Source organism: Novispirillum itersonii (genome assembly GCF_014205675.1).
GTDB lineage: Bacteria > Pseudomonadota > Alphaproteobacteria > Rhodospirillales > Rhodospirillaceae > Novispirillum > Novispirillum itersonii_A.
Genome location: NZ_JACIIX010000006.1, coordinates 175,928 through 233,598, shown reverse-complemented (window position 1 = coordinate 233,598; position 57,671 = coordinate 175,928). Strand labels below are relative to the sequence as shown.

Sequence of the window (57,671 nt, the reverse complement as noted above, 5' to 3'; positions counted from 1 at the left end):
TAAAGGGATCCTCGATGTGGTCGGTCAGGAAACCCCGGTGGCAGTCCATGGCGTCCACCACCTGTTCCATCCCCCGGCCCCGCTGCCGGAGTGGGGAACCCTGCCGCACCTGAGCCGGGTGGTCTTCATCACCCATGCGCTGGAGCCGCAGGCCATTCAAGGGCTGTTCACCGAAGTGCTTCAGACACCGGCCACCCTTGTCTGAAGGAGCATCCGCCCGCAGAGGCACAGTAGAAAACTCAACTTTTTTTCTGGGATGCCTCTAAAGTGCGTTGACAGCGGGGATAGGCCGTATATGCTTGTCCTTGGCCGGTTTTTTAATCGGCCTCCCTCTTTGAGACTCCCCTTGCAGCCATCGGTCTTCCGATGGCTGTCTTTTTTTGTCTTCTCTCCAGCGGGCCCCGGCGGGGAAATGATCAGATCATCGCCCCGTGGAAATCCACCGGCCCGGCCTTGGGAATCTGGAAGTAGAAGGTCGCGCCCTGCCCTTCCTGTGCCGAGCACCAGATCCGGCCACCGTACCCCTCCACCAGCTTACGGCAGATCGCCAGACCGATGCCGGTTCCCTCGTACTCGGTCGCCGAATGCAGGCGCTGGAACAGCTTGAAAATCCGGTCCTCATACTCCGGCGGAAAACCGATACCGTTATCCCGGACCGCAAACTCCCAGGCCGAGCCCAGATCCTCGCAGGTGATGATCACCTCGGGTGCCCGGCCTTCCGCACGGTATTTCAGGGCATTGCCGATCAGATTAACAAAAAGCCGTGACAGATCACTCTGTCGGCAGGTCAGCAGCGCCTGCCCTTCAAAGGCCCGCACACGGGCCCCGGCTCCTTCAATACTGGCCTTCATTGATTGCAGGACATCCTCCAGAATATCCCGTGCATCCACTTCCTGTAGGGGCGCAGTGCCCCGTCCGGCCCGGGAATAATCCAGAAGATCACGGATCAGACTGGACATGCGGTGCGCCCCACGGACCGCAAAGGAGATGTATTCCCGCCCGTCCTCGGACAGATCTGCGCCATGCCGCCGCTCCAGAAGCTGGAGATAGCTGACCACCATCCGCAAGGGCTCCTGAAGATCGTGGGAGGCGACATAGGCGAACTGTTCCAGCTCCGTATTCGACCGCGCCAGCTCATCTGCTTTCGCAGCAAGGTTCTGTTCCGCCATCCGGCGGACCGAGATATCGGTGATCACCGCCACCAGATTATCCGATGCCGCCTCGTCACTGCCACCCTGCCGGGTCAGGCTGACCTCCACCCAGACAGAGGTTCCATTGGCACGGAGGTAACGCTTTTCATAGACAAGACCGATCGGACTGATGGACCCGAGACTGGTTTCAGTCCGCCCGATATCGTCTGGATGGGTCAAAGACTGGATATTGATGCCGATCAGGTCCTGCGTCCGCCGCCCGATGATCCGGGCAAAGGCATCATTGGCAGTCTGGATGATACCGTCCCGGCCGAGCAGAACAATACCGGCCCCGGCGTTGGTGAAAATGGAATGAAGCTGCGCTTCCCGCACCGACAACAGCCGGATGGCCTGTTGCTGCCGATCAAGGGAACGGTGCAGCATCACCATCGCCCCCACCACCACCAGCGACAGCAAAGCCCCGAGAAGCGCATAGTTCCGGGTATCCTCGCGCCAGCGGTCCATGGCCTGATCCTGCCCGACCGCAACCCCCAGCAGCAGATCAAAGCCTTCAATCTTGTGATAGGTGGCAATGTGGGGTTGCGGCGTTTCGCCCACACGGGTCTCCGCACAGCAGGGGCCATCCGGGGTCAAAAAGTTCAAGGCCCAGTCCGGGGCTTTTTCAGACGGCAGGAGGTTAGAGTTCGGGGTTTCCACAACCCGCCCCTGTCGGCGGTACAGGACGCTCTGCCCCGTCCCCCCCATATCCGAGGCATTAAAAACCGCCATGAAAAAATCACGGCGGACCAGCGCCGTCACCGTCCCCAGCCGCTCTCCCTGCGGGGACAGAACGTGGCGGGAAAATCCGATCCCCTCAGACAGATCGCCGACCTGAACCGACGGCCCGATCAGAAGAATCCCGGCGGCAGCCGCATCTGTCGGAACATAATCGCGCGGCAGGGGAAAAATGCCACGCAGATTGCGGCTTCGGCTGTCAAACAGCAAAACACCGCTCGGATCCGTCACCAGAACCCGGGTCACCTGCGGCAGGCCGGTGAATGTCGCGGCCAGATAATCCAGAGCCCGATACCGTTCAAACTGGAACCGCTGCCATTCCCGGGCCAGCGTCTCCTCGCTCCGGCGCAAGGCTACATCCAGATTGGCCACCACGGAACTGAAGTTGTAGGCCAGCGATGTTGCCAGCCGGGCATTATAGCTCTGGGCCCGCTCCAGTTCCCGCCAGTACGAATGCGTGGCGAACAGCGCCCCGAAGGCCCAGATCGCCAACAGAAGCCCACCGCCCAGAATAAGCGGCAGCAGCATGCGCAGACGGGACCGCAGAGACATCAGCGCCCCCTGTGTTCAGAAACCGGACGGGTCAGGCGCAGGTGCATCATGGCCGCGGCACCCGGCGCGGTAAGGTCTGGAGATCCTCCCATGACTGCTCCTGCTCCATGAAGGTTATCAGGCTGCGGTAAATACGGCCGTATGCGGGATCCCGCTTTGATTTTTCTTCCAGAAGATCCCGACTGGTCCGCGCCAGCGCCAGAAGGACACTGTCCGGAAAACGCCGCACCGAGACTCCCAGAGCGCGGATCTGCTCCACCGCCGCCACCTGCGATCCGGTCTGGGCCGTCAGCGTCCACAGGGTATTCAACCGGCAGGCTGTCTCAATCCCTTTGCGGTCCATATCCTCCAGCCCCTGCCACACCCGCGCGTTGATGATCAGAGCGTTCCAGCTCGACGGCTGATGCCAGCCCGGAAAATAGTAATTCTTTGCGAAGGTCTCAAAGCCAATACTCATATCCGCCATCGGCACGGAAAACTCGGCCGCATCCAGCTTGCCCTGAGCCATCGCCGGATACATCTGATCCAGCGGCTGCGCCGAGGTCATCGCCCCCATCTTCTGCAGGACCTCTCCCCCCAGACCGGAAATCCGCATCCGCAGCCCCTTGAAATCATCCGGGGACCGCAGCTCTTTCCGGAACCAGCCACCCGCTTCCGAGGCAACGATATGGCAGGGCAAAATCTGCACGCCCTGCGGACGGAAAGCGTCCTGCAACAGGGTCAGGCCATCTCCACCGTACATCCAGGATACCGCAGTGGCCGGGGACGGCCCGAACGGCATCGCCCCCAGCAGCTCCGCCACCGGAACCTTCTCCGCCCAGTATCCGATCCAGCCGAACCCGGCGGCGACCTTCCCGCTCTGAACGGCGGTCAGGACATCCCCCCCGGCAATCACCTCCCCCGCATTGTACATACGCACCGACAGCCGGCCGTGCGTGTGCTCCTGAATCAGGGAGGCAATCCGTTCCTCACTGTCAGAGATAAAGGCGACACCACGCGGGAAAGCGGAATGGATTTCGAAATCAGCCGCGTCGGCTGCCCCACCAAAGGACGCAAAGGCAAAAACGGCACCGGCCAGCCCCCACAAAGGCAGGTTCCACCCCTTATCCGGCTTACACATTCAATCCCCCTCCCCCGTCTCTTTACGGCCCGGTCTGATTGGTTACGACCATACTATCACGACCAAAATAGCGATACGATCAGGAACCCCTGCCCCAGCCGTACCGACGGCGCATAATAGCCATATCAAGGTTATGGAAAAAGGGCGAGGACTGTCGGGCGATCATCCCTGAATCGCCAAAGACCTGCGATCCGCCACCGGTTTATCTTGCCAAGCGAAAACAAACCCCATATTTTCCGCTTCGGACCGGTTCGGGGTGTAGCTCAGCCTGGTAGAGTGCCTGCTTTGGGAGCAGGATGTCGGAGGTTCGAATCCTCTCACCCCGACCAACCGTCCGCCACACTGTCCGGCATTCTCCGGGGCTCCGCCCTGACATCAGGTTCTACAGACCCTGTGATGCCGACAGATTTGAAAAACAGGGAAATCCGCCATACAGCCCACCAGCGGGTTACGGCGCGAAATAAGTGACTGCGGGAGTTTCCGAACAATGGCCACTGTTGTCCGCATCTTTCGTCCGGCGAAAAACGCCATGCAGTCCGGGCGTGGTACTCTCGGCACCTGGATTCTGGAAGTCGAGGCCTCGGCACCGATTGCCAATGACGGGCTGATGGGCTGGGCCGGTTCCGCCGATACCGCCAAGCAGATCCGCCTCAAGTTCGCGTCCCGCGAAGATGCCGTCAGCTACGCCAAACGTCAGGGCTGGACCATCCGCCTGTCGGAGCCGAACGAGCGGTCCATCCGCCCGAAGAGCTACGCGGAGAACTTTGCCTTTAACCGCGTCTCCTGACCCACAACGCAAGCTGTGCCAGCCTCCCCGGGTGCCCGAAATGGTCCCGGATGGCACTGACACCGGCGATATGACAGAAAGCGCTCAGCCTGATTAAGGCCGGGCGCTCTCTTTGATCAACAGAAAATTACCCGGTTAAAATCCGGCCCGGGACTTCCGGCCATACTCGTTTTTGCGCCCTTAGCTCAGCTGGATAGAGCAGCCGCCTTCTAAGCGGCCGGTCGGGGGTTCGAATCCCTCAGGGCGCGCCACAGACAGCACCCCGCCATTGCCCTGCGATGGCGGGGTTTTCTGTTCAGAAACAGGACGCGTCGCAGAACAGGACGCAGATCGGGAATTTCCGCAACTGCGTAGTCCTTGCGGCCCAATGGTCCATGTTCACTATTGGTTTATGACAGCGACCGGCGCACCATATTGGAACGGAAGCAGGCCGGGATGCGGATCCCACCTCACTTCCACTCCGGGGGGTCTCCAAGGCGGCAAAGCCGAAAGGAGGAACCAATGGCACATATCATTGATCACAATACCTTCCGGGTGATGAAAGCCTGTCGGGATATTGAAACCGCCAACACTGGCATTCTCAATCACGTTCACCAGCTGCGGTCAGACGCCCTGAAAGTGGGGGAAACCCTGCAAGAGGCCGGTCGCGTTCTGGAAGACGCCCTTCTCGAATTCTCGATGGTGCAGCAACGCCTGTCGCTGTCGCAGGACGAACATACCCGTATCATGCAGATGGTCGACCAGATCATGGCGGAAAGCCCGGTCTTTCAGTCTCTGGCCGCCGAAGCGGCAGAGCGGCAGGCTGACGCCCGGTTCGCCGGGGTCAACTGACCTGACAGCCTCCTCAGCCGCCGGACTTTCCTTTTCCCGCCCCCTGAAACGGTGGGCGGGAAAACAGGGGATGGATCAGGCGGTCACCGACCTTGATTCCCGCACGCGCCGCTTCACCGCCAGCCAGCTCCAGAACGGCGCGGACCGGCATGCCGGAGGGACGGATCGTCAGGCTTTGCGGCGCCGCGTTCGCCTCAATCCGCCCGATCTGTCCGTTTTCCGTGATGAACAGCATATCCAGCGGGATCAACGTGTTCTTCATCCACATCGCCACGTCCCGGGTTTCCCCAAAGTCAAACAACATTCCCCACCGGGCTGGCAACGCTGTCCGGAACATCAATCCCTGTTCGCGCTGGGCCTGCGTCACCGCCATCTCAATCCGGTAGGTTAAAATCCCGGATCCGGTCTGGATATCAAGCGTCTGCACTTCAAACCCCTGTTCTCCCGCAGGCAGTTGCACCGGCGCGGCGGAGGGGATCGCCGGACATGTCAGCCAGATGACTGCTGCGGCAAAGACCCCGGACCAACAGCGACGCAGCCACTCCATATCCCGCCTCCTTATCTGCATGCCATCTGCGGCAAACCGACGGCATGCCTTATTTCTGTGCCGACGGTGATACATTTGGGTATACGGCGCTATACCTTTTTCGTGTTTCTCCAAAAACACTCAATGGATATAGTCCGTCTTGTCACTGCGGTTTCGCCCCATGCTGATGGCGTGACAAAAATTTCTTGTGGATTTAGCCGGAACATTGGGATAAAGGACTTAAGACTTTAGATCAATGATCCGCTGCAATTCAGCGAGGGGCGCCCCCCGACTGCCCCCCATGCCCTTCGCTGGAAGAGACGCCGGACAGCCTTGCTGTCCGGCGTTTTCTCTTCTGCGCCTCAAATTCCCTGAGAGCCTTTGTTAAATGCACCGCAAAAACAGCTCCTTGCCGGGCGTTTTTCTTGCGTCATGCAAACAGCGCATCCATTATGGGGAAACCGCTTTCACCCCTGCGTTGACAAAAAGCGTCCGGCCCCAGACCGGACCGTCAGCAGCCAGCGGGCCGATGGCCGAATGCAGCCTGAAGAACTGAGGACCCCGGACCCCCATGCATCCGACAACAATCGAGATGATTGGCGCTGGCCTGTTCGCCATTGCCGTCCTCCACACCTTCTCCACCAAATTTTTTGAGCATCTGGCCCATACCCGCCCGGCGCATGCCGGATTATGGCACCTGCTGGGCGAAGTGGAGGCGGTGTTCGGGTTCTGGGCGCTGGTCCTCGTTCTGTTCATGTTCTTCATTGACGGCAAGGCTGCCGCCACCACCTATCTTGATACCCAAAACTATACTGAGCCGCTGTTTGTCTTCGCGATTATGGTGATCGCAGGCAGCAAGCCGATTCTGCAACTGGCCCGCATCGGCGTTACCGCCATAGCCCGCGTTCTGCCCCTGCCCTCGAACGTGGCTTACTTCGTCACGACCCTGTCAGTTGTTCCACTGCTCGGCTCCCTCATCACCGAACCGGCGGCGATGACACTGGCGGCCATGCTGCTGCGGGACCGGTATTACACCAACCCGATTTCTAAGCGCCTGAAGTATGCGGCCATCGGCACGCTGTTCGTTAATGTCTCCATCGGTGGCACCCTGACCCCCTTTGCCGCCCTGCCGGTGCTGATGGTTGCCGCCAAATGGAACTGGGATCTGGTGTATATGCTGACCCACTTCGGGTGGAAATCAGCCATCGCCGTCCTCATCAATGCCAGCGTTATCACCGCCCTGTTTGCGGCGGAACTGCGCCGCCTGACCGTCCCCAAGGCTGAGAAAGCGGCCGATCAGGTTCCGGCTGCGGTGATGCTAATCCATACCCTGTTTCTTGCCGGTGTGGTCCTGTTCTCCCACCATCCGGCGGTGTTCATGGGGCTGCTGCTGTTCTTCCTTGGCTTCACGCAGGCTTACCGCCGCTATCAGGATCCGCTGATCCTGCGGGAAGGTCTGATGGTCGCCTTCTTCCTCGCCGGGCTGGTGGTGTTGGGCGGGCAGCAGAAATGGTGGCTCCAGCCGATGCTGGCCAACATGGATGCAACCATGATCTATTTCGGTGCGACCGCCCTGACCGCCATCACCGACAATGCCGCCCTGACCTATCTGGGCTCTCTGGTCGACGGCCTGAACGAATCCTTCAAGTACGCGCTGGTTGCCGGGGCTGTCACCGGCGGGGGGCTGACCGTAATCGCCAATGCCCCAAATCCCGCCGGATACTCCATCCTGCGCGGCAACTTTGATGAGGGTGCCATCAATCCGCTGTACCTGTTTCTGGCGGCTCTGCCCCCGACCATCACCGCAATCCTTGCCTTCCAGCTGCTTTGACAGCATTCCTGCGTTGAGGAGTGACGTATGCGGCTGGACAGCCTGCGGATCCGCCTGACCCTTTGGTTCGGAGGCCTGACCCTGACCGGGGTTTTGGCCGCCGGGGCCTATGTCGGCTCGATCGCCACCGATGAGCTGAAGACAATCGCCGGGCACCGGCTGGAGGCCGCGGCCGGATCTGCTGCGGCCCTGCTGTCCGAAAACCTGCGGGAACGGCAACAGGAAATCCAGCTTCTGGCACAGGGCCCGCTGTTCACCGACGGGGACCTGAGCGGGGGCGATGTCCGCCGGATTCTGGATATGCGCAAGGCCGCCCATGGTGCCTATGCCTGGATCGGAGTGACAGATCAGACCGGTCGGATCCTTCAGGCCACGGACGGCATCCTGACCGGACAGAATGCGGAGCAACGGCCGTGGTTCCAGTCCGGCCGGACCGGAAACTTCTTCGGGGACATCCACGAAGCCGTGATGCTGGCCAAACTGCTGCCACAGCCCACCAGCGGCCAGCCCCTGCGCTTCATCGACATTGCCACACCGGTCCGCACCCGGGACGGAGCCCTGAGAGGCGTCCTTTCAGCCCATGCCCCGTGGGAATGGGTGACCGACACAGTTGCATCAGCAGTCCGCGGGCCCTTGAGCGGAACCCGGGCCGAAGTGATCCTCGCCACCCAAAACGGAACGATCCTCTATCCCTACAGCCTTGTCGGCACGGAACAGGCCCCCGCCGTTCCGGAACAGGGATACAGAGAGATGGTCTGGCCTGATGGAGCCTCTTACCTGACGGCAGCTGTACAGGTGGATACCGGACCGGCGTCTTCTGTGGTCTGGCATGTGATCGTCCGGCAGCCCCGGGCTGACGCCGTTGCCCCGGTACAGGCGCTGATCCAAAAGCTTCTGGGGCTCGGTGCGCTGGGCGTCGCTCTGTCTGCCCTGATTGTCTATCGCCTCGCCCTGCGCCTGAGCCGCCCAATTGAACATCTGGCCGCAACCGCACGGTCTATTGAGGAACAGGACCGGATTCCCGAAACCTTCCCGGCGTTGCAGGGCCCTGCCGAGATCCGGCAACTGAACACCGCCTTCCGCTCCATGGCTGAAAGCCTGCTGAAGCGGGAGCATGATCTGGCCAGCCTCAACGCGTCTCTGGAAACGCTGGTTGCCGAAAGAACCGCAGAGCTGGAAAAGGCGAATCAGGAACTCCAGCGCCTTGCCACCCACGATGCCCTGACCGGCGTCCTGAACCGGCGCCGGTTCGACAGCATCGGGGCAGAGCAGTTTGCCCTGTTCCAGCGGTCCGGGATTACGTTCACCATTCTGTTGGTTGATGCCGACCACTTCAAGACCGTCAACGACACTTACGGCCATCAGGCCGGGGACCGGGTTCTTCAGACACTGGCCGGATTGCTGTTGGCAAACATCCGTACCTGCGACAGCCTTGCCCGGTATGGGGGTGAGGAGTTTGTGCTGCTGCTGCCGGAAACCCCGGCCCGGCCAGACGGCACCAGTCTGGCTGAACGCCTCTGCGCACTGGTGGCAGAGACGCCTTTCCCTGATATCGGCCGGATGACCATCAGCATTGGCCTGTCGCAGGCCCTGCTGACCGACACATCCATTGCCGATACCATCGGCCGCGCCGATACAGCCCTGTATGATGCCAAACGGGCCGGACGGAACCGTGCGATGGCCGGATAAAAGCAGTCAGGGGGTTGGAGGTGTCTTGCGTTTGGGTGTCCAACTGGTCACGCTGACCGGCTTCCCGGTCTGGGACCGCATGACACGCGGCCGCAGAACCCGGTCGATCGGCGGGGCATCCTTCAGCCCCGGCTGGTTCTGGGTCGGCTTCCGGCCATAATAGGCCACCATCGCCTCCAGCGTGATTTCACTGCGCCGCCCCTGTGCGAAGGCATCCTGATACGGCGGATGACTGCACACCAGCTTGTTTAAATACTCGGCGCTGTGGGGGCTGAACTTCCGCCACAGACTGTCCAGAAACGGCTGGATTTCCTGCGGAATCTTCTGATAATCAACCTTCGGGCGGCCATGTTCAAAGGCCCGCCAGGAAGACGGCTCCAGTGGGCCCATGCCGGAGGCAATGAACAGGCACGGCATCAGTTTGTCGCCCTTGGACATCACCGCATAGTAAGCCTGCGCCAGAAACAGCAGACGTTGCAGTTTCTGGGGCTGAAGATATTCCCCGTCGTCCAGAGCCCGGTCGATCAGCCAGAAAGCCACATCAAACACACTGTCGCAAATGGGTGGCTTCATCCCCGTCGTCCGACCCCGATGGTTTTTGGCAGCGTAACTGCCTGAAGACCTTAACGATAACGCCTTCCGGCCCGTTCCGGCAACACCCCAAAAGCAACAGGCCGGAGCTTTTGCCCCGGCCTGCAAGCCTGACAGCGGTCAGAAGATCCGGGAATTAACCCTTCAGGATCGACTTACCGGCATAAAGGGCGGCATCGCCCAGCTCTTCCTCGATGCGGATCAGCTGGTTGTACTTGGCCATGCGGTCGGAACGGCTGAGGGAGCCGGTCTTGATCTGGCCGCAATTGGTGGCCACCGCGATATCGGCAATGGTGCTGTCTTCGGTTTCACCCGAACGGTGCGACAGAACGGCGGTGTAGCGGGCCTTGTGGGCCATCTGCACGGCTTCCAGCGTTTCCGACAGGGTGCCGATCTGGTTGACCTTCACCAGAATGGAGTTGGCAACGCCCTTCTGGATGCCATCGGCCAGACGGGCCGGGTTGGTGACGAACAGATCGTCGCCAACCAGCTGCACCTTGTTACCAAGGGCATCGGTCAGCAGCTTCCAGCCATCCCAGTCGTCTTCCGACACGCCGTCTTCGATCGAGAAGATCGGGAAGCGGCTGCACAGATCTTCGTAGTACTTGACCATCCCGGCGGCATCCAGCGCCTTGCCTTCGCCATCCATCCGGTACAGACCGTCCTTGTAGAACTCGGTCGAAGCGGAATCCAGCGCCAGCACGATGTCGTCGCCCGGCTTGTAGCCAGCCTTTTCGATCGACTTCATGATGAAACCGAGGGCTTCATCAGCGGACTTCAGGTTCGGGGCAAAGCCGCCTTCGTCACCGACGTTGGTGTTGTGACCGGCGTCGTGCAGCTGCTTCTTCAGGTTATGGAAGACTTCAGAGCCCATGCGGATCGCATCGGCGATCGAGCCGGCGGACACCGGCATGATCATGAATTCCTGAATGTCGATCGGGTTGTCGGCATGCTGGCCACCGTTGATGATGTTCATCATCGGCACCGGCAGGGTGCGGGCATAGGCACCGCCGATGTAGCGGTACAGCGGCAGGCTGGATTCCTCAGCCGCAGCCTTCGCAACCGCCAGAGACACCCCGAGGATGGCGTTGGCGCCGAGGCGGGCCTTGTTCGGGGTCCCGTCGAGGTCGATCATCATCTGGTCCAGCAGGACCTGATCATCGGCATCCAGACCGGCCAGCGTCTGGAAGATTTCGTCGTTGACCATGTCAACGGCCTTCAGCACGCCCTTGCCGAGGTAACGGCCCTTGTCGCCGTCACGCAGTTCAACCGCTTCATGCGCACCGGTGGAAGCCCCCGACGGAACGGCGGCACGGCCGAACGCGCCGCTTTCCAGAATCACATCGACTTCAACGGTCGGATTGCCGCGGGAGTCGAGGATTTCACGGGCATGAATATCAACAATGGCGGTCATGGAGGACATCTCCCAGGGTTGAAAATGGCAAGGCCGGTGCGTGGGTAAAAGCCCGGGCCTTACAGTACAACCGGATTGGCCTTGGCCAGCCGGTCGAATTGCACCAGAACCTGAAGCAGGGACTGCATCTGGTCCAGCGGAATCATGTTCGGGCCGTCAGACGGCGCACAGTCGGGGTTCTCGTGGGTTTCGATGAACACCCCGGCAATCCCCAGCGACAGGGCAGCCCGGGCCATCACCGGCGCAAATTCCCGCTGACCGCCGGAAGACCCGCCCTGACCGCCCGGCTGCTGCACCGCATGGGTGGCATCCATGATGATCGGGCAGCCGGTATCCCGGGCCATGGTCGGCAGACCGCGCATATCGACAACCAGCGTATTATAGCCGAAGGAGGCCCCACGCTCGGTGACAATCACGTTGCTGTTTCCGGCACCGTCCAGCTTGGCCACCACGTTTTTCATGTCCCACGGGGCCAGAAACTGCCCCTTCTTGACATTAACGGCACGGCCGGTGGCCGCAGCCGCCAGCAGCAGGTCGGTCTGGCGGCACAGGAAGGCCGGGATCTGAAGCACATCAACCACCGCAGCCACTTCAGCGCAGTGCCACGGCTCATGCACATCGGTCAGCACCGGAATGCCGTAGGTTTCGCGGATTTCGGCGAACACCGGCAGCGCCGCTTCCAGACCCGCCCCGCGACGGCCACCCAGCGAAGTGCGGTTGGCCTTGTCGAAGGAGGTCTTGTAGATCAGCGGCACGCCGGTCGCCTTGCAGATCTCCACCAGACGGCCCGCCGTCTCCATCGCATGATCCCGGCTTTCCATCTGGCAGGGACCGGCAATCAGCACCATCGGCAGATCGTTGCCGAAGGTGACGTTCCCGACGGAAACATGACGCGGGGCGGCGGCGGTCTGGGTCATCTGGATATCCTTGAAACCGGCAGGAGCGAAATCACACCAGACGCGACTTGGTCAGCGCCGCAGTGATGAAGGAGGTGAACAGCGGATGCGGATCAAACGGCTTGGACTTCAGTTCCGGATGGAACTGGACACCGATGAACCACGGATGGTCCTTGTATTCAACAATTTCCGGCAACAGGCCATCCGGCGACAGGCCGGAGAAGCGCAGACCGGTGGCTTCCAGCTGATCTTTATAATGAACGTTCACTTCGTAGCGGTGCCGGTGACGCTCACGGATCACCTCAGTGCCGTAGATCTGACGGACCCGGGACCCTTCTTCCAGATGGCATTCATAGGCCCCCAGACGCATGGTGCCGCCCAGATCACCGGAGGCGGAGCGCTTGACCAGTTCGTTCCCGCGCAGCCATTCGGTCATCAGACCAACCAGCGGGGTTTCCGACGGGCCGAATTCCGAGGACGACGCCTTGGGCAGACCGGCCAGATTGCGGGCACATTCGATCACCGCCATCTGCATGCCGAAGCAGATGCCGAAGTACGGCACATTGTTTTCCCGGGCAAAGGTGGCGGCGCGGATCTTCCCTTCCGAACCACGCTCGCCAAAGCCGCCCGGCACCATGATGCCATCTACACCGCCGAGAACGGTGGCCGGATTTTCCTTCTCCAGCTGCTCGGCGTCGATCCATTCCAGCTTGACCTTGACGTTGTTGGCGATGCCGCCATGGGTCAGGGCTTCCGACAGGGACTTGTAGCTGTCGAGCAGCGAGGTGTACTTGCCGACCACGCCGATGGTCACTTCGCCTTCCGGCTTGGTCACCCGTTCCAGAATGGTGTGCCAGCGGCTGAGGTCCGGGGCCTTCTCGTACGGCAGGTGGAAGTGCTTGCACACCTGGGTATCCAGACCCTGCGCATGGTAATCGATCGGCACCGCATAGATGCTGGAGGCATCCAGAGCGGCAATCACGTTCTTCTCGTTGACGTTACAGAACAGCGCAATCTTCCGGCGTTCCCCTTCCGGAATCGGGCGGTCGGAACGGCACATCAGGATATCGGGCTGAATACCGACGCTCAGCAGTTCCTTCACCGAATGCTGGGTCGGCTTGGTCTTCAGTTCCCCGGCGGTCGGGATATACGGCAGCAGGGTGACGTGAATCACCATGGCCCGCTCGCGGCCCAGCTCGTTGTTCAGCTGGCGGATCGCCTCCAGGAACGGCAGGCTTTCGATGTCGCCGACAGTGCCGCCGATTTCACACAGGCAGAAATCTTCGTCGGTCAGGTCAGACAGTACGAAGGTCTTGATCTGGTCGGTGACGTGCGGAATGACCTGCACGGTCCCGCCCAGATAATCGCCCCGGCGTTCCTTTTCCAGAACGGTCTTGTAAATCCGCCCGGCGGTCACGTTGTCAGACCGGCGCGAGGACACACCGGTGAACCGTTCATAGTGGCCGAGGTCGAGGTCGGTTTCCGCCCCGTCGTCGGTCACATACACCTCGCCATGCTGGGTCGGGCTCATGGTGCCCGGATCGACGTTCAGATACGGGTCCAGCTTGCGCATACGGACCTTGTAGCCGCGCGCCTGCAAACAGGCCGCAAGTGCCGCCGACGCCAGCCCCTTGCCCAAAGAAGAAACCACACCGCCGGTGATGAAGATGAACCGAGTCATGGAGCGACACTCTGCCTGTAGAAAGGGGATCGGCCGCCACCGGCTGGCTTGCGGAAGGGAAATCCACTCCCTGCGCGCCACGGGGCAGCATCTGATCTGCATCATGAGTTGTGGATCCGGCCACACGACAGGAAAAGCCTGCCAGAGACACCCGGACCCCACGGAAACGGACCGAAAAATGCCAACCGGGCGGCAAACGCCGCCCGAGGGGCCCCGGAGGCACTCCGGGACCTTGATGAAACTGTCCCGCGCTTTTCGGGGGCGGGTTTCCCTGTGCGTCAGTCTGCCGTCACATCAGGCCGGTGGAACAGATCCACGGGCCGGTACAGGCAGACGCCGGAACCTCCGGACAGAGAGCGGGGTCCGCCGGGGACCCCGCCACACGTTACTGAGACACCGGAGCGGCCGGGGCCGCCGGGGTGCTCTGGGCCGGAGTATCAACGATCGACGTCTTGGAGGCCGAACCGCTGTTATTGGCCATAATCGCCAGCACCAGACTGGTGATGAAAAACGCGGTCGCCAGAATGGCGGTGGTACGGGTCAGGATGTTCCCGGCCGCACGGCCGGACACCAGACCGCCGCCACCGCCGCCGCCCATGCCAAGGGCACCGCCCTCGGAACGCTGCAACAGGATGACGCCGACCAGAGCAAGCGCGATCAGCAGATGGATGACCAGAACGACGGTAATCATGGACAATCAATACCCATTCTGGGCCGATGCACCACCCCCGCAACTGCGGACCGGCACGGATCAGCCTAACCTCTCAAACGCGGCTTTTTAATGTGACCGCGCGGCAGATGCCAGCACTAAATTTGCCAGCGGCATGTTTTTCCCGGAATGCCTGCCCCGCCCGTGCCGCACGGCTGCCGCCGACGGACGGGCACGGGCCCGGCATCCGGAACAGAAGCCGATCAGGACACGGCTTCAGCAATCGCCCAGAAATCATCAACCTTCAGGCTGGCGCCCCCGACCAGCGCACCATCAACGTCCGTCAGCCCCAGAAACTCCATGGCATTGGACGGCTTCACCGATCCGCCGTAGAGGATCTTAAGCTGCTGGGCAGCGCTGCCCAGCACTTCCGCCGCCACCTTGCGGATTTCAGCGTGCACTTCGGCCACGTCATCCGGGGTCGGGGTGCGGCCGGTGCCGATCGCCCACACCGGCTCATACGCCAGAACGGTGTTTTCGGCGGTCGAACCGGCCGGCATGGACCCGCGCACCTGATCCGCCACCACCCGCAGGGTTTCGCCACGGTCACGCTCCGCCTCGGTCTCGCCGATGCAGATCACCGCCACCAGACCGGCCGCCTGTGCCGCCTGCGCCTTATCCTTCACCACAGCATTGGTTTCAGCGTGATCCTGACGGCGTTCGGAGTGACCGACAATCACATAACCGGCCCCGATATCCCGCAGCATCCAGGCGGAAATATCGCCGGTATGGGCCCCCTTTTCATTGCGGTGGCAATCCTGCCCGCCAACTTTCAGGCCCGAACCGGCAGCCTGCGCCGCCACCGTGGCGACCAGCGTCGCCGGGGGGCACAGCAGCATGTCAAACGCCGGGGCCGACAGGGCCTTATACCGCGCGGCAAGGCCGGAAACGAGCAGGTCAGCATCGGCCCGCAGGCCATTCATCTTCCAGTTACCGGCGATCAGCGGACGACGCGAGCTCATTCCATTTCCTCTTATCAAGACTGCTTTTCAAGACTGTTTTGCGGTGCAGCCACCCTGCCCGGACGCGAAGGAGACCGGGCGGAGCGGAGCAGTGTTATTCCGCACGCTGTTTACCACGATCCCGCCGGATTTCCAATGCCAGCGACAGCCCTGATGGCAGACCACCCCGGACAGAACAGCGCATCGATCACACTTTTCCATGCAAAGCGGCGTCTTCCATGGTTGCGGGTCCGCCGGGCTGTCCGTATCATGCGCCGCCTGAGAGGCTGGTCTCTCATTCCTGATTTCCTTCCGGCGGGCCGCTGCCCTGCCGTCCAGTCTGGGATTTCCCTATGCTTGACGTTCTGCGTAAATCCTCCGGCTCATGGGTCATCAAGATCCTGTTCGTCCTGCTGATCCTCAGCTTCGGCGTCTGGGGTGTCGGTGACGTGATGCGCGGTCTTGCCACCGACCGTGTCGCGATCAAGGTCGGGGACCTTGAGTATGATCCGGGTTATGTCGCCAAGCAGTTCACCCGTCAGGTGGAACAGTTCCGTGGCATGTTCGGTGCCAGCTTCAATGCGGAAACCGCGAAGCAGTTCGGCATTCTCGACAGCACCATCATCGGGATTGTGTCCTCCGCCACCCAGCAGATGGCCGCAAAGGATCTCGGTCTGGTGGTCTCTGACGAGGGCCTGCGTCAGGCCATCATGGAACAGCCGACCTTCAAGGGCGCGGACGGAAAGTTTGACAAGGATCTGTTCCAGCGGACCCTGATGGCAAACAACCTGACCGAAGACATGTACATCAAACTGGTCCGCCCGGACCTGACCACCCGCCGCCTGACCGGCGGCGTGGAAGCCAACGCCGCAGCCCCGAAAATTCTGGCGGAGACCCTGTACCGCTACCAGAAGGAAACCCGCACCGGGGATGCCCTCGTGGTTTCCGCCAAGGCGCAGCCGCTGGATAAGACTGCCGGTGACGACGAGCTGAAGTCGGTTTATGAGGCCAATGCCGTCCGCTTTATGGCCCCGGAAACCCGCGCCATTTCCGTTCTGCTCCTGCGCAGCAGCGATATGACCGCACGGGCCACCGTCAGCGATCTGGAAGTTGAAAGCCACTACGCCGCCAACAAGGACCAGTACGCCATGCCGGAAACCCGGCATGTGTCTCAGGTTCTGGTCGACAGCGAAGACGCGGCCAAGGCCGTGATCGCCGCCGCCAAAACCCCGGGCGATCTGGAAAAGGCGTCTGCGGCCGTCACGGGCAGCGTGTTCCTGCCGATGGGCGACATCAGCCGCGACGGTCTGCCGGGCGAAACCGCCGACGCCGTCATGGCGCTGGCCGCCGGACAGATCTCCGCCCCGGTGCAGAGCCCGCTGGGATGGCACGTGTTTGGCGTTTCCGAAATTCACCCTGCCGGCCAGAAGCCACTGGAAGCGGTGAAGGATGAAATCCGCACCGAGCTGACCCGCGCCAAGGCCGATGAAGCCCTGTATCAGGTAGCCCGTCAGGCTGAGGACGAACTGGCCAGCGGTGCCGGTTTCCCGGCTGCCGCCAAGAAGCTGTCGCTGCCGCTGATCGAAATCGGCGCGGTGACCGACAAGGGAATGGATGCCAGCGGCAAGCTGGAAACCGCCTTGCCCGATGGCATGCGGGAGCAGATCCTCGCCTCCGCCTTTTCCCTCCAGTCCGGCGAGGAAAGCCGTCTGGAACAGACGCCTGCCGGTCAGTTCCTGCTGCGGGTCAACGCGGTGACCCCGGCGGCCCTGCGCCCGCTGGAGACCGTGCGCGCCGACGTTGTTGCCCTGTGGGAAGAAGGGGCCCGCAAGGCCAAGGCCGAAGCCGTCGCCCAGTCCCTGACCGAACAGGCCAAGGCCGGGAAGCCGCTGGCGTCTCTGGCCGATCCGGCGAAGGGCATCACCCTTGCCCCGATCCCGGCGGTGACCCGTGACGGGACCGCCGGCTCCACCACCATCCCCCGCCAGATGGTGCAGAAGCTGTTTACCATGGCTGTCAACGACACCGCTCTGGTCCCCGGGGAATCCGGGTCAACCATCATCCGCCTGAATGCCATCACTGCCGCCGATCCGGCCACGGATCAGGCCGGGGTTGATGCCGTTGCCGCCACCCTGAAACAGGAAACGGCATCGGATCTGACCGAAGCGCTGACCGCAGACTTCGGAACCCGCTTCAAAACGGTGATCAAGCGGGATCTGATTGACAAAGCCCTGTAAGTCTCATCCAGTTCCGGGGCCGCATAACCTGCGGCCCCGGTTTTGTTTGCGGTGAGATTTCCTAATCCCCGCAGACTTTCCCTCCACCCCTCAGCCACCCCGCACATCACCCTTTTTTCACCCCCGCCCCGGATCAGACGAAAGCCCGGGGCCATGATCACTCAGGAGTACCTTCCCATGTTGACGCTTCCCGCGTTCCAGGACTTCCGCACTGCCTATGCCGCCGGTCAGGCGCAGGTGGTCTGGTCCCGCATGGTGGCGGATCTGGAAACCCCGGTTTCTGCCATGCTGAAGCTGGCTGATGGCCAGCCGAACAGCTTCCTGCTGGAATCGGTGGAAGGGGGCGCGGTGCGCGGGCGGTATTCCTTTATCGGCCTTAAGCCGGATATTTTGTGGCGATGCCACGGCAACAGCGCAGAAATCAACCGCTCCGCCCGTCTGGACCCCACCGCCTACGAACCGGCAGGGGAAACCCTGACCTCGTTCCGGGCTCTGGTGGCGGAATGCAGCATCGACCTGCCACAGGGACTGCCGCCGATGGCCGCCGGTCTGGTCGGCTATATGAGCTATGATTTCGTGCGGCTGGCCGAACACCTGCCCGATGCCAATCCCGATACCATCGGCATTCCCGACGGCATTTTCATGCGCCCGACGGTGATGGCGATTTTCGATAACGTTGACGGGCTGGTGACCATCGTCACCCCGGTCCGCCCGCAGGATGGCGTGTCCGCCGAAGCCGCCTATCAGCAGGCCGGGGAACGCATCGCCGATGTGATGGATGACTTCCAGCGGTCTCTGCCCTATCGCCGCGAGACACCGCGCGCCACCGACACCCCGCCGGAACCGGTCAGCAATGTCACCCGGGAAGAATTCCACGGCATGGTCGCCAAGGCCAAAGAGTACATTGCGGCGGGCGATATCTTTCAGGTGGTGCTGTCGCAGCGCTTCCGTATTCCGTTCAGGCTGCCGCCGTTTGCCCTGTACCGGGCGCTGCGGCGGACCAATCCGTCGCCGTTCCTGTTCCACCTTGATCTGGGCGATGCCACGCTGGTCGGCTCCAGCCCGGAAATTCTGGTCCGGCTGCGCGATGGCAAGGTGACGATCCGCCCGATCGCCGGAACCCGCCCGCGCGGAAAAACCCCGGAACAGGACCGGGAGCTGGCGGAAGACCTGCTGGCCGATCCGAAGGAACTGGCCGAACACCTGATGCTGCTCGATCTGGGCCGTAACGATGTGGGCCGGGTTGCCAAGGTCGGCACGGTTAAGGTCACCGACCAGATGATCATCGAGAACTACAGCCACGTCATGCACATCGTCTCCAACGTGGAAGGCGATATCTCCGACGATCATGATGCCCTGTCGGCCCTGATGGCCGGGTTCCCGGCGGGGACCGTCTCCGGTGCTCCCAAGGTCCGGGCGATGGAAATCATCGACGAGCTGGAGCAGGAGCGCCGCAGCTTCTACGCCGGATGTGTCGGCTATATCTCCGCCAACGGTCAGATGGATACCTGTATCGCCCTGCGCACCGCTCTGGTGAAGGATGGCGAAGTGATCATTCAGGCCGGGGCCGGGATTGTCCTCGACAGCGATCCGGACAGCGAATACGAGGAATGCCGCAACAAGGCCCGGGCGCTGGTCCGCGCCACGGAAGAGGCGGTGAACTTCGCCCGCCGTTAAAGGCGAAGCTGCCCTGTTTCTTTGTTACCGCGACGGGGGAGAGTGCCGCAGGCCTCTCCCCCGCAGCACAGGGGCCACAGCCCTGACGGCCTCTTCCATTTCCGTCGCCGTGTAGGCCGCAAAGCCCATCAGGAACCCCGACCGTTCCGGCTGCTGACGGTCTGCGTATAACCCGGACAGACCGAGAAGCTCCACCCCGGCCCGACGTGCCGCCTGCACCGTCCCGCTCTCAGAGATTTCAGGGGTCAGCATGCAGGGCATCTGTAATCCGCCCACCGGTAGACGGGGCTCCACGATGCCGGACAGATGCCGCCGGAGCAAACCGGACAGGATGTCCAACCGCTGCGCATACAGGCTGCGCATACTGCGGACATAGGCCCCGAAGTGCCCGCCTTCCATAAAGCGGGCCAGTGTCAGCTGCGCCAAGGGTGCCGTATGGCCATCCTGAAGAGTGCGGGCAATGGTCATCGGCTGAACCAGCTGCGGCGGCAGCACGGCGTAACCGATGCGCAGACCGGGAAACACCGATTTGGTGAAGGTGCCGACGTAAATGGTGCGCCCATACGGATCCAGCCCCTGTACGCAGGCGGTCGGCTTGCCCGCATAATGAAATTCGCTGTCGTAATCATCTTCAATGATCCACGCCTGCTGCCGCTGCGCCCAGTCTATCAGCGCCAGCCGACGCTCCAGCGTCAGCGTCGCCCCGGTCGGAAACTGGTGTGACGGTGTCAGGCACAGGGCCCGGGCCTGATGCGGGGCGGAGAGAATCGGCCCCACCGTGATTCCCTGCCCGTCCACCGGCACCGGCACACACTCCAGACCGGCAGCCTCAAAAGCCCGCCGCGCGCCGTAGTAAGCCGGGTCTTCGACAAAAATCCGCTCCCCCGGATCCAGCAGAACGGTGGCGCACAACAGCATCGCCTGCTGGGCGCTGGTCAGCACCAGCACCCGGTCCGGCGTCGCCCGTGCCCCCCGCTCCAGATTGACATAATCGGCAATCGCCCGCCGCAGCGGCTCCATCCCCTGCGGGTCTCCATGCAGCAGCGCCCGGGTCCCGCTCTCCTTGACAATCTGCCGCTGCAACCGGTCCCACAGGGGCAGTGGAAAGCTTCGCGTCTCCGGGACCCCCGGCGCGAAAGGCCGGGGATGGGCACTTTCCCGCACCCCGCCCCCGGCCACCATCGCCATCCCCCTCCGGCTCAGCGACGGAACAACCGCTGACAAGGGACCGCAGGGCGGCGGCTGAGAGGTCCCGGGGGAGAAACCCGGTCCCTCCGCCACAAAGCTGCCCCGGCCGACCTGCCGTTCAATGAACCCCTCCGCATGCAGCTGGGTATAGGCCGCCTCCACCGTATCGCGGGAGACACCGAGTGACACCGCCAGCGCCCGTGATGCCGGAAGCGGCTTCCCCGGACCCAAAGCCCCATCCAGAATCATCTGCCGGATCGCCCGCTGGATCCGTGCATGCCGGGGGAGTGCCGCTGAAGCGGGATGCTCCAGCCACGCCTTAACGCTTTCCAGTTGCGAATGCCGGAACAATTGGTCTGATCCAGTACAAAGAATTGGCGGGATCTATCAGGCCATTTACCGGCTAGATGTCAAGGCCATCGGCGGTGACAGACCGCACCTTCCCGGAGGCCTGCCCCATGCATACCCATCCTTCCCCCCTGCGGCTGCGTGATCTGCCGCATCCGGTTGTTGCCGGTCTCATCTCGGTGATCGTCAACTATGGCGGTACATTTATCCTGATCTTTCAGGCCGCCCGCAGCGCCGGGCTAAGCCCGGAACAGACGGCCTCGTGGGTGTGGTCGGTCTCGGTCGGCGTCGGGCTGACCGGCCTGTTCCTCAGCTGGCGGTTCCGCGAACCGATCATCACCGCGTGGTCAACCCCGGCCGCGGCCTTCCTCGTCACCACCCTTGCCACCACCCCCTATGCCGAAGCCGTCGGGGCCTACATGCTGTCGGCGGCGGCCTTTGTCCTTCTTGGCCTGTCAGGATACTTTGAAAAAGTGATCCGCCTGATTCCGCCGGGCATCGCCTCCGGCCTGCTGGCGGGGATCCTGCTGCAATTCGGCATCGGGGCCTTTGGCGGGGCCAGCGTTGATCCGGTGCTGGTCTGCCTGCTGATCCTCTCCTATGTCCTCCTGAAGCGGATTTCCGCCCGCTATGCGGTGGTCGGTATTCTGGGCATCGGGCTGCTGATCCTGCTGGCACAGGACCGGATTGACCTGTCCGGCCTCAGCCTGACCGCTGCCACCCCGGTGCTGACCCTGCCGGAGTTTACCCTGAATGCCACCCTGAGCGTGGCTCTGCCGCTGTTTCTGATCACCCTGACCGGCCAGTACATGCCGGGGATGCTGGTGCTGCGCAACGACGGGTTCCGCACCAGCGCCAATCCGATTGTCACCGTCACCGGTCTGGGATCCCTGCTGATGGCCCCGTTCGGGTCGCACGCCTTCAACATCGCCGCCATCACCGCCGCCATCGCCACCGGACGGGAGTCCCACGAGGACCGCTCCAAGCGCTGGATCGCCGGGCTGGCCGCCGGGGCCGCCTATTGCGTGGTCGGCATTTTCGGCGTCACTCTGGCGGCGGTTTTCATGGCCTTTCCTTCCGCCTTCATCACCACACTGGCCGGACTGGCCCTGCTCGGGACCATCGGTGGCAGCCTTGCCGGAGCGATGGCTGATCCGGCGGGCCGGGAAGCCGCCCTGATCACCTTTCTGGCCGCTGCCGCGAATATCAGCCTTCTGGGAATCGGGGGAGCATTCTGGGGACTGGTGATCGGCCTGATTGCCCATGCAGCCCTGAACGGACGGCTGCCCCGCCGCCGGACCGGCACCGGAGATCCGGCCAGAGCCCCGGCAGAATAACGGTCCATCGCCAAAAAACGGGCGCCAAAAAAACGGGGCAGAGCCTGAAAGCCAGGCCCTGCCCCGTTTTCCTGCGCAGAAAACTGGTTACACCGTACCGGCGTAATCGAACCCGGCATCCTCAACCGCCTTCTGGATCGCCGTATCCTCAACGGCCCCGGCCTCCACCGTCACCCGCGCGGTCGGCAGGTCGATGCTGACCACCGCCCCCGGCACGGCGGCAACAATCGCCTTCTGCACCGATGCGGCGCAGCCGCCGCAGGTCATCCCGTCAACCTTATACGTCTTGCTCATGCTGTGTACTCCTGCTCTGCCGGATCAACCGGCACCGGACCGCATCCGGATCAAAGTGGACAACGGCACCAGCACAAAGCCCTTTTCCGACAGGGTCGGCAGCCACTGGCTCAGGCCTTTGATGGTGACATCCTTGGGGTGGCCGATGGCCACCGCGTACCCGTGCTTACGGGCAATCGCCTCCGTCTCCGCCAGCTGGCGGGTGACGAAAGCACTGGTTTCCTCGTGATCCAGAAACACATTGCGGTCGATGGTCGGAATTCCGGCTTCCGCCGCGATCTTGCTGCCGACACTGCGGCCCGAGGTCTTGGAATCGAGGAAAAACAGGTTGTGGTCCTTCAGCACCTGCATCACCGGCCGCAATCCCTCGGCATGTTCGGTGAAGGCGCTGCCCATGTGGTTGTTGATGCCGACAATGCCGTCAAGGCGGCCCAGATACTCAACCATCCGCCGATGGATTTCATCCGGATCCATCCCGACCCGCAGCACATCCGGCCCGGCATTGATGGTGCCCTGCGGCTGCATCGGCACGTGCATCATCAGTTCGTGCCCGGCCCGGCGGGAGTCTGCCGCCTGCTTCTTCAGGTCGCTGGCGTAGGTCAGAAAAGAAGCGGTGATCGGCCCCGGAAGCGCGGTGATCCGGGCCGTCCGCCCTTTGTCGATCCCCATATCGTCGATAACAATGGCGATCATCGGCTTCTTTCCGGCCCCGGCCGGAGGAGGCAACGCCGCATCTTTCCAGCCCTTCTGGATGACCGCCGCATGCTGCTGCGGGGCAGGCACCGGAACCGCCGGGGACATCGGAGCCGCTACCGGAGCCACTGCCGCAGGAGCCACGGGGGCCGCCTCAGGCACCTGCCCGCTGACCACGGCACCGACGGTGCCACCCGCCGTCAGGGGGTCACTCAGGCGGACTCCGCCCTCGGGCTGCGCCCCGGCCGCCAGCGGTGACGGAGTGACCACCGCCGGGCCGTAGTCACTTTCATAGGCGGTGGCCGGTCCTTCACCGTCTTCGGCACCAGCGTCCGCCATCATCGGAGCCGGTCGCTGAATGATGCCGTGCGCCGGTTCATTCGCCGCCACCAGACGGTCCATCGCCACCGTATCCAGCCCCCGGGTCTGGGCAGGGGGTGTTCCGTTGATCCGCCCCAGAGCCCAGCCAAGGACGATCCCGCCGATGACCAGCCCCGCCACCAATCCGATCAGCGGCAGGGGGCGGCCCCGGTCAAACAGTCCGCGGATCCACTGCGGGATCCGGGAGGGTGGTCCGCCGTCGCCGGATGACGTTCCCCGGCCATGGGACCGGGGCCGCCGGACCGCAGTGCGGCGGATTTTAGGCGTATCTTTCTGGGGCCGGGTGGGCCGGGGGGAGGAGACCCGCTTACTCACAATTGCTCAACCTGTTGTTTTATCCTCGATCCCGCCCCGGGCACACCGAAGCGGCAGGCGGATCATACCCGGCTTTCCCGGAATGACGAGTGATGTTCGCAACACCCCTCCCCTGCATCATCAGCCTCTTGCCCGGCCCGGATCTCTCCGGCCAGACGGTCGAGGATCGGGCAGTCGGGGCGGTCATCGCCATGGCAGTGCTGCATCAGATCGGTCAGGGCCTGCCGCATCATTGTCAGTTCGGCGACCTTCCGGTCAATTTCCGCCACCTGCTGCGCCGCCAGCGCCTTGACCTCGGCGCTGGTGCGGCTGCGGTCCTGCCACAGGGTCAGCAGGTGGCCGACATCCTCGACGCTGAACCCCAGAGACCGCGACCGGGCAATAAACTGCAACACGGTGATATCGCGGTCCCCGTAGGTCCGGTATCCGGCCTCTGTCCGCACAGCGGCGGGAATCAGGCCGATGCTTTCGTAGTATCGGATCGTCTTGGCGGTCAGGCCGGTTTTCCGGGCCAGCTGAGAAATGTTCATCGTGTCACTCCGTCTCCTGCGGGGCCTTGCCAGCGCCGCAGGAGCAGCGAGCTGGTGACCACGGACACGCTGGAGAAGGCCATCGCCGCCCCGGCCAGCGCCGGGGACATCTGCCCGGCCATCGCCAGCGGCAGCGCCACCACATTATAGCCAAAGGCCCAGAGCAGATTGTGCCGGATCTTCCGCCATGTCGCCGCCGAGATCGACAGCGCCGCCACCAGCACCAGCGGATCGCTGCGCATCAGGGTCAGCCCGGCAGTCTGCATCGCCACATCACTGCCAGCCCCCATCGCCACCCCCAGATCGGCCTGCGCCAGTGCCGGGGCATCGTTGACACCATCCCCGACCATCGCCACCACCCGGCCGGATGCCTGCAAGGCCGAAATCTCCGCCGCCTTATCGGCGGGCAACACCTCCGCCCGCACCCGATCAACCCCAACGGCAGCCGCCACCGCCTGCGCCGTCACCCGGTTGTCCCCGGTCAGCATCACGGTTTCCGCCCCCAGCCCCTTCAGCAGCGACACCGCCCGCGCCGAGGTCGGGCGCACCGGATCACTGACCGCCAGCGCCCCGAGCAGACCCGCTTCCGACGCCAGCCACATCACCGACTGCCCCTGCTGCTCCTGCCGGGCTGCCCAGTCCTCCTGCGGGGCAGTCTCAACCCCCAGATCCTGCATCAGACGGCGGGAACCGATCCAAAGCGGTTGTCCTTCGATCACCGCGGTCGCACCCCGCCCGGTCAGGGCCTGAAAATCCTTCAGCGGCGGCACCGTCAGGGCTTCCGCCGCCGCCTGTTCGCGCACCGCCTTGGCCAGCGGATGCTCGCTGCCCTGCTGAAGCGCGGCAGCAAGGCGGAGGATCTCCCGCCGGTCATCCCCGGCAATGCCGGTCAGCACCGGATGGCCGACAGTCAGGGTTCCGGTCTTGTCAAACACCACAGCCGTCACCCGGTGCGCCACCTCCAGCGCCTGCGCATCGCGGATCAGGATGCCGTGGCGGGCCGCCACTCCGGTTCCGACCATCAGCGCCGTCGGTGTCGCCAGCCCCAGCGCACAGGGGCAGGCAATCACCAGCACCGACACCGCCGCGACGAAGCCGCCCTCCAGAGAACCGCCGATCAGCCACCAGCCGAAGAAACTCACCGCCGCCAGCACCACCACCACCGGAACAAACACCGCCGAAACCCGGTCCACCAGCTTCTGCACCGGGGCCTTCCCGGTCTGGGCCTGCTCCACCAGCGTGATGATCCGCGACAGGGTGGCATCAGCCCCGACCGCCGTCGCCTGCACCGTCAGCAGGCCGTTGCCGTTGACCGATCCCCCGATCACGCGATCGCCCGGCCCCCGGTCCTGTGGCAGACTTTCCCCGGTCAACAGCGCCTCATCGACGGCACTGGCCCCGTCAACAACGGTGCCATCCACCGGAATCCGTTCCCCGGGGCGGACCAGAACCCGGTCCCCGGCCCGGACGGCGGCCACCGGAAGCTCCACCACCCGGTCGCCCTGCTCCACCCGTGCCGTTTCCGGCCGCAGGGTCATCAGCGCCCGCAATGCCGCCCCGGCGGAGCGTTTGGCCCGGCTTTCCATCACCTTGCCCAGCAGCACCAGCGTGATCACCACCGCCGCCCCTTCAAAATACAGGGCCAGATGACCGGCATGGGCCGGATCAGCCGTCAGAACCCGCCATGCCGAAAAAGCCCAGGCCGCCGTGGTGCCCAGCACCACCAGCACATCCATATTGCCCAATCCGCCGCGCAGCGCGCCAAAGGCCCCCCGGTAAAACCGGGCGCCGATCCAGAACTGCACCGGGGTGGCCAGCAGCAGTTCCTGCCACGGGGTCAACAGCATCTCTCTACCCAGAAGCGGCGGCAGCATGTTCAGCACCAGCGGCAGGGTCAGCGCCGCCGAGACCGCAAACAGGATCAGCTCCCGCCGGGCCTTGGCCGCAGCCTGACGCCGCAGGTCAGCCTCGGTCGCAGCGCTGTCCTCCGACAGCGGGACGGCACCGAACCCGGCCCGCTCCACGGCGGCCACCACCGCCGCCAGACTCAGGGTTTCCCCGCCTTCAACGGCGGCCTTCTCGGTGGCGATATTGACGGATACCGCCGTCACCCCCGGCACCCTGCCGATCACCTTTTCAAGGCGGGTGGCACAGGCGGCACAGGTCATGCCGGTGATGGCAAAGGATGTACTGTCGGATGGGACAGAAGAGGCAGTCATGGCCGGGACTCCTGATGGTCCGGGTGATCGTTCATTCCCGCCACCCTGCACCTTCCTGTCACTGGAAGGTCAAGCAGAAAAATCATGTCCCCGTGGATGGCAAAAATCACCGATCCCGCTGCTGTGGCTTGACGCACCGGCAGCCGCCGCCCATTCTGGCGGCCTCACCGCCGCCGCGTGACCGGGTCCAAACTAGGGCACTTACCGGAGGCTTTCCTGAATGGCACGCCATCGCCATTTCATACAAGGGGTTATGATCTGATGTTTACCCTGATCGACAACTACGACAGCTTCACCTACAACCTGTGGCACTATCTCGGCGATCTGGGGGCCGAGGTGAAAGTGGTGCGGAATGACGCCGCCACCGTTGACGAGGTTCTGAGCTGGCGTCCGCAGGGGATCATCATTTCGCCCGGTCCCTGCGACCCCGACCGCGCCGGAATCTGCCTGGAGCTGATCCGCCGGGGGGCCGGGGTGGTGCCGATTTTCGGCGTCTGCCTCGGGCATCAGTCAATCGGTCAGGCCTTTGGCGGGCGGGTGATCCGTGCGCCGCAGCCGCTGCACGGCAAGGTCAGCGCCATCAGCCATCAGGGTCGCGGGGTGTTCGCCGGGCTGCCCAGCCCGTTCAACGCCACCCGCTATCACTCCCTGATCGTCGAGCGCGAAAGCCTGCCGGACTGTCTGGAAATCACCGCGGAAACCGCTGACGGCCTGATCATGGGGCTGTCTCACCGGGAATTTCCGATTCAGGGCGTGCAGTTCCACCCGGAAAGCATCGCCAGTCAGCACGGCCATGACCTGCTGCGCAATTTCCTGACCGACTGCACCGCCCCGAGCCAGAAAGCCGCCTGACATGTCCGGACTGAAAGACATTCTCCCCCGTCTCGCGCTGGGCGAAACCCTGAGCGAGGCCGAAGCCGAATCTGCCTTCAACATCATCATGACCGGGGAAGCCACGCCGTCGCAGATCGGCGGCTTCCTGATGGCCCTGCGCCTGCGCGGGGAAACCGTTGAGGAAATCACCGCCGCCGCCCGCGTCATGCGCGGCAAGGCCCACCGCCTGACCGCCCCCATCGGAGCCATTGACGTGGTCGGCACCGGCGGCGACGGTGTCGGCACCTTCAATATCTCCACCGGGGCGGCGCTGGTGATTGCCGGGGCCGGGGTTCCGGTGGCCAAGCATGGCAACCGGGCCGCGTCCTCCAAATCCGGATCCGCCGACGTTCTGGCGGCGCTGGGCGTCAACCTTGACGCTGATATGGCGCTGGTGGAACAGGCGATGCGCGATGCCGGAATCGGTTTCATGATGGCACAGCGCCACCATGCCGCCATGCGCCATGTCGCCCCGGCCCGCACCGAAATGGGCATGCGCACCATCTTCAACCTGCTCGGCCCCCTGACCAATCCGGCCGGGGCATCGTTCCAGCTCCTCGGCGTGTTTGATGCCCGCTGGGTGGAACCGATTGCCGCCGCCCTGCTCAACCTCGGCCTGACCCGGGCCATGGTGGTGCATGGCTCCGACGGGCTGGACGAAGTGACCACCACCGGCCCGACACTGGTGGCGGAACTGCGCGACGGGGTGGTCCGGCGCTGGGAAATCACCCCGGAAATGGCGGGGATCCCCCGGGTTACGCTGGACGCCCTGAAAGGCGGCGATCCGGAGCATAATGCGCAGGTGATCCGCGATATGCTGGACGGTGCCCCCGGCCCGTACCGTGATATTGTCGTGCTGAACGCCGCCGCTGCCCTGATGGTGGCCGGTAAAGCCGACGATATCGCCGCCGGGGCCGATCTGGCCCGTACCGCCATCGACAGTGGCGCGGCGCGGACGGCACTGGACCGTCTGGTTGCCGTCACCAACACCCCCATCACTCCCCGCGAACAGGACTGACCACCGTGAGCGACGTTCTCACCCGCATCTGCGACACCACCCGCGCCGAAGTGGCCCGCCGCATCGCGGACCGCCCGCTGTCGGCGGTGGAAGCCGCCGCCCGCGTCGCCGATGCTCCGCGCGGTTTTGCCAATGCCCTGACCCGCCATGTCGGCGACGGGCGCTATGGCCTGATCTGTGAAATCAAGAAAGCCTCTCCCTCCGCCGGGCTGATCCGCGCTGATTTCGATCCGGCGGTGCTGGCCCGGGCCTATGCCGCCGGGGGCGCAAGCTGCCTGTCGGTACTGACCGACGGGCCGTTCTTTCAGGGGCATGATGACTACCTGATCGCCGCCCGCGCCGCCTGCACCCTGCCGGTGCTGCGCAAGGACTTCATGGTCGATCCGTATCAGATTGTTGAGGCCCGGGCCCTGTCCGCCGACTGCATTCTGCTGATTATGGCCGCCCTGTCCGACGCGCAGGCGAAGGAGATGGAAGATCTGGCCCTGTCGTTGGGGATGGATGTGCTGATCGAGGTCCACGACGGCGAAGAGCTGGACCGCGCCCTGACCCATCTGCGCTCCCCGCTGATCGGGGTCAACAACCGCAACCTGAAGACCCTGAAGACCGACATCGCCACCACGGAACTGCTGGCCGCCCGCGTGCCTGCCGACCGGGTTCTGGTGTCGGAAAGCGGCCTCTACGCCCGTGCCGATCTTGACCGGATGGCGGCATCGGGGGCACAGCGCTTCCTGATCGGCGAAAGCCTGATGCGGCAGCCCGATGTGACGGCCGCCGTGCAGGCCCTGTTGCAGGCAGCCTGATCGATGGCTGACCTGTCCCATTTCGACGCGCAGGGCAATGCGTGGATGGTTGATGTGTCCGACAAGGACATCACCGAACGCAGCGCCACCGCCAAAGGCAGCGTCTTCATGCAGCCGGAAACCCTGCGCCTGATTGCGGCGCGGGGCTTCAAAAAGGGCGATGTTCTCAGCATCGCCCAGCTGGCCGGGATCATGGGGGCGAAACGCACCCCTGACCTGATCCCGCTGTGCCATCCGCTGGCCCTGACCAAGGTGGAAGTCACCCTGACCTGTGATGCAGACCGCAATACAGTTGATATCACCGCCACCTGCAAGCTGAAGGGCCGCACCGGGGTGGAGATGGAGGCCCTGACCGCCGTTTCCGTCGCCGCCCTGACGGTGTACGACATGTGTAAGGCCGTCGATAAGGCCATGCGGATCAGCGACATCCGCCTGACCCATAAGGACGGCGGAAAATCAGGCCTGTATCAGGCGGACTGACCGAAGCCGCCAAGGCGGATGGGGACGACGGGCACACCGATAGTTTGCAATTGACGGACTTTCGGAACCAAAGTAGAACAAACAGAAGCGTTTATTCTTTGTTCTGCTTTGGTGTGCCCACCACATCGCCCTCCCATCCGCCGATCCGGCTCCGGGCCAGAGGATTTTGCCATGCTGACCAGCAAACAGTACGAACTGTTGCGCTTCATCGAAGCCCGCCTGCGGGAAACGGGGGTCTCCCCCTCTTTTGACGAGATGAAGGCGGCGCTGGATCTTAAATCCAAAAGCGGGATTCATCGACTGATCACCGGGCTGGAAGAACGCGGCTTCATCCGCCGCCTGCCGCACCGGGCGCGGGCGCTGGAGGTGCTGCGCCTGCCCGAGAACATGGGACCGGCGGCGGAAGCCGCGCAGGAACAGGCCGCTGCCGCCGCCCTGACCACCGGAACCGTCATTCAGGGTAATTTTACCCCGGCAATTTCCGGGGCGGTGATGGCGGAAACCAGCGATGCCGTCACCCTGCCGCTGTATGGCCGTATCGCTGCCGGGACCCCGATTGAGGCGCTGCGCGATTCCTCCGATCAGGTGGAGGTGCCGACTGCCCTGCTCGGCCCCAGCGGCGAACATTACGCCCTGACGGTCGCCGGGGATTCGATGATCGAGGCCGGAATCCTTGATGGCGACACCATCATCATCCGCCGCTGCGAAACCGCCGAAAACGGCACCATTGTCGTCGCCCTGATTGACCAGAACGAAGTAACCCTAAAGCGCCTGCGCCGCAAGGGCAGCTCCGTGGCGCTGGAACCGGCCAACCGCGCCTATGAAACCCGGGTGTTTGGCCCGGACCGCGTCGCCGTACAGGGCAGACTGATCGGCCTGCTGCGGTCCTACTAGAGCGTTTTCAGCAAAAGGGGACACCGGTTTTGCGGTTGAAAACGCTCTGACTTTTTTTACTAATGGAGCATTTTCTTCGATTGACAGGAACTCACTCAATCGGAAAATGCTCTAAGGCCCCTCCCGGCTTTAGGGAGCAGGAACAGGAACAGGAGCGGCCCCACCGTCGTCTCCGGTTTCCTCATTTTCGGCCTGTCGCTCCGCCGCCAGCCGCTCCTGCCGGGCACGGTAGCGTCCGCGCAGGGACCATGGCCGGTCCCCTTGGGCATCGGCAACGGTCTCGATCCGCACCCCTGAGGCGGGATCCAGTGACACAACATGGGTGCCAAAGCGGCGCAAGGCCCAACCATCGATAATCCGGGTTTGCCCACAGCTCCGCCGCAGTTCCGACCACGGCGGAAGCGATACGGCAGAGACCAGAACGGCAACCCGGCCACAGTCTTCCGCCACCGCCGCCGCACTGTGCGCCACCGCCAGAACCGGCGCATCATAATCGGGCGGCGTATACAGACATCCCTCGGGATCACAGCGGAACCTTACCCCCGTCGCCGCCCCGCTCAGCCCCTCCTTCTGCCAGTCTCCAGACCCCGCCCCCCATCGCCGGACCCAGCCATCCCGGGCAAACCCGTTGGAGCGGCCCGGTGACAGCACCAGACCATCGCCGCTGCGCACCGCCTGCAACCGGCCATCCCCATGGAAAACCGCCAGCGGCTGATCCGGAAACAGGGCACTGGCACTGAAGGCAACAGTCATCAGACCGGCACCAAGCCAGCGGGCCCGCCCCCGCCACAGACAAATCCCGAGAAATCCGGTCACCGCCAGCAGCAGTATCGGCATCGTCAGCGCCGGCATCGGCAGGACCGCGCCCGGCAGATCCGCCACCCATGCCGCCACCTGCTCCACCGCCCACAGAGACCAGCGCAGGACCGGAAACGTGATCCCCTCCCAACCCAGCGGCATCAGCAGAACCGCCAGCAACAGGCCCGGCATAATGCTGACCGCCACCAGCGGAATCGCGGTCATGTTGGCCAGAACCCCATAGGCGGAATAGGTCTGGAAATGAAAGATCGAGAACGGGGCCGTCGCCAGACCGGCTACGGAGGTCGAAACCGCCACCCCCAGCATATAAATTGCCGCCGCCCGCCCGGAGGCCGCCAGCGGGCCACGGGCACGGGACCGCCAGCGCGACCACCGGACACCCCAGATGTCAAACGTAACGATCAGCACCAGAACCGCCGCGTAGGACATCTGAAAACTGGGGGACAGCAGCGCATCGGGCCGCAGGCCCAGAACGATCAGCGCCGACACCCCCAGCACATGCAGCGACAGCGCCGAACGGTCGACCAGAATCGCCGCCACCATCACCGCCGCAGTGACATAGGCCCGTTGCGCCGGAATCGACGCACCGGAGATCACCAGATAAACCGTCATCATCAGTAACGCCAGCAGGGCACTGATTTTCTTGATATCCCAGTGCAGGGCCAGACCGGGAATCAACGCCATTCCCGCCCGCAGCACCACCAGAACCGTTGCCGCCGCCAACGAGAAGTGCAGCCCGGAAATCGACAGCATATGCGCCAGACCGGAGGCCCGGTAAGCGGTGACCGTCGCATCCGGAATTGCTCCCATTTCCCCGGTGACCAAAGCGGCTGCCACCGCCCCTTCCGCCCCACCGATCCCCAGCCGCAACCGCGATCCGATGGACAGGCGCAGGCGCTCAATCCCGTCTGCGGACTGCGCCCAGACGGTTTCCCGGTCGGGATGCCCCTGCACCGCAACAGTCCCGAGGGCATAGCCGACCGCCCCGATCCGCTCAAACCATGCGGTGCGCTGAAAATCGTAGCCCCCCGGAACCGACGGAACTGGCGGCGGCATCAATCCGGCCCGCAGACTGACCCTCTGGCCGACCAGCAGCAGCACACCGGGCGGCACGGACGCCGGGCGGACCGACAGCCGGATCCGGGCCGGTGTCTGCTCCGGCGAAGTCCCTTCAATCTTCAGATCGGCAAGAATCAGCCGTTGGTCGCGGTCCCGCTCCTCAATATCGTCAATCCGCCCGCTCAGCTCTACGGTTGACTGCCGTTCCCACACGGGTGCCGCAACCCGGAGGGTCTGGAATTCAGCACTCCAGAATCCGACAGCAAAGGCCACGGCCATCACTGCGGGCCATGCCCACCGGCTTCCCCGCCACAGCAGACCACAGGCGACAGCAGCCCCACCCACAGCCGGAATCGTACCCACCCAGAGGGGTGGTTCCGACAGGAGGCCAAAATACAGGCCGACTCCGGCGGCAAAGCACAGCGCCAGAACAATCGCCCGGCTGTGCACCGACGGGGTAAGGGCAGCGGCACAGCGTGCGGCAAAAAAGCCAAGACGGAGAAAAAGGCGGCGAAGCCTCGAAAAATATTCATCCTTCGCCGCCGCCATCCGATGCATCCCTTGCTGCAAGTGCTCAAGGAATATGCTACAGACTCTCCCGGCTTGCCAATTGCTGCCTATGACGGCAGGATGCAGCAACCCAAAAGGATAGGGCCGCGCTTCCGTAGCTTTCCCGTCCACCGGTTTCCCCGTGCAGGGGCCGGGACAGATAACGGGAATACCGGGTGAGCGGCTGATGCTCTAGAGCCAGAACACAAGAATAAGGTCCAGGTACCGGCATGACCGTTGTTACCCGCTTCGCCCCCTCTCCGACGGGCTTTCTTCACATCGGCGGCGCGCGCACCGCGCTGTTCAACTGGCTGTACGCCCGTCACATGGGCGGCCGCTTCCTGATGCGGATCGAGGACACCGACCGTGCCCGCTCCACTCCGGAAGCCGTGGATGCCATTTTCGACGGCCTGAAGTGGCTGGGGCTGGACTGGGATGCGGAACCGGTTTTCCAGTTCTCCCGCGCCGCGCGCCATGCCGAAGTGGCCCTCGGCCTGCTGAAAGAGGGGAAGGCCTATTACTGCTACTGCTCGCCGGAAGAACTGACGGCGATGCGCGAGGAGCAGAAGGCCAGCGGCCAACCGATGCGCTATGACGGGCGCTGGCGCGACCGTGACCCGTCGGAAGCCCCGGAAGGCGTCAAGCCGGTGGTGCGCCTGAAGGCCCCGCAGGAAGGCCAGACCGTGCTGAACGATCTGGTGCAGGGCGAAGTGACCGTCAACAATGCCCAGCTGGATGATATGGTCCTGCTGCGGGCTGACGGCACCCCGACCTACATGCTGTCGGTGGTGGTCGATGACCATGACATGGGGATCACCCACGTCATCCGCGGCGACGACCACCTGACCAATACCTTCCGTCAGATTCAGCTGTTCAAGGCCTGCGGCTGGGATCTGCCGACCTTCTCCCACATTCCGCTGATCCATGGCCCGGACGGCGCCAAACTCTCCAAGCGCCATGGTGCGCTGGGGGCGGAAGCCTACCGGGACATGGGCTTCCTGCCGGAAGCGATGCGCAACTATCTGCTGCGTCTCGGCTGGGGCCGGGGAGACGAGGAAATCATCTCCACCGAGCAGGCCATTGAGTGGTTTGATATTGCCGATGTCGGTCGCGCCCCGTCGCGCTTCGACATGGTCAAACTGACCAGCCTGAACGGCCACTACCTGCGCCATGCCGACGATGCCATGCTGCGCGACCTGATCGTGCCGCGCCTTGAAACCGCGCTGGGTATCCCCCTCACCGACGCGCAGAAGGCCCTGCTGCTGTCCGCGATGGACAGCCTGAAGCAGCGCGCCAAGACCCTTGTCGATCTGGCGGAGTCTGCCCTGTTCTACGTCCGTCCGCGCCCGCTGGCGCTGGACGAAAAGGCTGCCAAGCAGATGGATGACGATGGCAAGGCCGTTGTCAGCGCCCTGCGGGACCGCCTGTCACAGCATACCGCCTGGACCCGCGATCAGCTGGAAGAGGTGGCACGCGTCTTCTCGGAAGAGAAGGAGCTGAAACTGGGCAAGGTTGCCCAGCCCCTGCGTGCGGCACTGTCGGGTTCGACCGTGTCCCCGCCGATTTTTGAAGTCATGGAACTGCTTGGCAAAGACGAAAGCCTCGCCCGTCTCGGCGATGTTCTCGTCGCGGGCTGACCGTCCGCCGCCTGTTTAAAACTATTTTTTGCTACCGGAGAAACGTCCACCCGTCCTGGGCCCTTCTTCCGGCCTTTACCCTGCCTTCCTCCGGTGTCGGCCAACCGGGCCGGAGGACGGCGGAAAAATCGATAAGCGGCCCGGCAACGCAGCCTGCTGACAGTCCGGGTCACGGCAAAATCGGGCCTCCTCTCCGGGGGCCAGAGAAAACAACACCAAAGTGAGGTTTTGCGAATGTCGAACGGAAAGAACTCGATTACCGTCGTAGACAACCGGAACGGTGCGTCCTACGAATATCCGATTATTGACGGCTCCACCGGCCCGAGCGTCGCGGACATCCGCAAATTCTACGGTGAAACCGGCCTGTTTACCTATGACCCGGGCTTCACCTCCACCGGCTCCTGCGAGTCCAAGATCACTTACATCGACGGCGACGCCGGCGTTCTGCGCCACCGTGGCTATGCCATCGAAGATCTGGCTGAAAACTGCGATTTCCTCGAAGTTGCCCACCTGCTGCTGCGCGGCGAACTGCCGAACGCCGCCGAGCGGGATACCTTTGAAAGCACCATCACCCATCACACCATGGTGCACGAGCAGCTGACCCGCTTCTATCAGGGTTTCCGCCGCGATGCGCACCCGATGGCGATCATGTGCGGTGTGGTCGGTGCCCTGTCCGCCTTCTACCACGACTCTCTGGACATCAACGATCCGCACCACCGCATGGTGTCGCAGCATCGCCTGATCGCCAAGATGCCGACCATCGCTGCCTGGGCCTACAAGTACTCCACCGGCCAGCCGTTCATGTACCCGAAGAACAACCTCAGCTATGCTGAGAACTTCCTGCACATGATGTTCGCCACCCCGTGCGACGAGTACAAGGTCAACCCGGTTCTGGCCAAGGCCATGGACCGTATCCTGATCCTGCACGCCGACCACGAACAGAACGCCTCGACCTCCACCGTCCGTCTGGCCGGTTCTTCGGGCGCCAACCCGTTCGCATGTATCGCCGCCGGTATCGCTTCCCTGTGGGGTCCGGCCCACGGTGGCGCCAACGAAGCCGTTCTGAAGATGCTGAGTGAAATCGGTCACAAGGACCGGATTCCGGAATTCATCAAGCGCGCCAAGGACAAGAACGATTCGTTCCGCCTGATGGGCTTTGGCCACCGCGTGTACAAGAACTACGATCCGCGCGCCAAGATCATGTCCCAGACCTGCAAGGAAGTTCTGGACGAACTCGGCGTTCATGACGAACCGCTGCTGCAGATCGCCATGGAACTGGAACGGATTGCGCTGGAAGACGAATACTTCGTCGAAAAGAAGCTGTACCCGAACGTGGACTTCTACTCGGGTATCATCTTCCGTGCCATGGGCATCCCGGTCTCCATGTTCACCTGCCTGTTCGCTCTGGCCCGCACCACCGGCTGGATCGCGCAGTGGGGCGAAATGATCGAGGATCCGCATCAGAAGATCGGCCGTCCGCGCCAGCTGTTCACCGGTGTTGCCGAACGCAAGTTCGTCGCTCTGGCGGACCGCCCGTAAAAGTCCTTCCGTCAGGGACAGGCAGAAAACCCCGGCCTTTGCGCCGGGGTTTTTCTTTTCCCCCGTCTGGGGGAGCAGGCCAAACAGAGAGGAGCTGCCTTCAGACAGGAAGACCAGCACACCGGTCTGGCAGGCCGGAGGGCATAATCTCTGCGACGCTTCAGACAGAAGGCAAGAAGGCACAAAAAAACCGGCGATGCTTTCGCGGCCGGTTTCAGATCCTGTGATGGTGTGCCCGGAAGGATTCGAACCTTCGGCCATTCGATTAAAAGTCGAATGCTCTACCACTGAGCTACGGGCACTTACCACAGACCCTGCCGAAGCAGGTTTTTGTTTTCTTTCACCGACTTGCTTACGCTCCCCGGTGAAGAGGGCCGCACCATAATCAGTACGGCCCTTTCGGTCAACCCCTAAATCTCTGTTTTTTTACAAAAACAGAGAAACGCCTTATTTGGCGTCAGCGGCAACCTGCACCTTCACGATCGCATCCGGATAGGCAACCTTCCCGTTGTTGTTACGGTCACCCTTCTTGATGGCGTCCACGAACTCCATGCCTTCGACCACCTCACCCCAGACGGTGTACTGACCGTCAAGGAAAGCCGACGGCCCGAAGCAGATGAAGAATTGGCTGTCAGCCGAATCCGGGCTCTGGGCGCGGGCCATCGACACGGTCCCCCGCACGTGCTTTTCCTTCGAGAATTCAGCCTTCAGCTTCTTCCCGGAGCCGCCCATGCCGGTGCCGGTCGGATCACCGCCCTGCGCCATGAAACCGTCAATCACGCGATGGAAAACGGTGCCATCGTAGAAGCCCTGACGCACCAGTTCCTTGATGCGGGCGACATGGTTCGGGGCCAGATCCGGGCGCAGGCGGATCACCACCCGGCCAGCCGGAACATCAAGATACAGGGTGTTTTCCGGATCCAGCTTCGGCGCGGCGTCGGCGGAGGGGGAGGTCATGGCGATAAAGGCTCCAATCAACAAAACGAGAAGTACTTTAACAAACCGCATGGGATCTTCCATCTTTATGGGCAGATCCGGCCACATGTCCGGACATCTGCGGCCCGCCCCGTGGGCACCCGGTCACTCTTCGCGGCCGAAGCGCTCAAACAGGGCCTCCTTCACCACCGCTGGCACAAAGGAATCAATCACTCCGTCCAGCTTGGCGATTTCCTTAACAAAGCGGGAGGAAATGAACTGGCAGCGCTCCGACGCCATCAGGAAGATGGTCTCCACCGTCGGGTCAAGCCGGGCGTTCATTCCCGCCATCTGAAATTCGTACTCAAAGTCCGATACAGCCCGCAGGCCACGGACAATCACCGCCGCATTCTGTTCCGATGCAAAGCGCATCAGCAGCCCACTGAACGGTTTCACTTCGATAATGGTGCCATTGGTTTTCAGGCCAGCAACAGCGGCCCGGGTCAGCTCCACCCGCTCTTCCAGAGAAAACAGCGGTCCCTTGCCAGCGTTGATCGCGACCCCGACCACCACCCGGTCCAGCATGCGGGCAGCACGGCTGATGATATCGAGATGGCCGTTGGTCACCGGGTCGAATGTGCCCGGATAAAGTCCAATCCGTTCCATTCCCCCTCCCTCCAGTTGTTAACTCTTATCGTTCCGGCAGGTCTCCGGGGTTTCCGGCAACCACCGCACACAATGCCTACCATCAACAACGAGGCCGGGCATACCTCTTTTTCGTGATATGCCCGGCCTCATTTTCATACAGCTCCGTACGGAAATCGTACGGTTTATCCGGCATCTCCGGCGGCTTCAGCCTCGACGGTATCCCCGTCAGCCTCATCCCCCTCGTCGCCGACCACATCGCGCAGGTGCGCCACCGAAACCACCCGCTCATCCTCAGCGGTCCGGAACAGGGTCACCCCCTGCGTCTTACGTCCGGCAATCCGCACATCGTTGACCGGCATCCGGATCAGCTGACCGCCATCGGAGATCAGCATGATCTGGTCATCGTTGTTAACCGGGAAGGACGCCACCACCCGGCCGGTCTTGCCGGTCAGGTCCATATTGGCAATCCCCTGCCCGCCCCGGCCGACGATCCGGTATTCATAAGCAGACGTCCGCTTGCCGAACCCGTTTTCCGTTACGGTCAGAATAAACTCCTCCGTCTCCGCAAAGGCCTTGAAGGCATCGGGGGACAGGGCATCCGCCGCCGCCGCATCCTCTGCCTCACCTTCCGCACGGCGCAGATGCGCGGCCAGACGCAGATAAGCGTCACGCTCGGCCACATCAAAGCTGACATGGGTCAGCATCGACATGGAGATCACCTCGTCGCCGTCGCTGAGGCGGACACCCCGCACGCCGGTGGAATTCCGGCCCGCGAACACCCGGACATCCGCCACCGGGAACCGGATCGCCATGCCGTTGCGGGTCGCCAGCAGCACGTCGTTCTGGTCCGTACAGGTCGCCACCGCAATCAGGCGCTCGCCGCCCTCTTCCAGCTTCATGGCGATCTTGCCGTTGGATTTCACATTGGTGAAGTCCGACAGGCTGTTGCGCCGCACGTTGCCGTGGGAGGTGGCGAACATCACGTTCAGCTCAGCCCAGCCTTCCTCATTCTCCGGCAGCGGCAGCACGGTGGTGATGGTTTCCCCATCCTGCAACGGCAACAGGTTGACGAAGGCTTTGCCCTTGCTCTGCGGGGTGCCCAGCGGCAGACGGTAGACCTTCTGCTTGTAGACCATGCCGGTGTTGGAGAAGAACAGGATCGGCGTATGGGTGTTCGCCACGAACAGGGTGGTGACGAAATCCTCTTCCTTGGTCGCCATCCCGGACCGGCCCTTGCCGCCACGCTTCTGCGACCGGTAGGTGGACAGCGGCACCCGCTTGACCCAGCCGGTATTGGTGACCGTGACCACCATATCTTCGCGCTGGATCAGGTCTTCGATGTCATGTTCGAACTCGGCCTCTTCCAGCACCGTGCGACGGGGCGTGGCATAGGCAGTCCGCATCTCCACCAGCTCTTCGCGGAGGATGCCGAACAGCTTCTCGCGGGAGGACAGAATCGACAGAAACTCTTCGATCTGCCCGCCTATTTCGCGCAGTTCGCCGTGGATCTTGTCCCGCTCCAGACCGGTCAGGCGGTGCAGACGCAGGTCCAGAATAGCCTTCGCCTGCATTTCGGACAGACGGTAGCGGCCATCAACAACCGTGTATTCCGGATCGGCGATCAGTTCGATCAGCGGGGCGACATCCTGCGCATCCCAATCCCGCGCCATCAGCTGGTCGCGGGCCGTCTGCGGGTCAGGAGCACTGCGGATCAGCTCAATCACCGGATCAAGGTTGGCAACGGCAATGCCGAGGCCGACCAAAATATGCGCCCGCTCACGGGCCTTCCCCAGTTCGAAAATGGTCCGGCGACGGATCACTTCCTCGCGGAAGGTGATGAAAGCGGTCAGAATATCGCGCAGGCGCAGCAGTTCCGGGCGGCCGCCATTGATCGCCAACATGTTGACGCCAAAAGAGGTCTGAAGCGGCGTAAACTTATACAGCTGTGCCAGAACGACTTCGCCGACCGCATCCTTGCGCAGCTCCACCACCACGCGGACGCCCCGGCGGTCGGACTCATCGCGGATGTCGGAGATGCCCTCAATCCGCTTATCGCGGACCAGCTCGGCGATCTTTTCGATCATCGAGGCTTTGTTGACCTGGAACGGCACCTCGGTGATGACAATCGCCTCGCGCCCGGCGCGGATCTCTTCGATATCACACTTGCCGCGCAGAACGATCGAACCACGGCCGGTGGTGTAGGCGGAACGGATCCCGCCCTTGCCAAGCACAATCCCGCCGGTCGGGAAGTCCGGGCCGGGGATGATCTCCAGCACCTCTTCTTCCGAGAGATCGGGGCGGTCGATCAGGGCACAGCAGGCATCCAGCACTTCGCCAAGGTTATGCGGCGGAATGTTGGTGGCCATCCCCACCGCAATCCCCCCGGCCCCGTTGACCAGCAGATTGGGGAAACGGGCCGGAAGAACCACCGGCTCCTGCACGCTTTCGTCATAGTTCGGCTGGAAATCGACCGTTTCACGGTCAATATCATCCAGCAGGGAATGGGCCGATTTGGCCATACGCGCTTCGGTGTATCGCATGGCAGCGGCCGGATCGCCATCCATGGACCCGAAGTTGCCCTGACCGTCAATCAGCGGCAGACGCATGGAGAAGCCCTGCGCCATACGCACCATGGCGTCGTAGATGGCAGAGTCACCGTGCGGGTGATACTTACCCATCACATCACCGACGATGCGGGCAGACTTCTTGTAAGCCTTGTTGAAGTCGTAACCGCCTTCCTTCATCGCATAAAGGATGCGCCGGTGCACCGGCTTCAGGCCATCGCGGACATCGGGCAGCGCACGCGACACGATCACGCTCATGGCGTAATCGAGGTAGGAGCGCTTCATTTCGTCTTCGATGGTAACCGGTGTGATATCGAAATCGGAAGGCGTCGGAACGACTGTCTCGGTCAAGGCTTTACTCGATCCATAAGATTAAGAAGAACAGACCTCTCGTGCCCCGTAAAATGGGGCACCCCGGTCAAATCTGCGGCGGCCTCAAGGGATTGCGGCGTCTTCTTGCGGGGCCAAAATGTAGCACAGACGCACCGGCGCGACAACCGCACAGCAACCGCTTCCCACAGAGCAATCGGGCAATCTCTGCGGTCTTATCGCAGAGATTGCCCCAAAGGAAAACCGCCGGAACATGCTTTCCGGCGGTCTTTTCAGGATCAGAACGGAATTTCGTCGTCGAGGTCATTCGGCGGAGCATCCCAACCGGAACCGCCGCCACTGCCACCACCGAAGCCGCCGCCCGAGCCACCGCCGGAGCGTCCGCCCCCCTGCGGGGCAGCAGAGGAGGACCGGGATGCCCCCTGATCATAGCCGCCGCCGAAGCCGCCGCTGCTACCACCCCCACCAAAACCGCCGCCAGCATCACCGCCGTAGCCACCGTCGCTGAAGCCGCCACCGGCATCACCGCCGCCGCTGCCGCCACGCGAGTCGAGCAGGGTCAGGTCCCCGCGGAACTGCTGGAGCACCACCTCCGTCGTGTAACGCTCCTGACCGTTCTGGTCCGTCCACTTCCGGGTCTGAAGCTGCCCTTCAACGTAGACCTTGGAGCCCTTGCGCAGATAGCGCTCGGCGATTTCCGCAAGATTGGGGTTAAACACCGCCACACGGTGCCATTCGGTCTTTTCGCGACGTTCACCGCTCTGGCGGTCCCGCCAGCTCTCCGAGGTCGCCAGCGTGAAGTTGACGATCTTTTGGCCGTTCTGCGTCGAACGCACTTCCGGGTCCTTCCCCAGATTGCCGACGAGGATCACCTTGTTGACACTACCAGCCATAAACCATCACTCCACTCAGACTGCGTTTTTCGTCAGGTCCCGTCTGCGGCACAGACCGGCACCCCTCTGTCGCCGAACTTTACCGGCAGCTGCCGCAAAGGAAAAGCACAAAGACTGAACACGCCCGGCCACAGGAGTGCTCAAAAGCCAGAGGCCCGGCGTTTCCACCGGGCCTCCGCTGAACCAACCGACGACAGCCGATTACTTCTTGTAGGTGTATTCACCCTTGGACCATTCGTACATGACATAGCCCGGAGCGGTCATGTCACCCTTGGCGTCAAAGCCGAAGGTGCCGAGAACGGTGTCGAACTTGTTGGCATGCAGGGCAGCGGCAACCGGCTTAACGTCGGTGCTCTTGGCCTTTTCCACGGCCTGAGCCCACGCCTGAACGGTGGCGTAGGTGTTCAGGGTGTAGGCTTCCGGATCATAACCGGCCTTCTTGATCGCTTCGACGACCGGCTTGGCGGCCGGGTTCAGACGCGGATCGGGGGAGAAGGTCATCATGACGCCTTCACCGGCAGCCCCGGTGACGGCCCAGAATTCCTTGGTCACCAGAGCGTCGCCGGAGATGACCTGGGTCTTCAGACCCTGTTCCCGCATCTGACGGACGATCAGACCGGCTTCGGTGTGGTAACCGCCGTAGTACAGCACGTCGACGCCGTTCTGCTTCAGCTTGGTCACCAGGGTGGAGTAGTCTTTTTCACCCGGGGTGATGGTTTCGTACAGGACTTCCTGCACGCCAGCCTTGTTCAGGGACTTCTTGGTTTCGTCCGCCAGACCCTTGGAATAGGCCTGCTTGTCGTGGACGATGGCAATCTTCTTGCCCTTGTAGTTGTCGGCCAGATACTTACCGGCAACTTCACCCTGCTGGTCGTCACGGCCGACAACGCGGAACACGTTCTCGAAGCCCTGCTCGGTCAGGGTCGGGTTGGTGGACGCCGGAGAGATCTGGAGAATGCCTTCTTCGTTGTAGATCGCCGACGCCGGGATCGAGGACCCCGAGCAGAAGTGACCGGCCACGAACTTGACCTTCTGGTTAACGAACTGGTTGGCAACAGCCACAGCCTGCTTCGGGTCGCAGGCGTCATCGCCGACGACCAGATTCAGCTTCTGCCCCATCACGCCACCCTTGGCATTGATGTCAGCAACCGCCTGTTCGGCGCCACGCTTCATCTGCTCACCGAAAGCAGCATACTGGCCGGTCATCGGACCGACAGTGGCAACGGTGATGTCGGCATAGGCAGTCCCGGCGGACAGGGCCATGACGGCAGCGGCAGCGAACAGACCCTTCTTAAAGTTAGCCATGTTCCTAAGTCTCCCTATTTATGTGGGTAAGATTTGCACCCAAGCAGCGCTGCTTTTTCAGGTTTGAACAGCGCTGGCCTGAACAGGCACGGTGCGATCCGGCGGGGCGGTTCAGACAGCCTCCTCTGATTATCTGAACGCCCGTTACGGTGGCCGGATTTACCAAGCCCTTGTCTTAACTGTGCTTTGCCTCTTCGGCGAAATCAAGGCACGTTATTGATTTTATGCGCCTTTTTTTTGCCATCCGAACAGACCGACCCGTTCGTACTGCCACGGGTATTGCATGACAATACGGGTGGTCAGAGTCATCCGGTACGACAGCAGAGCAATCACCATCAGCACGGTTGTGCCGATCAGATAGCCAGACAACGACAATAGCGGCCCTTTGAACAGCGCAAAGACGAAAAAGCGGTTCGCCGCGCCGAGCAAAAGGATATACGGAATCACCTGTGCCATCTTACGCCAGGTCACGGCGAGGGCATTCCCCACCATGTAAGCCAGCCAGCCCACCATAACGCAGGTGAAAATCACGAAAACAAGCGGAGAGGATCCAAGCAGGCTATCCATCAGTGCCCCCCTTCCAGATACGCGGCGCGGATTTCCGGATTGGCCAGAAGCTCAGCGCCCGACCCGGCCAGAGTGATCTTGCCGTTGACCATCACATAGCCGCGATGCGCCAGCTTGAGAGCGTGGAAAGCGTTCTGCTCAACCAGAAACACCGTCATCTTCTTTTCGCGGTTGATGGTCCGGATGGCATCAAAAATACCACGGACCACCAGAGGTGCGAGCCCAAGGGACGGTTCATCAAGCAGCAGAAGCCGCGGACGGGCCATCAGGGCGCGGGCAATGGCCAGCATCTGCTGTTCACCGCCGGACAGGGTCCCGGCGCGCTGATCCTTACGCTCTTTCAGGCGCGGGAACATCGCGAAGGACATTTCCAGATCGTCATTGAAATACCGCGGATCGGAGCGCAGGGCCCCCATCTGGAGGTTTTCATAAACGGTCATGCGGGGAAACACGCGGCGGCCTTCCGGCGACTGGGCAATGCCCCGGGTCACCAGTTCATGGGTCGGCAGACGGGTAATATCCTCGCCTTCAAAAATGATCTTCCCTTTGGCAGCACGCGGACTGCCGCAGACGGTCATCAGCAGGGTGGTCTTACCCGCCCCGTTAGAACCGATAAGAGTAACGATCTCGCCTTCGTTAACAGTCACATCGACGCCCTTCAGGGCTTCGATCTGGCCGTAGAAGGTATGAACTCCCTGAATCTGAAGCATCACACATCCTTCCCAGCGTTGCGGGCCAGGTCATTCTTGACCGTCTGCGGCAGGTCTTCATCTTCAGACTCACCGAGATACGCCTTGATCACGGTCGGGTCATTCCGGACAAACTCCGGAGTGCCGTCCGAGATTTTACGGCCATGGTCAAGCACCACGACGTGGTCAGAGATCTGCATCACCACGCTCATGTCGTGTTCGATCAGCAGAATACCGACCCCTTCGTGATCGCGGATGCCAAGCAGAAGCTCGTTCAGTTCCAGCGATTCACGCGGGTTAAGGCCAGCCGCCGGTTCGTCGAGGCAAAGCACCGCCGGCTGAATGCACATGGCACGGCAGATTTCCAGACGGCGCTGGTCCCCATACGGCAGGTTTCCGGCATCCCAGTCGGCACGGTCATACAGACCAACCTTGTTCAGCCAGTACTTGGCCCGCTCCACCGCTTCCTTCTCCGCCTTGGCATAGCGGTTCATGAACAGCAGACCGGCGAAGGAGAAGGCCGAAGCCTTCATCAGGGCATTGTGCTGGGCAACGATCAGGTTTTCCAGCACGCTCATCCGCGGGAACAGACGGATGTTCTGGAAGGTACGGGCCACGTCCGCCTGCTGGGCGATCTTGAAGCCTTCCATCCGTTCCAGATAATACCGGCCCTTGCGCGGGTGGGTCAGCATGACCCGGCCCACCGTCGGCTTATAGAACCCGGTGATGCAGTTGAACACGGTGGTCTTACCCGCCCCGTTGGGGCCGATCAGCGCCGTGATTTCCTTCTTGCGGGCGGTAAAGGACAGGTCGTCAATGGCGACCAACCCACCAAACCGCATGGTAACATGTTCAATTTCCAGAAGAGAGTCGTCGGAGACCTTGATCTCGTCCGTCCCCGGGCGCGTCAGATCATGAAAAAGCATCACGCACTCTCCTTCTTCGGATGCAGCCGGATCGTGGGTTCACGGAACGACAGCAGACCGTTCGGGCGCCACACCATGATCACCATCATGGCCAGACCGAACAGAAGCATGCGGTACTCTTCAAACTCACGGAACACTTCCGGAAGGATGACGACGAAGAACGCGGCGATCACGACACCCAGCTGGCTACCCATGCCGCCGAGAACGACGATGGCCAGAATGACAGCGGATTCAATGAAGGTGAAGCTTTCCGGGCTGACGAACCCGGCGCGGACCGAGAAGAAGGACCCGGCAAAACCGCCGAACATCGCCCCAAGGGCAAAGGCCGACAGCTTGATGTTGGTCGGGTTGATCCCCAGAGACCGGCAGGCGATTTCGTCTTCGCGCAGGGCTTCCCAGGCCCGGCCCACCGGCAGCTTACGCATGCGCTGAGTGAACAGGTTGGTCAGGGTCGCCAGAGTCAGGATGACGAAATACAGGAAGATGATGCGCTGAACCGGAGAGTGGGCAATGCCAAAGAAGGAGGCAAACGTCCCGTGATCCCCGTTCTTGAACGGCAGACCGAAGAAGGTGATCGGCGGAATACCGCTGATACCGTTCGGGCCACCGGTAAAGTCGGTCCAGTTGATCAGAATGACGCGGATGATTTCCCCGAAACCGAGGGTCACGATCGCCAGATAGTCACCGCGCAGGCGCAGAACCGGGAACCCGAGGATAACCCCGAAGAACGCGGCGAACAGACCCGCCAGCGGCAGAACGACCCAGAAGGACCAGCCGAACTGCGAGGCGATCAGCGCGTAGGAGTAAGCCCCCACCGCATAGAACGCCACATACCCGAGATCGAGCAGACCGGCCAGACCGACCACAATGTTCAGACCCCAGCCCAGCATGACGTAGATCATGAAGGTGGTGGCAATGTAGATCACATAGCGGTCAGGATAAACAACGGGGAGCAGAACACCGATGACCAGACCGGCAAGGCCGATCAGCGCCATGTTGCTGTGGATCCCCTTCCCGAAGGCCGCGAAAACGCCGCCTTCGGATTTCTTCTGACGGCCGGACAGCAGGATCAGCAGGAACCGACCGACGAACACCGCCGCAATGGCGATGAACAGCGCGTCCCAGCGATAGACCAGTCCCAGCTTGGAGCCGAAATTATCAGCCTTCAGCGCCAGCAGCGGCAGCCCGAGCAGGCCAGCCACGAACGCAGCCTTACCGGATTCCTTGAGGGCGGCGCCTACGTCGAAGCCTCCCTGCCCCGGCGTGGCCACAGCGTTTTTCATGTCCGCCATGGTTTACACCTTTTCCACTTCAGGTTTGCCGAGCAGGCCGGTCGGGCGGAAGATCAGCACCAGCACCAGAATGCCGAACGTCGCGACATCCTTGTACTCGATGGTGAAATATGCCGACCAGAACGCTTCGATGAGGCCGATCAGAATACCCCCGAGCATGGCGCCCGGCAGTGATCCGATCCCACCCAGCACCGCAGCGGTGAAGGCCTTGGTCCCGGCAAGGAAGCCGATATAGAAGTCGATGACGCCGTACTGCAGGGTTACCATCAGACCGGCCACCGCCGCCAGCACTGCCCCCATCACGAATGTGGTGGAGATCGTGCGGTCAACGTTGACCCCGATCAGGCCAGCCATGGTGCGGTCCTGTTCACAGGCCCGCTGCTGACGCCCCAGAGAGGTGCGGGTGATGACATACGTGAAGCCTGCCATCAGCACCACGGTCAGGACCATGATGAAGATCTGCAAGTAGCTGATCACGACGTCAAAGTTGTTGCTGTCCGTAAACAGCGTCAACCCGCCGGCGATCACCGGTTCCATCGGCTTCACACGGGCACCCTGGGCGATCTGCACGGCATTCTGCAGGGCGATAGACACGCCGATCGCAGAAATCAGCGGCGCAAGACGGAACGAACCACGCAGGGGGCGATACGCCACCCGTTCGACCGACCAGCCGTAGATTGCCGTGAAAATCATCGCCATCAGAAGGACCACCACCAGTGCCAGCGGCACGAAGGTGATCCCCAGTGCACCGAGCACGAGGAAGGTGATGACAGAGATGAAGGCACCGATCATGAAGATGTCGCCATGGGCGAAGTTGATCATGCCGATGATGCCATATACCATCGTATAGCCGATGGCAATGAGGCCATAAATGGACCCGAGGGTGAGTCCATTTATCAACTGTTGGAGAAAGTAGGCCACCCTACCCCCGTTATACTGTTGATTGTCTCCCAGACGCCTTAACCTTTTGGTACGGCGCTTTCCGATGAGCCTATCCGAGAGGATCCCCCTGTCAAGCGGGATATCAGAAAACTCCGAAAGAATAGTACGTTTCACAGGGTCTCTGCTGATCCACAGAAGATTCTCCGCCGTATGGGCAAATGAACATGGTTTCATTGCTTTTGCAGGTGCGCACACAAGCCGTGATTCCGACTGCCAGGAACCATGGAGACGACACAATATAAACCTTTGGGTAATGATCTTTCGTCAGCCGCGCGTACCATGTTGCCATTTTGTACCAAAGCCGCCATGCTAGGCGCACTTTCGTCCCCTGTGCCGTCCGAGAGCAGTCAGGAACACACCATGCAAGAGATCCGGGTTCGCGGAGCACGCGAGCACAATCTGAAAAACGTCGACATCACAATTCCCCGGGATCAGCTTGTGGTCATCACCGGCCTGTCAGGGTCGGGAAAGTCATCCCTCGCGTTTGACACCATCTACGCGGAAGGACAGCGGCGGTATGTGGAATCCCTGTCCGCTTACGCCCGGCAGTTTCTGGAACTGATGCAGAAACCGGATGTGGATTCGATTGAGGGCCTTTCTCCGGCCATCTCGATCGAACAGAAGACCACCTCCCGCAATCCCCGCTCCACCGTCGGCACGGTGACGGAAATCCACGACTATATGCGCCTGCTGTGGGCCCGCGTCGGGGTGCCCTACTCTCCGGCCACCGGCCTGCCGATTGAGGCGCAGACCGTCAGCCAGATGGTTGACCGGGTGATGACACTGCCGGAAGGCACCCGCCTTTACCTGCTGGCCCCCATCGTCCGGGGCCGCAAGGGGGAGTATAAAAAGGAACTTCAGGACCTTCAGAAGCGCGGTTTCCAGCGGGTAAAGGTCGATGGCGAACTCTACGCGATTGATGAAGTCCCGGCCCTGAACAAGAAAGTCAAACACGACATTGAGGTGGTGGTTGACCGCGTGGTGGTGAAGGATGGCATTGCCACCCGCCTTGCGGATTCCTTCGAACAGGCGCTGGAACTGGCCGACGGCCTTGCCTTTGTGGAACCCGCCGACGGCGGGGAGCGGATTACGTTTTCCGCCAAGTTTGCCTGTCCGGTCTCCGGCTTCACCATCGACGAAATCGAACCCCGGCTGTTCTCCTTCAACAACCCGTTCGGGGCCTGCCCTACCTGCGACGGGCTGGGCGTGAAGCTGTATTTTGATCCTGAACTGGTGGTGCCGGATATCCGCCTGTCGATTGCGCAGGGTGCCGTCGCCGCCTGGGCCTCCAGCGCCGGGGACCCCTCCCCCTATTACGTGCAGGCCCTGCAAAGCGTGGCCCAGCATTACGGCGTCTCGATTGATACCCCGTGGGCTGATCTGCCGTCGGCGGTACAGGCCGCCCTCCTCAACGGCTCCGGCACCACGCCGGTGGTGATGACCTACCGTGATGGCAGCCGCACCTATACGGTGGAGCGCCCCTTCGAAGGGGTGATCCCCAATATTGCCCGCCGCTGGCGGGAAACCGACAGCCAGCAGGTCCGGGATGATCTGTCGCGCTATCAGTCCTCCGCAGCCTGCGAAAGCTGTGGCGGCAAGCGCCTGAAACCGGAAGCGCTGGCGGTGAAGGTCAACGGTAAGGATATCGCCGAAATTTCCACGCTGTCGATCGGGGATGCCCTTGCCTGGTTCGGTGCCCTCGACCAGGCCCTGACGGCCAAGCAGCAGGAAATCGCAGGCAGAATCCTGAAAGAAATCAACGAACGCCTGACCTTCCTGTCCAATGTCGGCTTACAATATCTCAGCCTGTCCCGCACCTCCGGCACCCTGTCCGGTGGGGAAAGTCAGCGGATCCGACTGGCCTCACAGATCGGTTCCGGCCTGACCGGGGTTCTGTATGTTCTCGATGAGCCGTCGATCGGCCTGCACCAGCGGGATAACGACCGCCTGCTGGAAACCCTGAAGCGCCTGCGCGACCTCGGCAACACCGTGCTGGTGGTCGAACACGATGAAGATGCCATCCGCACCGCCGATCACCTGATCGACATGGGGCCGGGGGCCGGGGTGCATGGCGGCACCGTGGTCTCCGCAGGCACCCCGGCGCAGGTGATGGCGGATCCGGCCAGCCTGACCGGACAGTATCTCTGCGGCAGCCGGAAAATCGAAATCCCTGCCGAACGCCGCCCCGGCAGTGGAAAACACCTGTCGGTGATCGGGGCGCGGACCCATAACCTTCAGAACGTCACCGCCAGCTTCCCGCTCGGCACGTTCACCTGCGTCACCGGAGTGTCCGGCGGCGGCAAATCGTCTCTGGTGCTGGAAACCCTCTACAAAGCCTTGGCGAAGCAGCTGCACGGGGCCCGTGAACACCCCGGCCCGCATGACCGGATCGAGGGGCTGGAGCATATCGACAAGATCGTCGATATTGACCAGTCGCCGATCGGCCGCACCCCCCGGTCCAACCCGGTCACCTACACCGGGGCCTTCACGCCGATCCGCGAATGGTTCGCCGCCATGCCGGAGGCCAAGGCCCGGGGGTATAAGGCCGGGCGCTTCAGCTTCAACGTCAAGGGCGGCCGTTGCGAGGCCTGTCAGGGCGACGGGGTGCTGAAGATCGAGATGCACTTCCTGCCGGACGTCTACGTCACCTGCGACGTCTGCAAAGGCAAACGCTACAACCGCGAAACGCTGGAAATCCTGTACCGCGGCAAGTCGATTGCCGATGTGCTGGATATGACGGTTGAGGAAGGCGCTGAGTTCTTTCAGGCCGCCCCGGCGATCCGCGACAAGCTGGAGCTGCTGACCAAGGTCGGCCTCGGCTATATCCACCTCGGACAACAGGCGACAACCCTGTCCGGCGGCGAGGCGCAGCGCGTCAAACTCTCCAAGGAGCTGTCACGGCGGGCCACCGGACGAACGCTGTACATCCTCGACGAACCCACCACCGGCCTGCATTTCGAGGATGTGCGGAAGCTGCTGGAAGTTCTTCAGGCTCTGGTCGAACAGGGCAACACCGTTCTGGTGATCGAGCATAATCTGGAAGTCATCAAGACCGCCGACTGGATTGTCGATCTTGGCCCGGAAGGTGGCAGCGGCGGCGGGCAGATCGTTGCCTCGGGGACCCCGGAGCAGGTGGCGGACAACCCGCGCAGCCACACCGGAAAGTACCTTGCTCCGTATCTGAAGCGCTGAAATCGTCAGGAAGAGCCATACAGTGAGGGAAAATCCCCCACTGTATGGGTCCTGAACCCGGTCACAGATCCGGCAGGGCGTAGACATTGCGGGTGTGCCCGTCCGGGAAAGCCTCCCGGGCGAAGACGGTGCCCCCCAGTTTCTGGATCAGGGCCTGCGCCGCAAGATTGGTATCCTTGGTGTGGGTTTCCACCAGATCCAGCCCAAGGGTCCGGTAGCCAAAGCGGATCACCGCCCGTGACGCTTCCAACGCATAACCGTTCCGGCGGGCTGAGGGCGCAATCCACCATGTCAGCTCCCGGCGGGGATATCCCTCCGGCCACCACAGGCCGCAGCCGCCGATCATGCGGCCAGAGTCCTTTTCCACCACGGCCCAACGGCCGTAGCCGCGCAGCAGCCAGTGCCCGATGTCGGTGGCCAGAAGCCGCCACGTCTGTTCTGCCGAAAACGGACCGCCATAGAAGTGGGACGCCTCGGCATCGGCAAAGAAATCCCGGTACACAGCATAATCCTCTGCCTGCGGGGTCCGCAGCAGCAGACGCTCGGTCTCAATTTCCGGAACTTTGAACTGGATCGGGGATGGGGTCATTGCACGATGGCCTTACGCAGACGTTGAAAATCTCCGGCCACCATAGCGCAAAAAGATCAGGCCCGCCTCCGGTGATCCGGGGCGGGCCTGACAGAATGAGACCAGACGGGTCGCCGTCTCTTACAGGTTTTCCAGCTTGCTGACGTCGCGCACCGCACCATGGGCGGCAGAGGTCGCCATCGCCGCATAGGCCCGCAGGGCGGTGCTGACCTTGCGCGGACGCGCCTTCTCCGGCTTCCACGCCGCTTTCCCCTTGGCTTCCATCGCGGCCCGGCGGGTGGCCAGAACGTCTTCGGAGACACGGACATTCAGGGTCCGGTTGGGAATGTCGATATCGACCATATCGCCGGGCTCGATCAGGCCGATGGTGCCACCTTCCGCCGCTTCCGGCGAGCAGTGGCCGATTGACAGGCCGGAGGTGCCGCCGGAGAAGCGGCCATCGGTGATCAGGGCGCACTGCTTGCCCAGCCCCATCGATTTCAGGTAGCTGGTCGGATACAGCATTTCCTGCATGCCGGGGCCACCGCGCGGCCCTTCGTAGCGGACCACCACCACATCGCCCGCCTTCACCTCGCCACCAAGGATCTTGGCGACCGCCTCTTCCTGGCTTTCGCAGACCACGGCCGGGCCGGAGAACTTCAGGATGCTGTCATCGACCCCGGCTGTCTTCACGATGCAGCCATCCAGCGCGATATTGCCATACAGCACGGCCAGACCGCCATCCTGCGAATAGGCGTGGGTCTTGCTGCGGATCACGCCCTTCTCGCGGTCGGCGTCCAGCGCAGCGTAGCGACGGGACTGACTGAAGGCTTCGGTGGTGCGCACCCCGCCCGGGGCAGCACGGAAGAACTCCTGCACCTGCGGATCATCGCTGACAGCAATATCCCACTTGGCGATCGCGTCCTTCATGCTGGGAGAGTGAACGGAACAGGTATCAGAATTCAGCAGTCCGGCCCGGTGCAGCTCGCCGAGGATGCCGATGACGCCACCGGCCCGGTGCACGTCTTCCATGTGAATATTGGCAACCGCCGGAGCAACCTTGCACAGGTTCGGCACCCGGCGGGACAGGCGGTCGATATCGGCCATGTTGAAGTCGATTTCCCCTTCCCGCGCCGCCGCCAGCAGGTGCAGCACGGTGTTGGTGGATCCGCCCATGGCGATATCAAGGCTCATCGCATTCTCAAACGCCGCCTTGCTGGCGACATTGCGCGGCAGCACGCTTTCGTCGTTCTGCTCGTAATAACGGCGGGCCAGATCAACGATGCGGCGCCCGGCCTCCAGGAACAGCTCCTTGCGGTCGGCATGGGTGGCGACAATCGAGCCATTGCCCGGCAGCGACAGGCCAAGCGCCTCGGTCAGGCAGTTCATCGAGTTGGCGGTGAACATCCCGGAGCAGGAGCCGCAGGTCGGGCAGGCCGAGCGTTCGTACTTCGCCACGTCCTCATCGGACACCGATTTATCAGCGGCGACGATCATGGCGTCGATCAGGTCAACCGCCTTCTCGCCGTCCTTCAGGATCACCTTCCCGGCTTCCATCGGGCCGCCGGAAACAAAGATCACCGGAATGTTGAGGCGCATGGAGGCCATCAGCATACCCGGGGTGATCTTGTCACAGTTGGAGATGCAGACGATGGCATCAGCGCAGTGGCCGTTGACCATATATTCCACCGCATCGGCAATCACTTCACGCGACGGCAGGGAATAGAGCATGCCGTCATGCCCCATCGCGATCCCGTCATCGATGGCAATGGTGTTGAATTCCTTGGCGACACCGCCCGCCTTCTCGATCTCGCGGCAGACCAGCTGACCCAGATCCTTCAGGTGAACATGCCCGGGCACGAACTGGGTGAAGGAGTTGGCTACCGCAATAATCGGCTTGCCGAAGTCAGAATCGGTCATGCCAGTGGCACGCCACAGGCCACGGGCACCCGCCATGTTGCGGCCATGGGTCGAAGTACGGGAGCGGTAGGCTGGCATCGGGAGTCCTCACACTGCGTGGAACGGGCTGTCTCCGGGCGGAAAGAAAGAAACCGGCCGGACTGACGAAAAAGGCCACCCTGCGGTCAGGGTGGCCCTTAGATGTACGAATTCCCGCCGCCCGTTGCAAGAAAGTAATGCGGCCTTACAGGCTTGGCGCAACAAAATTAGGAAAAAGTCCCGCTTCGGCGAAACGGGCGGCACTGTCCTGCCCCGACAGGAAGCCCCATTCCAGCAGCAGGCAATCCATGCCCGCACCACGGCCGCCGAGGATATCGGTATGCGGACTGTCCCCCACCATCAGCATCCGGTCCGGGGCAATCTGCGGAAACGCCGCCAGAACCCGCTGATACACCGGCAGGAACGGCTTGCCGAGGAACGTCACCTCCGTCAGCCCCTCCGCCGCCGCCAGATGGGCAAAGTATCCCGGCTCGGCGGAGATCCGCTCGCCGTAGGGGCATCCGACATCCGGGTTGCAGACAATCATCGGCCGGGGCTGTCGCCGCAGCTCGGCGAAAAAGGTCGCCTGATGGGTCTCTTCCCAAAAATTGCAGTCCACGAACACAAGGCTGTCCACCCCGGACCATGTCGCCGGATCGTCGGTCAGCGGGACCAGATCCGGATAACGGTCCCGCAGGTCTTCGGGGTGAGAGGCAATTACCCCGGTTCGCCGCCCGGCCCACGGGGCGAGAATTTCCGGCAGCAGAGACCGGCCGCTGATGATCTCCTCATCCCGGATGTCATACCCGCGCTGCCGCAGACGCTCCGCAACGCTGTGGGGCTCATGCGTCACATCATTGGTGACCACGCACAGCGGCTTGCCACTGGCCCGCAGCGCCGCCAGCGCCGTCAGGGACTCCGGGAAAGCCGGGCCGCCGATGTGCAGTACCCCATAGGCGTCAAACACCACCAGATCATAGCCCGCGACCACTTCGGCAAGGCCAGTGACCCGACGCGGCGGGACCGGTGCCGGAGCGGTGGGAAGGCGCGCGGCGGCATCCAGATACACCTGCCACGCCTGTTCAAAGGAAATATAAAGCACGGGGACTCTTCTGTTTTTCAGGGGGAAAGGAAGAATGGCCGGGCTCCCGGCCCGGCCATCAGACTGCACAGCATGGGATCAGGCGTCCTCGCCCATATCCTCGATCTCTTCCTCAAGCTGCTTTTTGCGCTTCTTGAGGTAACTTTCCAGCGCCAGCACCTCGGCATGCAGGGCGCGGACTTTTTTCATGTGGCTGCGGCGGCGGTTGGCCTGAAACCGCCGGACCGGTGACTTCAGACCAAGGGCTCCGGCAATCCACAGCAGCACCATGCCGCCGATGAAGGTCAGGGTCCCGGCAATAATCCGGTTGGGGGCCGCATCCATGGCCAGCAGGCTGCCCCAGATGCCAACCGTGGCCAGACCAACCCCCAGCACGATCATTGCCCGGTCCAGCGCCCGGCTTTCCAGATCGCGTAGAACTTCCTTGGAGCGGATGGCCGCCGCGATTTCCAGTTTCGCCAGTTCCTGCCACTTCCGGAAGGAAACCCCTTTGGCCAGCGTACGGTTATCGCGGATGAAGCGTTCCAGCTTCAGCACGATCACTTCGGCCTTTTCCTCCGGGGTTCCGATCTCGTCATCATCATCAGCAGCATCCACCCGGGCAGACCGGCCCGGTTGCCGACCCGGCTGTGGGGGCGGCAGCTGGTGGGGCCGGCGCGATACCGGCCCCCCGGTTGATGGCGGAGAGGGTGGACGGGCCATCGGCTCCCGCCTTCCTTACGCCAGACGGCTGAGGGCGTCAGCCAGCTTGGCGCGGGTGGCCTCAAACTCGGCCAGACGTTCCCGCTGCTCTTCCACCACTTCCGGCTTGGCCTTGGCGACAAAGGCTTCGTTGCCAAGCTTGGAGGCCAGCTTCTTGATCTCACTGTCGAGCTTGCCGATTTCCTTGGTCAGGCGGGCCTTTTCGGCGGCGATATCAATGATGCCTTCCAGCGGCAGCATGGCGGTGGCTTCGCCCAGCACAATCTGCGCCGCATTGGCAACGGCAGTCTCCGCCGCCACCACATCAACGCTGTCCAGACGCGCCAGCGTCAGCAGCAGCGGGCGGTGGGTTTCCAGCCGCGACAGGGTAACGGCCTCTGCCCCCTTCAGCAGCAGCGGCATCCGCACCGACGGCGGCACGTTCATTTCCGCCCGCACCGAGCGGATCGCCGAAATGGCCTCCACCACCCAGTCCATTTCCGCCAGCGCCTCGGCGTTTTCAAGGCCGCTGTAATCCGGCAGCCTGGTCGAGATCAGGGCCTGCGGCCGCTCCGCCAGCTTGCCCCACAGCTCTTCGGTGATGTAGGGCATGAACGGATGCAGCACGATCAGGATCTGGTCCAGCACCCACGCTGCGGTGGCGCGGGTTTCGGCCTTGGCGACCGCGTCCTCGCCGTTAAACACCGGCTTGGCGAATTCCAGATACCAGTCGCAGAAGCTGCCCCAGGTGAAGTGATAGGCGGCATTGGCGGCATCGTTGAAGCGATAGCCGTCCAGCGCCTCGCGCACCTTGGCGACACAGTCAGCGGTCTTGGCGATGATCCACCGGTTCAGGGTGGTCGTCACGGCCTTCGGGTCAAAGCCCGGCTGCACCACGCATTCGTTCATCTGGCAGAAGCGGGTGGCATTCCACAGCTTGGTGGCGAAGTTGCGATACCCGGCGACGCGCTGTTCGCTCATCTTAATGTCGCGGCCCTGCGCCGCCATGGCGGCAAGGGTGAAGCGCAGGGCATCGGTGCCATACTGACCGATCAGGTCGAGCGGATCGATGACGTTGCCCTTCGACTTCGACATCTTCTGGCCCTTTTCATCGCGGACCAGAGCATGGATGTAAACGGTGCGGAACGGCACCTCATCCATGGCATACAGGCCGAACATCATCATCCGGGCCACCCAGAAGAAGATGATGTCAAAGCCGGTGACCAGAACATCGGTCGGGTAATAGCGGGCCAGTTCCGGGGTCTTGTCCGGCCAGCCGAGAGTGGAGAACGGCCACAGGCCGGAGCTGAACCACGTGTCCAGCACGTCCGGATCCCGCTTCAGTTCGGTGGCCTGACCATAGTGCTTTTCAGCGGCAGCCTGAGCCTCTTCCTCGGTCATTTCAACAAACGGATGCCCATCCGGGCCGAACCACGCCGGAATCTGATGGCCCCACCAGATCTGCCGGGACACACACCACGGCTGAATGTTGCGCATCCAGTCGAAGAAGGTGTTTTCCCACTGCTTCGGCACGAAAACGGTCTTGCCGGTTTCCACCGCCTCAATCGGCTTGCGGGCCAGCGCCGGGGCATCGACGAACCACTGGTCGGTCAGCCACGGCTCAATCACCACGCCGGAACGGTCGCCGTAGGGCACCGTCATCGGGTTTTCGTCGATCTTTTCCAGCAGACCGTTTTCTTCGAAGAAGGCGACAACCTTCTCGCGGGCGACGAAGCGGTCAAGGCCACGGAATTCTTCCGGCAGATCCAGCAGCACCGGGGTGCCGTCGGCGGCCTTCACCGGGCGGGCGTGGTTGCCGTCAAACTTCAGCAGCGGGGTCGGTTCGGCCAGAATCTTCGCGTTCAGATCAAGAACGTTAATCACTTCCAGACCGGCACGCTTGCCGACTTCAAAGTCGTTAAAGTCATGCGCCGGGGTGATTTTCACCGCGCCGGAGCCCTTTTCCGGGTCAGCATACTCATCAGCGACAATCGGGATCAGGCGGCCGGTGATCGGCAGACGCACCGTCTTACCGATCAGGTCCTTGTAGCGCTCGTCGTCCGGATGGACGGCAACACCGGTGTCGCCCAGCATGGTCTCCGGGCGGGTGGTGCCGACAATGACGTAGGTATCGGCCATGCCATCCACCGGATAGCGCAGATACCACATCTTGCCCTTCACTTCGCGCTGCTCCACTTCCAGATCGGAAATGGCGGTGTGCAGCTTCGGGTCCCAGTTGACCAGCCGCTTGTCGCGGTAGATCAGGCCATCCTTGTGCAGCCTGACGAAAATGGTGCGGACGGCCTTCGAAAGGCCTTCATCCATGGTGAAGCGTTCCCGCTCCCAGTCCGGCGATGCGCCAAGGCGGCGCAGCTGGCGGGTGATCGCCCCACCGGACTGCTCTTTCCACTCCCACACCTTATCGATGAAGGCGGAGCGGCCGAGATCGTGGCGGGTGACGCCTTCTTTCTCCAGATTGCGTTCCACCACCATCTGGGTGGCGATCCCGGCATGGTCGGTGCCCGGCTGCCACAGGGCATCCTTGCCGCTCATGCGGGCATAGCGGATCAGCACATCCTGAAGCGTGAAGGTCAGGGCGTGGCCCATGTGCAGGTTCCCCGTCACGTTCGGGGGCGGCATCATGATGGTGTAGGGTACATCGCCCGACCCGACGTCGGAGCGGAATACACCCGTCTCCTCCCACTGCTTGTAAAGCCGTTCTTCAACGTCAGCAGG

The 57,671-nt window shown here is 62.6% G+C and carries 46 protein-coding genes and 3 tRNA genes (2 of these 49 running past the window's edge); 18 read left to right on the top strand and 31 right to left on the bottom strand.

Annotation, left to right across the window (positions count from 1 at the left end; genetic code table 11):
- On the top strand, positions 1–205 hold the end of the coding sequence (locus FHS48_RS10140; protein WP_184263441.1) for a CobW family GTP-binding protein. 899 nt of this gene lie to the left of the window's left edge; 205 of the gene's 1,104 nt are visible here — the last part of the coding sequence; the start codon falls outside the window, past its left edge; the stop codon is at positions 203–205.
- 211 nt (positions 206–416) lie between these two features.
- Here the strand turns inward: FHS48_RS10140 and FHS48_RS10135 are convergent, their stop codons facing one another.
- Together FHS48_RS10135 and FHS48_RS10130 are read right to left on the bottom strand one after the other, a co-directional pair.
- Complete coding sequence (locus FHS48_RS10135; RefSeq protein ID WP_184263440.1) at positions 417–2,477, bottom strand: sensor histidine kinase; 2,061 nt, start codon at positions 2,475–2,477, stop codon at positions 417–419.
- A gap of 46 nt (positions 2,478–2,523) precedes the next feature.
- A complete protein-coding gene (locus FHS48_RS10130; protein WP_184263439.1) occupies positions 2,524–3,597 on the bottom strand; it encodes a TRAP transporter substrate-binding protein in 1,074 nt (357 codons plus the stop codon).
- Between the two features lie 252 nt (positions 3,598–3,849).
- Between FHS48_RS10130 and FHS48_RS10125 the strand changes: the two genes are divergently transcribed.
- The 4 genes from FHS48_RS10125 to FHS48_RS10110 all read left to right on the top strand — a co-directional run bounded on the left by FHS48_RS10125 (position 3,850) and on the right by FHS48_RS10110 (position 5,215).
- A tRNA-Pro gene (locus tag FHS48_RS10125) sits at positions 3,850–3,926 on the top strand.
- A 158-nt stretch (positions 3,927–4,084) separates the two neighbouring features.
- Entirely contained in the window at positions 4,085–4,384 is a 300-nt protein-coding gene (locus FHS48_RS10120) for an ETC complex I subunit (protein ID WP_184263438.1), read from the top strand.
- 174 nt (positions 4,385–4,558) lie between these two features.
- Positions 4,559–4,635 (top strand) — tRNA-Arg (locus FHS48_RS10115).
- Positions 4,636–4,885: 250 nt separating this feature from the next.
- Positions 4,886–5,215, top strand: coding sequence for a hypothetical protein (locus FHS48_RS10110; RefSeq protein ID WP_184263437.1), 330 nt, complete (start codon positions 4,886–4,888; stop codon positions 5,213–5,215).
- 13 nt (positions 5,216–5,228) lie between these two features.
- Here the strand turns inward: FHS48_RS10110 and FHS48_RS10105 are convergent, their stop codons facing one another.
- Positions 5,229–5,882 (bottom strand): DUF192 domain-containing protein, encoded by a 654-nt coding sequence (locus FHS48_RS10105; RefSeq protein ID WP_311769119.1) that lies wholly within the window; start codon positions 5,880–5,882, stop codon positions 5,229–5,231.
- A gap of 430 nt (positions 5,883–6,312) precedes the next feature.
- Between FHS48_RS10105 and FHS48_RS10100 the strand changes: the two genes are divergently transcribed.
- Both FHS48_RS10100 and FHS48_RS10095 read left to right on the top strand, forming a co-directional pair.
- Positions 6,313–7,572, top strand: coding sequence for a putative Na+/H+ antiporter (locus FHS48_RS10100; RefSeq protein WP_184263436.1), 1,260 nt, complete (start codon positions 6,313–6,315; stop codon positions 7,570–7,572).
- Positions 7,573–7,599: 27 nt separating this feature from the next.
- Positions 7,600–9,261 carry a sensor domain-containing diguanylate cyclase gene (locus tag FHS48_RS10095; protein ID WP_184263435.1) on the top strand — a complete coding sequence of 554 codons (1,662 nt, stop codon included), beginning with the start codon at positions 7,600–7,602 and terminating at the stop codon, positions 9,259–9,261.
- A gap of 6 nt (positions 9,262–9,267) precedes the next feature.
- Here FHS48_RS10095 and FHS48_RS10090 read toward each other — a convergent pair whose 3' ends face one another.
- From FHS48_RS10090 to tpiA, 6 genes are all read right to left on the bottom strand, one after another.
- Positions 9,268–9,834, bottom strand: coding sequence for a Panacea domain-containing protein (locus FHS48_RS10090; RefSeq protein ID WP_184263434.1), 567 nt, complete (start codon positions 9,832–9,834; stop codon positions 9,268–9,270).
- A 154-nt stretch (positions 9,835–9,988) separates the two neighbouring features.
- A complete protein-coding gene (eno, locus tag FHS48_RS10085) occupies positions 9,989–11,266 on the bottom strand; it encodes a phosphopyruvate hydratase (RefSeq protein ID WP_184263433.1) in 1,278 nt (425 codons plus the stop codon).
- Between the two features lie 59 nt (positions 11,267–11,325).
- The gene (kdsA, locus tag FHS48_RS10080; protein ID WP_184263432.1) at positions 11,326–12,183 is read right to left on the bottom strand and encodes a 3-deoxy-8-phosphooctulonate synthase; all 858 of its coding nucleotides are present in this window, start codon (positions 12,181–12,183) and stop codon (positions 11,326–11,328) included.
- A gap of 31 nt (positions 12,184–12,214) precedes the next feature.
- A complete protein-coding gene (locus FHS48_RS10075; RefSeq protein WP_184263431.1) occupies positions 12,215–13,843 on the bottom strand; it encodes a CTP synthase in 1,629 nt (542 codons plus the stop codon).
- Positions 13,844–14,228: 385 nt separating this feature from the next.
- Positions 14,229–14,534 carry a preprotein translocase subunit SecG gene (gene secG, locus FHS48_RS10070; protein ID WP_184263430.1) on the bottom strand — a complete coding sequence of 102 codons (306 nt, stop codon included), beginning with the start codon at positions 14,532–14,534 and terminating at the stop codon, positions 14,229–14,231.
- 221 nt (positions 14,535–14,755) lie between these two features.
- On the bottom strand, positions 14,756–15,514 hold the full coding sequence (tpiA, locus tag FHS48_RS10065) for a triose-phosphate isomerase (RefSeq protein ID WP_184263429.1): 759 nt from the start codon (positions 15,512–15,514) through the stop codon (positions 14,756–14,758).
- Between the two features lie 332 nt (positions 15,515–15,846).
- Between tpiA and FHS48_RS10060 the strand changes: the two genes are divergently transcribed.
- Complete coding sequence (locus FHS48_RS10060) at positions 15,847–17,730, top strand: peptidyl-prolyl cis-trans isomerase (RefSeq protein WP_184263428.1); 1,884 nt, start codon at positions 15,847–15,849, stop codon at positions 17,728–17,730.
- Positions 17,731–17,907: 177 nt separating this feature from the next.
- The gene (trpE, locus tag FHS48_RS10055) at positions 17,908–19,407 is read left to right on the top strand and encodes an anthranilate synthase component I (protein WP_184263427.1); all 1,500 of its coding nucleotides are present in this window, start codon (positions 17,908–17,910) and stop codon (positions 19,405–19,407) included.
- Between the two features lie 24 nt (positions 19,408–19,431).
- On the opposite strand, the gene pdxR is transcribed toward trpE, so the two are convergent.
- Positions 19,432–20,946, bottom strand: a complete 1,515-nt coding sequence (gene pdxR / locus FHS48_RS10050) for a MocR-like pyridoxine biosynthesis transcription factor PdxR (protein WP_184263426.1) — start codon at positions 20,944–20,946, stop codon at positions 19,432–19,434.
- Between the two features lie 107 nt (positions 20,947–21,053).
- Here pdxR and FHS48_RS10045 point away from each other — a divergent pair, with 107 nt between their 5' ends.
- The gene (locus FHS48_RS10045) at positions 21,054–22,280 is read left to right on the top strand and encodes a benzoate/H(+) symporter BenE family transporter (RefSeq protein WP_184263425.1); all 1,227 of its coding nucleotides are present in this window, start codon (positions 21,054–21,056) and stop codon (positions 22,278–22,280) included.
- Positions 22,281–22,367: 87 nt separating this feature from the next.
- Here FHS48_RS10045 and FHS48_RS10040 read toward each other — a convergent pair whose 3' ends face one another.
- The 4 genes from FHS48_RS10040 to FHS48_RS10025 form a co-directional block, all read right to left on the bottom strand.
- Complete coding sequence (locus FHS48_RS10040; RefSeq protein WP_184263424.1) at positions 22,368–22,574, bottom strand: heavy-metal-associated domain-containing protein; 207 nt, start codon at positions 22,572–22,574, stop codon at positions 22,368–22,370.
- A gap of 24 nt (positions 22,575–22,598) precedes the next feature.
- Complete coding sequence (locus tag FHS48_RS20450) at positions 22,599–23,963, bottom strand: divergent polysaccharide deacetylase family protein (RefSeq protein WP_184263423.1); 1,365 nt, start codon at positions 23,961–23,963, stop codon at positions 22,599–22,601.
- A gap of 62 nt (positions 23,964–24,025) precedes the next feature.
- A complete protein-coding gene (cueR, locus tag FHS48_RS10030; protein WP_184263422.1) occupies positions 24,026–24,493 on the bottom strand; it encodes a Cu(I)-responsive transcriptional regulator in 468 nt (155 codons plus the stop codon).
- Positions 24,490–26,712, bottom strand: a complete 2,223-nt coding sequence (locus FHS48_RS10025) for a heavy metal translocating P-type ATPase (RefSeq protein WP_184263421.1) — start codon at positions 26,710–26,712, stop codon at positions 24,490–24,492. Before FHS48_RS10025 ends, cueR begins: the two co-directional genes overlap by 4 nt.
- Positions 26,713–26,973: 261 nt before the next feature.
- On the opposite strand from FHS48_RS10025, the gene FHS48_RS10020 reads away from it, so the two are divergent.
- The 5 genes from FHS48_RS10020 to lexA all read left to right on the top strand — a co-directional run bounded on the left by FHS48_RS10020 (position 26,974) and on the right by lexA (position 30,780).
- Positions 26,974–27,564 carry an anthranilate synthase component II gene (locus FHS48_RS10020; RefSeq protein WP_184263420.1) on the top strand — a complete coding sequence of 197 codons (591 nt, stop codon included), beginning with the start codon at positions 26,974–26,976 and terminating at the stop codon, positions 27,562–27,564.
- Position 27,565: 1 nt separating this feature from the next.
- Complete coding sequence (trpD, locus tag FHS48_RS10015; protein WP_184263419.1) at positions 27,566–28,603, top strand: anthranilate phosphoribosyltransferase; 1,038 nt, start codon at positions 27,566–27,568, stop codon at positions 28,601–28,603.
- A gap of 5 nt (positions 28,604–28,608) precedes the next feature.
- A complete protein-coding gene (gene trpC / locus FHS48_RS10010) occupies positions 28,609–29,406 on the top strand; it encodes an indole-3-glycerol phosphate synthase TrpC (RefSeq protein WP_184263418.1) in 798 nt (265 codons plus the stop codon).
- Between the two features lie 3 nt (positions 29,407–29,409).
- Positions 29,410–29,886: a cyclic pyranopterin monophosphate synthase MoaC gene (moaC, locus tag FHS48_RS10005; protein WP_184263417.1), complete on the top strand. Its 477-nt coding sequence runs from the start codon at positions 29,410–29,412 to the stop codon at positions 29,884–29,886.
- A gap of 171 nt (positions 29,887–30,057) precedes the next feature.
- Positions 30,058–30,780 (top strand): transcriptional repressor LexA, encoded by a 723-nt coding sequence (lexA, locus tag FHS48_RS10000; protein WP_184263416.1) that lies wholly within the window; start codon positions 30,058–30,060, stop codon positions 30,778–30,780.
- 129 nt (positions 30,781–30,909) lie between these two features.
- Here the strand turns inward: lexA and FHS48_RS09995 are convergent, their stop codons facing one another.
- The gene (locus tag FHS48_RS09995; RefSeq protein ID WP_184263415.1) at positions 30,910–33,207 is read right to left on the bottom strand and encodes a ComEC/Rec2 family competence protein; all 2,298 of its coding nucleotides are present in this window, start codon (positions 33,205–33,207) and stop codon (positions 30,910–30,912) included.
- A gap of 230 nt (positions 33,208–33,437) precedes the next feature.
- On the opposite strand from FHS48_RS09995, the gene gltX reads away from it, so the two are divergent.
- A complete protein-coding gene (gene gltX / locus FHS48_RS09990) occupies positions 33,438–34,844 on the top strand; it encodes a glutamate--tRNA ligase (protein WP_184263414.1) in 1,407 nt (468 codons plus the stop codon).
- Positions 34,845–35,078: 234 nt separating this feature from the next.
- Entirely contained in the window at positions 35,079–36,383 is a 1,305-nt protein-coding gene (gene gltA / locus FHS48_RS09985) for a citrate synthase (RefSeq protein ID WP_184263413.1), read from the top strand.
- A 227-nt stretch (positions 36,384–36,610) separates the two neighbouring features.
- Here the strand turns inward: gltA and FHS48_RS09980 are convergent.
- The 11 genes from FHS48_RS09980 to FHS48_RS09930 all read right to left on the bottom strand — a co-directional run bounded on the left by FHS48_RS09980 (position 36,611) and on the right by FHS48_RS09930 (position 47,433).
- Positions 36,611–36,685 (bottom strand) — tRNA-Lys (locus FHS48_RS09980).
- A gap of 145 nt (positions 36,686–36,830) precedes the next feature.
- Positions 36,831–37,340 (bottom strand): peptidylprolyl isomerase, encoded by a 510-nt coding sequence (locus FHS48_RS09975; protein ID WP_221443452.1) that lies wholly within the window; start codon positions 37,338–37,340, stop codon positions 36,831–36,833.
- Between the two features lie 123 nt (positions 37,341–37,463).
- On the bottom strand, positions 37,464–37,964 hold the full coding sequence (coaD, locus tag FHS48_RS09970) for a pantetheine-phosphate adenylyltransferase (RefSeq protein WP_184263412.1): 501 nt from the start codon (positions 37,962–37,964) through the stop codon (positions 37,464–37,466).
- A gap of 164 nt (positions 37,965–38,128) precedes the next feature.
- Positions 38,129–40,795 (bottom strand): DNA gyrase subunit A, encoded by a 2,667-nt coding sequence (gene gyrA / locus FHS48_RS09965; protein ID WP_416046510.1) that lies wholly within the window; start codon positions 40,793–40,795, stop codon positions 38,129–38,131.
- Positions 40,796–41,118: 323 nt separating this feature from the next.
- The gene (ssb, locus tag FHS48_RS09960) at positions 41,119–41,733 is read right to left on the bottom strand and encodes a single-stranded DNA-binding protein (protein WP_184263410.1); all 615 of its coding nucleotides are present in this window, start codon (positions 41,731–41,733) and stop codon (positions 41,119–41,121) included.
- A 201-nt stretch (positions 41,734–41,934) separates the two neighbouring features.
- Positions 41,935–43,038: a branched-chain amino acid ABC transporter substrate-binding protein gene (locus FHS48_RS09955; protein WP_184263409.1), complete on the bottom strand. Its 1,104-nt coding sequence runs from the start codon at positions 43,036–43,038 to the stop codon at positions 41,935–41,937.
- A gap of 222 nt (positions 43,039–43,260) precedes the next feature.
- Positions 43,261–43,605 carry a DUF6867 family protein gene (locus tag FHS48_RS09950; RefSeq protein ID WP_184263408.1) on the bottom strand — a complete coding sequence of 115 codons (345 nt, stop codon included), beginning with the start codon at positions 43,603–43,605 and terminating at the stop codon, positions 43,261–43,263.
- A complete protein-coding gene (locus tag FHS48_RS09945) occupies positions 43,605–44,315 on the bottom strand; it encodes an ABC transporter ATP-binding protein (protein WP_184263407.1) in 711 nt (236 codons plus the stop codon). Before FHS48_RS09945 ends, FHS48_RS09950 begins: the two co-directional genes overlap by 1 nt.
- Positions 44,315–45,220 carry an ABC transporter ATP-binding protein gene (locus FHS48_RS09940; RefSeq protein WP_184263406.1) on the bottom strand — a complete coding sequence of 302 codons (906 nt, stop codon included), beginning with the start codon at positions 45,218–45,220 and terminating at the stop codon, positions 44,315–44,317. Before FHS48_RS09940 ends, FHS48_RS09945 begins: the two co-directional genes overlap by 1 nt.
- The gene (gene livM, locus FHS48_RS09935) at positions 45,220–46,512 is read right to left on the bottom strand and encodes a high-affinity branched-chain amino acid ABC transporter permease LivM (protein ID WP_221443451.1); all 1,293 of its coding nucleotides are present in this window, start codon (positions 46,510–46,512) and stop codon (positions 45,220–45,222) included. Before livM ends, FHS48_RS09940 begins: the two co-directional genes overlap by 1 nt.
- 3 nt (positions 46,513–46,515) lie before the next feature.
- Positions 46,516–47,433 carry an ABC transporter permease subunit gene (locus FHS48_RS09930; RefSeq protein ID WP_026344990.1) on the bottom strand — a complete coding sequence of 306 codons (918 nt, stop codon included), beginning with the start codon at positions 47,431–47,433 and terminating at the stop codon, positions 46,516–46,518.
- Positions 47,434–47,814: 381 nt separating this feature from the next.
- Here FHS48_RS09930 and uvrA point away from each other — a divergent pair, with 381 nt between their 5' ends.
- Positions 47,815–50,646: an excinuclease ABC subunit UvrA gene (uvrA, locus tag FHS48_RS09925; RefSeq protein WP_184263405.1), complete on the top strand. Its 2,832-nt coding sequence runs from the start codon at positions 47,815–47,817 to the stop codon at positions 50,644–50,646.
- Positions 50,647–50,707: 61 nt separating this feature from the next.
- Here uvrA and FHS48_RS09920 read toward each other — a convergent pair whose 3' ends face one another.
- From FHS48_RS09920 to FHS48_RS09900, 5 genes are all read right to left on the bottom strand, one after another.
- A complete protein-coding gene (locus FHS48_RS09920; protein WP_184263404.1) occupies positions 50,708–51,235 on the bottom strand; it encodes a GNAT family N-acetyltransferase in 528 nt (175 codons plus the stop codon).
- Positions 51,236–51,355: 120 nt separating this feature from the next.
- Positions 51,356–53,212 (bottom strand): dihydroxy-acid dehydratase, encoded by a 1,857-nt coding sequence (gene ilvD / locus FHS48_RS09915; RefSeq protein ID WP_184263403.1) that lies wholly within the window; start codon positions 53,210–53,212, stop codon positions 51,356–51,358.
- Between the two features lie 145 nt (positions 53,213–53,357).
- Positions 53,358–54,254, bottom strand: a complete 897-nt coding sequence (locus FHS48_RS09910) for an HAD-IIA family hydrolase (RefSeq protein WP_184263402.1) — start codon at positions 54,252–54,254, stop codon at positions 53,358–53,360.
- Between the two features lie 78 nt (positions 54,255–54,332).
- On the bottom strand, positions 54,333–54,851 hold the full coding sequence (locus FHS48_RS09905) for a hypothetical protein (RefSeq protein ID WP_184263401.1): 519 nt from the start codon (positions 54,849–54,851) through the stop codon (positions 54,333–54,335).
- Positions 54,852–54,971: 120 nt separating this feature from the next.
- Positions 54,972–57,671: the 3' portion of a valine--tRNA ligase gene (locus tag FHS48_RS09900; protein WP_184263400.1), read on the bottom strand. It continues 21 nt past the right edge of the window; the window shows 2,700 of its 2,721 coding nt (coding positions 22–2,721); the start codon falls outside the window, past its right edge; the stop codon is at positions 54,972–54,974.

What these genes read in the sequence shown, in the direction of transcription:
- FHS48_RS10075 (WP_184263431.1), bottom strand. Translation starts at nt 13,843, where the DNA reads ATGACTCGGTTCATCTTCATCACCGGCGGTGTGGTTTCTTCTTTGGGC.
- FHS48_RS10040 (WP_184263424.1), bottom strand. Translation starts at nt 22,574, where the DNA reads ATGAGCAAGACGTATAAGGTTGACGGGATGACCTGCGGCGGCTGCGCC.
- FHS48_RS10120 (WP_184263438.1), top strand. Translation starts at nt 4,085, where the DNA reads ATGGCCACTGTTGTCCGCATCTTTCGTCCGGCGAAAAACGCCATGCAG.
- ssb (WP_184263410.1), bottom strand. Translation starts at nt 41,733, where the DNA reads ATGGCTGGTAGTGTCAACAAGGTGATCCTCGTCGGCAATCTGGGGAAG.
- FHS48_RS10020 (WP_184263420.1), top strand. Translation starts at nt 26,974, where the DNA reads ATGTTTACCCTGATCGACAACTACGACAGCTTCACCTACAACCTGTGG.
- secG (WP_184263430.1), bottom strand. Translation starts at nt 14,534, where the DNA reads ATGATTACCGTCGTTCTGGTCATCCATCTGCTGATCGCGCTTGCTCTG.
- FHS48_RS09940 (WP_184263406.1), bottom strand. Translation starts at nt 45,220, where the DNA reads ATGCTTTTTCATGATCTGACGCGCCCGGGGACGGACGAGATCAAGGTC.
- FHS48_RS10045 (WP_184263425.1), top strand. Translation starts at nt 21,054, where the DNA reads ATGCATACCCATCCTTCCCCCCTGCGGCTGCGTGATCTGCCGCATCCG.
- FHS48_RS10110 (WP_184263437.1), top strand. Translation starts at nt 4,886, where the DNA reads ATGGCACATATCATTGATCACAATACCTTCCGGGTGATGAAAGCCTGT.
- uvrA (WP_184263405.1), top strand. Translation starts at nt 47,815, where the DNA reads ATGCAAGAGATCCGGGTTCGCGGAGCACGCGAGCACAATCTGAAAAAC.
- FHS48_RS10135 (WP_184263440.1), bottom strand. Translation starts at nt 2,477, where the DNA reads ATGTCTCTGCGGTCCCGTCTGCGCATGCTGCTGCCGCTTATTCTGGGC.
- cueR (WP_184263422.1), bottom strand. Translation starts at nt 24,493, where the DNA reads ATGAACATTTCTCAGCTGGCCCGGAAAACCGGCCTGACCGCCAAGACG.
- gltA (WP_184263413.1), top strand. Translation starts at nt 35,079, where the DNA reads ATGTCGAACGGAAAGAACTCGATTACCGTCGTAGACAACCGGAACGGT.
- gltX (WP_184263414.1), top strand. Translation starts at nt 33,438, where the DNA reads ATGACCGTTGTTACCCGCTTCGCCCCCTCTCCGACGGGCTTTCTTCAC.
- FHS48_RS10025 (WP_184263421.1), bottom strand. Translation starts at nt 26,712, where the DNA reads ATGACTGCCTCTTCTGTCCCATCCGACAGTACATCCTTTGCCATCACC.
- FHS48_RS10090 (WP_184263434.1), bottom strand. Translation starts at nt 9,834, where the DNA reads ATGAAGCCACCCATTTGCGACAGTGTGTTTGATGTGGCTTTCTGGCTG.
- moaC (WP_184263417.1), top strand. Translation starts at nt 29,410, where the DNA reads ATGGCTGACCTGTCCCATTTCGACGCGCAGGGCAATGCGTGGATGGTT.
- FHS48_RS09975 (WP_221443452.1), bottom strand. Translation starts at nt 37,340, where the DNA reads ATGACCTCCCCCTCCGCCGACGCCGCGCCGAAGCTGGATCCGGAAAAC.
- FHS48_RS09920 (WP_184263404.1), bottom strand. Translation starts at nt 51,235, where the DNA reads ATGACCCCATCCCCGATCCAGTTCAAAGTTCCGGAAATTGAGACCGAG.
- FHS48_RS09995 (WP_184263415.1), bottom strand. Translation starts at nt 33,207, where the DNA reads ATGGCGGCGGCGAAGGATGAATATTTTTCGAGGCTTCGCCGCCTTTTT.
- trpD (WP_184263419.1), top strand. Translation starts at nt 27,566, where the DNA reads ATGTCCGGACTGAAAGACATTCTCCCCCGTCTCGCGCTGGGCGAAACC.
- lexA (WP_184263416.1), top strand. Translation starts at nt 30,058, where the DNA reads ATGCTGACCAGCAAACAGTACGAACTGTTGCGCTTCATCGAAGCCCGC.
- FHS48_RS10100 (WP_184263436.1), top strand. Translation starts at nt 6,313, where the DNA reads ATGCATCCGACAACAATCGAGATGATTGGCGCTGGCCTGTTCGCCATT.
- FHS48_RS10060 (WP_184263428.1), top strand. Translation starts at nt 15,847, where the DNA reads ATGCTTGACGTTCTGCGTAAATCCTCCGGCTCATGGGTCATCAAGATC.
- kdsA (WP_184263432.1), bottom strand. Translation starts at nt 12,183, where the DNA reads ATGACCCAGACCGCCGCCGCCCCGCGTCATGTTTCCGTCGGGAACGTC.
- FHS48_RS09945 (WP_184263407.1), bottom strand. Translation starts at nt 44,315, where the DNA reads ATGCTTCAGATTCAGGGAGTTCATACCTTCTACGGCCAGATCGAAGCC.
- FHS48_RS10130 (WP_184263439.1), bottom strand. Translation starts at nt 3,597, where the DNA reads ATGTGTAAGCCGGATAAGGGGTGGAACCTGCCTTTGTGGGGGCTGGCC.
- FHS48_RS09950 (WP_184263408.1), bottom strand. Translation starts at nt 43,605, where the DNA reads ATGGATAGCCTGCTTGGATCCTCTCCGCTTGTTTTCGTGATTTTCACC.
- coaD (WP_184263412.1), bottom strand. Translation starts at nt 37,964, where the DNA reads ATGGAACGGATTGGACTTTATCCGGGCACATTCGACCCGGTGACCAAC.
- gyrA (WP_416046510.1), bottom strand. Translation starts at nt 40,795, where the DNA reads ATGAAGCGCTCCTACCTCGATTACGCCATGAGCGTGATCGTGTCGCGT.
- FHS48_RS10095 (WP_184263435.1), top strand. Translation starts at nt 7,600, where the DNA reads ATGCGGCTGGACAGCCTGCGGATCCGCCTGACCCTTTGGTTCGGAGGC.
- trpE (WP_184263427.1), top strand. Translation starts at nt 17,908, where the DNA reads ATGTTGACGCTTCCCGCGTTCCAGGACTTCCGCACTGCCTATGCCGCC.
- tpiA (WP_184263429.1), bottom strand. Translation starts at nt 15,514, where the DNA reads ATGAGCTCGCGTCGTCCGCTGATCGCCGGTAACTGGAAGATGAATGGC.
- eno (WP_184263433.1), bottom strand. Translation starts at nt 11,266, where the DNA reads ATGACCGCCATTGTTGATATTCATGCCCGTGAAATCCTCGACTCCCGC.
- livM (WP_221443451.1), bottom strand. Translation starts at nt 46,512, where the DNA reads ATGGCGGACATGAAAAACGCTGTGGCCACGCCGGGGCAGGGAGGCTTC.
- ilvD (WP_184263403.1), bottom strand. Translation starts at nt 53,212, where the DNA reads ATGCCAGCCTACCGCTCCCGTACTTCGACCCATGGCCGCAACATGGCG.
- FHS48_RS09955 (WP_184263409.1), bottom strand. Translation starts at nt 43,038, where the DNA reads ATGGCTAACTTTAAGAAGGGTCTGTTCGCTGCCGCTGCCGTCATGGCC.